Below are 57274 nucleotides of genomic sequence, written 5' to 3'. Positions count from 1 at the left end.
CCTAAATGGTTTTAGGCAGTCTCTCTTTTATTTCTTTAAATCAATGACGATATCATCTAACACAATATCTTTACTCTTCGCTTCTTTTTTCGGCACTTCTATTTTCTTCTCTTTCCCATTCACATACTCTACTCCACCATGATTTTCAGGTGTATGTACTCGCAAGTGCACACGAGGTGTAACGATAAGCTTTGTTGCATTTTCGTTTAGTTTTTGGAAGGTGGCACTCCAATGGATATTGTAAGGATCGTTGCCACTTCCCCCATTTCCTTCACCCGAATAAATATTCCCTAAATCATCCTTAACCGTCAATTCAACATCTACACTATCCCATTCTTTCTTTGCGCCCTTAGAAACCTCTTGATTGTAATAAAGAATAAATGAAACTGGCGATATTGCGACCTTTTCCATATTTGCTTTTATACCTTCTTTTTCCGAACTCCCACCAATTGTTCTCTCTTTACTATCCACTGATTTTACAGTTAAGGCGAAATTCCAATTACCTTGTATTGATTTTTTCCTATCTGGCATCTCTATTCTCTCTATATTCCATCTAAAGTTTACTTTGTCCTTTTTATTGCTATCATGATGCGTCGTTGTTACCATACCTACATACTTTTTTTCATTAACTTTAGTCATTTTACCACTGCCTGAACTACCATGAGCGTCCATTATATCCAATCCCCCTAATATGATAGGATCCTCCCCTAAGTCCTGCTCACTTTCCAGTGAATACGTTATAGATAATGTTCTGCCATCAGAAATTACATCATTAATTGTAACCTTAACTCCACTACTCTCTCTCGTCATATTCAACTCAGTCGAAAATTCTTTATAATTTTCATATAACCCTGTTCTACCATTATCTAAAAATCGGAATATGTCCCCTACAATTGGCAATCCCCCCGCATATGTAGGAAATCCGATACCGAGTGTTGCAACTGATAATCCTACTAAAATAGATGCAGCAGCCACAACTTTTTTCCAACTTTTCATCTTTTTCTTCGTACGTATCGATTGTTTTACATTTCGTTTTACTTTTTCCTTTTCAATTTCAGAAGCCTCAATTTCTTCTAGTTCTTTTTCGTCTATATCAATATCATTTAATAGTTCATAAATGTCTTTCATATTGCACTACCTCCAAAACTAATATTCGTAGCATTTTGTTGTAGTTTCTTTTTCCCACGGTACACTCGATTATCAATTGCTGCCCGAGTTAATCCTAACTTGTCACCTATTTCCTCTGTCTTCATACCAAGTAAATATTTCATAATGAACACCTTTTGATCTAGCGGTTCTAATTGATTAATGAGCTTCAATAATTCTTCCCTATCTTCCATAACGATTAATTCGTCTTCTGCTGATTTTTCTGTACTGATATGAAACTCATCTGAAATGATTTCTACCGTTTTAGTCGATTTCCGGTAATAATCAATTGCTTTAAACTTTGCAATAGCTGCAATCCACTTTTTAAAATCACTCGGCTCTCCATGAAATTTATTTGCGTTATTCCAAATGGAAAGAAATATATCGTTTATACATTCCTCTATGAGTCCATCATTTTGAATGGGAAGTAGAACTTTATGCGTGATCCCCTTTATGAGTGGTAAGTATGTATCGACAACAAATTCTAACGCGTCTTCTTTTTGCCGCTGTAATCTTTTTATAAAATTTTTCTCATTTGATTTCATGTAGCGATTCCCCTTATTGTTTTGTAAAAGCTTTTACACCCTATATAACGTCTGAGAAAATTTTTTCTCTCATCTTTTTATTTTTTGTATGTAATGGAATACTTTCCCTTAGCCATTGTCTCACATAACTATGCGTTCAAAGAAAATTTTCTCAAGTCTGTAATTTAATTCATGTAGTACACTATTTATATAGTCACTTTTTAACTTAGTGTACATTTTATTTCGTTAATCTACTATTTTAATTTAGGAGATGAGATGTGTATGTGTGGAATTACAGGTTGGGTAGATTGGAAGGAAGACCTTTCAAATCAACATGTTATTTTAAAAAAGATGGCAAATAGTATTGAGCATCGTGGTCCAGATGCTGAAGGATTTTGGTTTTCACCTCATGCGGCCTTTGCACACCGGCGTTTAATTGTAATTGATCCAGAAGGCGGGACACAGCCGAAGACATTCCGTGCTGATGATTATACGTATGCTCTTACCTATAATGGAGAAATTTATAATTTCCGTGAACTTAAAGAGCAGCTTCAAAAATGTGGGCATGCATTTGAAACCCATTCAGATACAGAAGTATTACTACATGCTTATTTAGAATGGAAAGAAGACTGCGTGCGATATTTAAACGGAATTTTCGCTTTTGCCTTATGGGATGATCAGAAGCAACAATTGTTTTTAGCACGAGATCATTTAGGTGTAAAACCACTCTTTTACACAGAAAGAAATGACAGTATTATTTTCGGCTCTGAAATTAAAGCATTATTAGCGCATCCATCTGTCCCTGCTGAACTTGATGCGGGTGGAATAAATGAAATATTTGGATTAGGCTTATTTCGCACTCCAGGATGTGGCGTCTTTAAACATATTCAAGAAGTACGTGCTGGACATTCTATAACATTTACACGTCATAAAAAAGTAGTTACGAAGTATTGGAATTTAGAAAGTAAGTTCCATACAGACTCTATAGAAGATACATCTTCGCATATTTTATCTATTTTACAAGATACAGTAAAAAGACAATTAATTGCCGATGTTCCTCTCGTTTGTATGTTATCAGGCGGATTAGACTCTAGCGGTATTACTGCACTTGCGGGTAAAGAATTTGCTGCGGAAAATAAAACACTTCATACGTATTCCGTTGACTTTGTAAATAGTGCAAAAGATTTCGAGCTGACATTTGCTCGCACTGGTTTAGACGCTCCTTGGGTAAAACGCGTTTCTGAACATGTAGGGACAGCGCATCATGATATTATTGTGAATGCTGAAGAATTAGCAAATCACTTATTCGTTCCCCTTCATGCGAAAGATTTACCGAGTGCTGGTGAAATGGAAACTTCACTATATTTACTATTTTGCGAAATGAAAAAAGATGCGACCGTAGCTTTATCCGGTGAATCGGCTGATGAAGTATTCGGTGGATACCCTTGGTTTCATCAAGAAGAATTACTATATGTAGATAAGTTTCCTTGGCTAACAAATTGGAAAAATACATCTCCTCTTCTACTAAATGAAGTAAGTAACCAATGTAATCTAGAAAACTATATTGATACACGATTCCAAGAAGCGATACTTGAAGTACCTACTCTTGAAGGGGAAAGTAAAAAATCCGCGAAACAACGCCAAATGTTTTATTTATTTTTAACACGATTCCTTCCTTTCTTACTTGACCGTAAAGATCGTATGAGTATGGCTGTTGGATTTGAAGTTCGTGTACCGTTTTGCGATTATAGATTAGTTGAATATTTATGGAATGTTCCTTTCAACATAAAAAGTATTGATAATATTGAAAAAGGCATTTTACGTAGAGCACTACAACCAGCTTTACCTGACGATGTACGTAATAGAAGAAAAAGCGCTTATCCAACTTCACAAGATCCACACTACTTACAAACAATCCGTAATTTAACACTTGATATGTGTAGCAATAAAAACAATCCTATTTTCTCACTTATTAACCATTCCATCTTACTTTCAATTGCTGATCAAAGTAATAAAGAGATTAACAATTTTGAAGCAAGAAGTGCCATGGAGTATATGCTACAAGTAAATGAATGGTTAAAAACATATCACATCCATATTGCTTAACAAAAAGGAGTTCAAGGATAAAAACCTTGAACTCCTTTTATATTAATTAGCACATTGTTTATTATCAGTATCAATAGACCATCCAATAATCGTGGCACAGTCTCTACCTTTCCACTGCAGTACATTTGTTAATACGGGCTCAATCTGCAAGCTATTTCCGTCGTGTAATATTTCTACTAAAGATTGATCATCATCAAACCTTCGTTTGTCACACTCTAAAATACCGTCCGTTGCCATTACAATGTGATTCATTCCTTTTTCTAATCCTCTTACACCTGACGTAAAGCAAGGTGTATTTGCTGCAAAAATATTTTTCCTGCCAATATATTCGTAATTCTTCCGTTTATTTAATCGTCCTTTTCCATTTTTCGTTTTCTCAGAATGGAATAAATACGCGAAACAATCACCAACTGATAACCAATATAAAAATTCGCCTTTTCGTAAACAAATTAAGCAAGCGAGTTCCTCATCATCTTGATCACACTTTTTAATAAATAACTCATCTGTAAATAACGCTAATAAGTACATATGTGTATGATGGAAAGCTAAATGTATTGGATATGAGAATAACTCTTTTAGTTTTTCTTTTCTTTCCGAAATCGCTTCTATTATATAATCTATATTTTTTGTTTTGTGATGTGTATCAAAAATCATAACAAATTCAAATTGTAATTCAGGATCCCACCAAGCCAGCACCGCATCTCCTCGTTCATATGCATCACTCTCTTGATTTCCCCCATATACGCCGACTGAAAGAGGACCACATTTTTCAACATGTATTTCATCTACATACATCTGTTCATGACTAATCCATTTGAATGTATTCACAGCTATCATCCTCTCTCTTGCTAAATGTATACCTTTACACATAGATTACCTTATATTTCAATAAAAATAAACTTTTTCAACATTTTTTATCCAAATAAAAGGGTTTTATTTCTGAAATCACGAATATATCTTACTATACGATATAAAAAGGAGATTTATTATTATGTACAACATTAATCAACATTGGGAGAGCATTTATTATCACTTACGATACGAATACGAGGACAACCTTTCCCACCAAGCAATTCGTATTTTACAAATCGTTTCTCGTGAGAAAGATATAACAATTGGAAAAGTCGCTACTGAGCTTAGTCTTTCTCATAACACAGCATCTGAACATATAAAACGCCTTATTCAAAAGGGTTTCATCGTTAAAGAGAGAAATAAAAAAGATGAAAGAGTGGTAAACCTTACATTAACAATTGAAGGAATTGAAGTATTAGAAAAACATACTTTACTAGATAAAGAAAAGATAAAAATATTAGAATCACAGTTATCAACAGAAGAACAACAATTAATTGAAAAAGCATTTTCCTTATTAGCGAAGGAGGCAAAATATGCATTTCCTCGTTAAAATAATCGTTTCGGCACTTATTATCGGCGTTATCACTGAAGTCGCTAAACATTACAGTACGATAGGTGGCTTTATTGCTGCCCTTCCTCTCGTAAGTTTACTTAGTTTATTTTGGATTTCATTCGAAGGCGGAAATAAACAAGAATTGAGTCAATTTGCTTTAGGGGTATTATATGGATTCCCCGCATCAGCACTACTATTATTTATTGTCTATATTGGTTTAAAAAATTCATTTACACTTAGTACATCTGTCCTACTTGGTATAGGTGTTTGGTGTATCGTTTTTGCTTGTCAAAAATTATTTCAAGCTTAGGAGGAATTAACATTCATAAATTTGTAGAAATAATGGGGCAAAATATAGAAGTACATATAAAAGGAGATGGTAAACAAACTGTAGTCATTCAAACCGGAATGACTTGCTCATTTTATGATTGGTTTCCTATTATAGAAAAGCTTTCAGAGCACTTTACAGTTGTTTCATACCATCGCCCAGGTTACGGAAAAAGTGATTTAGGCAATCAGCCGCGTACAATAAGGCAAGTTACAAAAGAGCTACATATGTTACTAAACAAACTAGCTATTCAAGAACCATTTATTCTAATCGGTCATTCCTATGGAGGATTATGTGCACAACATTTTGCGATGTTACATGAAGATAAGCTGCAAGCACTTATTTTAGTTGATTCTACTTCGATGAACTTACACCGTTTAGATGAACTTCATTTACCAATTTCTGATCAAACTGATTCTGATGATGTTTGGTTTCAAAAATATAATATGTATTCAAAAATGGATGTAGACACACTTTATAACGAACTAAAACCTATTCTCACCGATCAATCAAAACAGCAAATTGAATTCTCTACCTCGCCTTCATTATATAAAGCGACAGCTTCTGAACTATCGGAGTGGAAAAACTGTGCTCTCTCACTAAAAGAGCTATGTAAAACATTAGAAATACCATTAATCGTTATCGGTAGAGATCCTCAATATTCTATTACTCAATTGACTAATGGTGGCATGCCAAAAGAGGAAGCAACACAACTTGAAGCAATGTGGCAAGAACTAATTCACGAACAATTACACCTCTCAACTAACAGCCAATATATTCTTGCCGAACATGCTAGTCACGGTATAGAAAATGATCGACCAGATATTATTATTGAGGCGATTCATTTCTTACAAATAAAAAAAGGAAGCAACTAAAGCTGCTTCCTTACTTATCTATTCATAATCTTCTTCATCATCGATTTCTTCGTAATATGAACTTCCATTACTTACATATATAGGGCCATTCGCAACATCAATACGTAGTACCCACGCCCACGGCACAGCTAAACGTTTATGTATCGCTCGCCAAAAGCTCATTGATTTTCTTTCGTACTCCTGGAACTCCTGAAGTAACTCTTTGTAGGAGGAACCGTCTAACTGAATATTTGCTTCTAACAAACGAGAATGGGCATAGTACTGTAACTCTAGTTCAGCAGCAATTTCCATTTCTTCTTCCGTTGCCATACCAATGATTGTTCCATCTTCTGGTGCAATTTCATATACGTTTTGAACTTCAATAAGCCCTTCTTTCTCTTTCTCAAACATGTAAACAGCCTCCTTTAACATATAATTTTTATGTTACAAAGTCATACTTCTACAATAACTTCTCTCTTTCCTCTTTTTTTGATAAACTTTTACAAAATATTTAACCGATGACCTGTTTTCTCTATTCTTTCAGCAGAAATGAAACGATTTTTATCAAAATTTAATTTATACACATCAGGCATATGAAGTGTTTTCCAAAACTCCAAATCATATTTCGAATTAAAATAATTCATGAGTAATACCATAATATTTCCATGCGTACCTATTACAATATTCTTACCTTCATATTTTTTTAATATATTTTGTATACATATTACAGCGCGCCTTTGTGCGATATCATTCGATTCTCCACCTTCGTATGCAAAACTCCAATCTTCCCACACATTCTGCATAGCATCATTAAAATTTGATACCGGCTCTGTGCTCAATAATCTTTCACGCAAATCTTCTTCTGTTTGTATTGATAATTTATATGTATTCGCAATTCCTTGTACAGTTTGGATTGCTCTTTTGTACGGACTAGAAATAACAACATCAATATGTTTATCTTTTAATAAATGCGTTACATTTTCTGCATCACAGTGCCCTTTTTCAGATAAAGGTCGTTCCCGTTCTTCTTTTGTATATGTAGAATGGGCATGGCGAACGAAATATATTGTTGTCATTTTTTAACCTCCAATCTTATTTTCCATCTATATTCAATAATAAGATTGGAAAATCCTGTATTACAAAAGAGCACTTTTCATAAGTGCCCCTTTGTTTACATAATAAAATTATTTCATTATAATTTATTTCTGAATTCCTCACTTATGACAATATCTCGAATAAAGTAATCCATATTACTTAGAAGTTTTTCAAATGCTTTTTCACTCAAATTGTTCATCATAAAGACAATCTCAATCTTATTCCCTTTTTTATCAGTACCATAGAAACTATTTGTTAATACAAATGCCGTAGAACCACCTTTCTGTCCAGCAAATTCGAATATACCCTCTCCTACGGTTCCTTTAAATATATTCTCAACCTCACCTTGCATTTGTGGTGTAAAATAATTTCTGCTATTTATCTTTTCCAGTAAACTCATGTAATCCTTCGCATTTGCACCTATAAACCGATCTGACCAAATACGCTGAAAGTCCATATCGGCTTTTAACGATATCTCGCGTTTTGTCCATTCTTTCTCGTCTTTCATCCATTCATGTATTTGCCATACATGCTTAACATATTCATCATTAGACATATTACGTAGCTTGTCCAATGCTTTATTTTGAGGAATATGCAGTTCTTTTTCAACATAGCCCCTCATATATAATGCCCCTGTATACGTTGGATAAAATTCATCGTGACTATTTAAGCCTAACTCTTTCAAACTTTCATTTATCCGCGCTGCTCCAAGCTTGTCCAATAAATATGATGCATTCGCATTCGAACTATAATGGATCATTCCTTTCACTACTTCTTCTAAAGAAGTTTGACCACCCTTCACTAACTCTTTACCTTTTACATCATCTAGCCATGCAGGGTGTGCACCACCATCAGTATTTTTCACATAGTATTTTTCTAATTCTTTCAATGAAATTTTCTCGTCTTTTCTTATTTTCCCTTCAGCTACTTGCTTAGCATATTCAATTGCTATAACGATTTTCGACATACTTGCTAGCGGTAATTTTTCTTTTTCATTTATTGATGTCAATGTTTCACCATTTCTTTTAACAATTAAAGAAGTTGTTTTATCATCCTTATGTTCTTTTATGTAATTTAGCACATAATTAGAGTCTTCTTTGGAATTGACATATTCCTTCACTGAAAAGAAAGCTATACAGCCTACTATAGTAATTCCAGCTATAATTCCAACAACTTTTAATCCCCTCATGATACTCCCCCTAAAATAAACATATTATATATTATACTAAATAAATTTCCCTTTTTAAGTAATAATTAGATTATTTATACAAAAATACTTCTTTTCTTAAACAACAAAAAAAACATGCCTTCATTAGGAAAGCACGTTTTGTGATATTCTTCACATTGTTTAGTTAAAAAATAAATGTTTACTTACCATGATGTAACATTAAATCACTAAGTTCTTCTTCAATGTGATTTAATTTCGCAACGCCTTCTTTCCATTTATGAATATAACGTGAAACCCCAACGAAAAACAAAACAATAATTGTGGAAAGAATAATACCATATACGATTGCTACAGTACTCATAGTTACACTTCCTTATAATTAGTAATGTGGTTATTAGTTATATTTTTATTATAAACCTTTTTCTTTTAAAATACTTCGATTTCAACTTTTTGTAACAAAATTGATTTTTCTAACATTTCGTTCGTGAAAATGGCATATTTTTCACAAATTATACAAAACTTCACCATATGTACTATTACCATATGAGTTATATTATTAAATAGAATAAAGGGGATGATATACTATGACGACTTGGTTTATTGTAATGTTAGTTGTATTTGGAGCATTTAAAATTATCGTTTCTAGCCTTCCTAACTCTGTTATTGAATCCATTATTAGTCGCTTTGAAACACATCCACAACTCGAAGAAGAGAATGTGACTGTTACAATGAACGGAAATAACTTAGTAGGCAAACAGAAATCAAAAATTATTCATGATTTTAACGAAGGTTTATTTTTAGATCGCTATTATGCACCACCCCATAATGAAGGCACTCCTTTAATTATCCATGCAAAACGTGGTAAAAAAGATTTTACATTTTATATTTATAGTCATGAAGAGCATGTTGATGTTGTAAAACAATATAAAAAGAAGGTAGTTGCTTATAGTTTACGCTCTAAAAACCTTCAAAATAGTGATATGTTCGTGTCAGCTGATTTAGCTTAATACTCATATATAAAAAGGAATCCATGGCATATGGATTCCTTTTTACTATTTACTGAAAAATAAGCTCTGTCTTCAAACTATCTTTCGGTAACAACCAGCCTTTTTTCTCTAAACCCGCCATTAATAATTCCCTTTGTTTTGTCGCAATACTTTCTTCATTTGTTTTAAATGACACTTCTATTACGAAGTCATCTTCTAATTTCCCTGTATTACTTAATGGCCAAATTTCAATATTTGCTTTTATGTTTTCAAACTCTCCTGTATATCGTTTCATTAATACAGGACCGTAAATACGGGAATTCTTTAACATCTCTTCTCCCCAATTTGTATACAACCATTTGTTCATTTTCCCTGGTAATTTTTCTATTAACATGTTTTGAGCAGCTTGTTTATTTGGTAAATCAAGTATTCCATATCCTTTAGCACTGTAACTTTTCTTATTTGAAATGCTTAATGTTTTCTTCTCAAATCCCCAATCTATTTCCGCCTCATAACTATCCGTATTACTATCGAATCCTTCTTTTTTAGCTACTTCTAGTGCATCTTGAATTACACCATTTGGAATAGGATATCTTTTTTTATATGTTAGTTCAAAATCTTTACTAAATTCTTTCTTTCGAATTCTAGCAAACCAACCTTCCTCGCTTAAACTTTTATTCGCAGTATCTAAAAATTGCACTTGTATTCTTTCATATTTTGTACCAGCCTGGAAATGTTCTAACACCTCTTGCTTCATCTCTTTGTTATCACCTAATACTTGTTCTGGCTTCAATAATAACTTCACTTCAAAACTAGGTTTCATTGGACTAGCTGCAAACCCTTCCTTAACGTTATAAAGGAAACAACAAAAGAAAATGCTTACGAATACAAATACTTTTTTCATATACCTATCCCCTTTACATTTCAAATGACTTCTATACGTTCCATTGCAAGTGAATATACATTTTCATATCCTGCTGTACTTAGCTTTTGTTGTAATCGATCCGTATCCTCTTTCAAAGCGTGCACTAGCACCGTATGTTCTGGTAATAATGTATTTAACATCTCTTTAACGTCTCTTATACTTTGGTGAACTTTATACGCAACTCGATTCACCCTACATGTATTCCTTACATGCTCTTTCATAACTTTTTCTGCAAAACTCCCTTTCGCAATATGCCCAGTAAAAATAACGGCATTTCGCTTTTCATTCCGAAGTTGTTCATAATATAACTGCGCTCGTTTCGTTTGCATATTCGCATCACTCATTACAACTATTCCGTAACTATTTTGCATACTAATGTCATTATCCATCACTATTATGTTTCTTTTTAAACTCTCCATAATCCATTTAAATTCTTCATTATTTTTTATCCAATCTTTATATACGAACATCTCTTCAAATCCAGCCAAAATTTCTTTATCTACTATAAGCGGAAATTCTTTATATCGTTCATATAAATACAATACTATATCTTGCGCCCTACCAAGTTGTGGAAGCGGTAATAATGCTATTCCTTTATTTTGCATAACTCGTTCAATTTCTGCACATAGATTGTCTAATCTTTCATTTTGCGAAACATCCTCTGTGTGATAAGCGGCATCTACAATTGCAACTTTTATATTGTGGCCCAATTTCTCAGGTAAATTAGCTCGTAGTATATTAGACTCTGCTGAATAGTCGCCTGAATAAAATACGTATGTATTACACATATCAACTAAAAACCAAACAGCTCCTAATACATGCCCACTATATCCCCATTGAAACCGCAATGTAGGAGTAATTTGTACCCATTCATTTGGATTGCTAATCTCATCAATACATACATAATTTAAATCTTTTATGTGTTGGTCGCTATAAGGTAAATTCCACCCTTGCATCACATTATAGTTTCTCCATTTTTCATAATATAACGGCAGTTCCTCCTTCGTATAACGAGTCGTCCAAATTTTTTTCTTATATCCATACTTCGCTAATAAAGGTAAACCCATCGTATGATCTTCATGAATATGTGATAAAAATACCGCATCTAAAAATGGAGCAGCTTCTCTCTCTATTTTTGGATAACCATCCTCATAAGATCGATTAATACCACAATCAAATACTATTTTCGTCTCTTTATTTTTTACAAAATAGCAGGAGCGACCGTACTCTCCTGCTCCTCCCCATACTTCTACCCTCATCATACTACCCCTTTTCGCTTTTGCTCCATATGTTGTAGCAGTAATAAGCATATTGTTGTAAGTCCAACAGAAACAACGGCCATCGCCATGCCTATAGATACTTCACCCTGTTCAAATTGAGCAAAAATAAACGTTGCTGACGTTTCTACTGATGGAGGTAATACGAGAAGCGATGCTACTAACTCTCTTATCGAAATTGTAAATGTCATCGCCCATCCAGCAAGAATGCCTGGGATAATAAGAGGCAATATTATTTTTCTAAAAATATAAATATAATTTCCAGAAAAAACACTTCCTGCCTGCATGAGAGAATCATCAATTTGTCCGAGTGATGATTTTACATATTGCACCGTGTAAGGTAAAAACAGCACAACATACGTTACGATAACCATGACTGGTGTATTGTAAATTGACATAGGCATATATGGTGAATTCCAAAATAGAATAAGACCTACAACCATAACGATTCCTGGTACCATATTCGGTAACATACCGCACATATCAAGCCATTTTTCAGAGGGTTTTTTCCCCTTTCGAATCATAAGTGCCAAAAAGACTCCAATCATTACCGCAATAATCGCTGTTACGAGTGAAAAAAGAAAACTATTCCATAAAGCCTCTAATCCCGGAGACCCCATTGTAAACAATGCCTCATAATGACTTGTTGTAAAGTTATTTACATGTAAACCGCCGCCTCTTAATTTTGAAAAAGAAGCAATAAGTATAGAAAAGTATGGAATTCCAATTGATACGATTAATAAACCAATTACATACATCCATGCTACAACGCGCGTAAATATAGACAAAGTATATCTTTTAGATTTCACACCTTTTCCACTAACTATTGCATATGAATACTTTCGATTCAATACATTTTGCATATACCAAATGAGCATACAAGCACTAAGTAATAAAGAAGATAATGCTGTTGCACTACTAAAATCAATTGGCCAACTCGAAATAAATTTATGGATTTCTGATGTTAACACGTGGAATCCTATTCTACGTCCGAATGTAGCCGGTGTTCCAAATTCAGCAATCGTCTTTACGAAAATGAGTAAAGCACCCATTACATAACTTGATACTAATAACGGCAATATTATTTTTCTTAAACGATAGAAAAAACTTCCGCCATGAACTGCTGCAGCTTCTTCTTTACTACTCCCAATCTGAAGTAACGTGTTTTTCAGCATGAAATAAAGGAATGGGAATAAATGCAGACTCATAATTAATACCATACCTCCTAAACTAAAAAACGATGATGAAACTGTCTTTAGCATCGGGAAAAATTGTTCAAAATAGCCGTTAGGTTGCATGAACAAAATCCAGCCCATCGATCCAATATACGGCGGTGTCATAAATGGAATCATAAAAACAATATCTAACTTACTATACTTTCCTACATCTGTTTTGCTCATAATAAATGCCAATGGAAATGCAAATATTGTCGCACCTATTACAACGAGTACACCTAGAAGCATCGAATTTAGAAAAATCCCCGCTAATCCACCACTCTGCATCACTTCAAAAGGCTTTAAAAAGTTCCAACTACTATTTTCATATACACTAGAAAATAAAATAAGAAAAAGTGGAATGACGATTAACATCGCCACAAGTAATAACGCTACCGTCATTCCAACTTGTCTTACTGATACGAATCGATTTACCATGGAATCACCATCTTATTGAAATACTTTCTTAAATTGTTTTCCTATTTCATCTTGCTCTTTCTCAACTGTTTTCCAATCAATATTTAATACTGGAATCTCTTCTACATTTGGTCTATTTTCAGCTTTTATATCTGTTCTACCAGGCAATAAATACGCTTTAGAAACTTGTTTTTGTACATCATCGGATAATAAATAATCAATAAACTCTTTTGCACCTTCAACATTTTTACTATCCTTCATAATCCCAGCTGCACGCGGGCTAATAACTGTTCCGCTTTTTGGATATACAATATCAACAGGTTCACCCTTTGCTTTTGCGCTATACGTCATATAATCAACACCCGCAATGACCATATCTTTCGCACCTGTTACAACTGGGTCTAACGCTTCCTGATTTGCTCCTGCTACTGTAACTTCATTTTTCTTAAGCTGCTCAAATAAATTCCATCCATCTTGTCCATTCTTTTTCACGTATCCTGTTACAAAGTCTAAAGCTGAACCTGAAAGTGCTGGATCTGGAAGATTCACTTTCCCTTTCCATTCTCCTTTCGTTATATCGCTCCAATCTTCAGGCGCTGTCTTCACATTTTTTGTATTGTACACAATCCCTAATGCTGAAGCACTATACCCGAAATAATGTCCTTTATCATCTGACCATTCAGAACGCAGCTTATCAGCTTGTTTCGCTTCTTTATAAGCTAACGTTTGACCCTCTTTCTTTAATCCTTCCATCGCTGGTAATGATGCAAGTACGACTACATCAACGACTGGATTTTTCTTTTCAGCTTCCATTCTCGCTAAAATTTTACCAGTTGTCCCTTGAAACATTTCCACCTTTATACCAGTTTTCTTTTCAAAGTCTTTTTGAATTTTTTCTGCTAACCCTTTTGGTCCTGCACTATATACAACAATTTTCTTTTCATTCGTATTTTTACTTTTTGCATCTGCATTACCTGTCTTTGAACTACACCCTGTTACTACAGCCGAAAATAATAAAGTACATACAAATAAAGACTTAAGCGAACTGAATTTCTTCATACGATTCTCCCCCTATATGATGAATACATTTTTTTGGCACATATAACGATACTGGTTTACCGATGCTTAGCTTACTATTGTGATAGGCTGTCCAGATGCCTAAAGTCCCCATATTTACTTTCACTTCATAACGTTCTCCTACATATGTAACGTGCTGAATTTCACCTGTATACATTTCGCACACATCATTTTTTGTCCAACTCACATGCTCTGGACGAATCATTTTTTCACCCTCTACAAGCCAATTCGCCTTACCAACAAATTTGGCAACAAATTCATGAGACGGTTTCACATAAATATCTTCCGGTGTTCCTTTTTGTAATACTTCTCCTTGTTTCATGACAATAATTTGGTCTGACATTGACATTGCTTCTATTTGATCGTGAGTGACATACAGTGCAGTTAAACCAATGGAATGAACGATATCCATAAGCTCTATTCTCATTTCTTCTCGCAAAATTGCATCGAGTGCACTTAGCGGTTCATCAAACAAAATAAAGTGAGGTTTTGTTACAATTGCTCTAGCGAATGCGACACGTTGTTGCTGTCCACCAGAAAGTTCGTGTGGATACCGTTTCTCCATACCTTGCAGGCGAACTCGCTTTATCGCATCTTCTACTTTTTCTCGTAAATGATTCGTTTGCTTTGTAGCCCTTAAACCAAATGCAACATTTTCAAAAACAGTCATGTGCGGCCATAAAGCAAAATCTTGAAATACCATACCGATATTCCGTTCATGAGGAGATGTCTTTATCTTTTTTGTAGCAGAATACATGCACTGGTCTCCAAAATATATTTCTCCTTTATCCGGTTCTTCAAGTCCTGCTATCATTCTAAGCAAAGTCGTTTTCCCACACCCCGAAGGTCCTAAAAGTGTAGTGAATTCCCCTTGTTTCATTACAATCTGCAACGGCTTTAACGCCTGTATTTTTCCAAATGTCTTTTCTAATCCACTAATTGTAATATCCATTGCTTCACCTCTCTCCCCTCATTCTTAACCTGCTTTCATTCTATATGGAAGATTTATACTCAATGTTAATGTACTGTAAAGATTAAATTAAAAAACTTCTAATAAACTATTTATTTCTATAGATTTTTTCTATAGTTAAAATAAAAAAGGCGGCAATTCATAATGAATCTCTTAAAATTAGAAATTGTAGTACTTATTAAGAAATACAAAAAGCTTACAATCGTTGCAGAAAAACTTGGCGTTAAACAACCAACTATTACATTTCATATAAAAAGCTTAGAAGAAGAACTCGGTGTATCTCTATTCGAATTACGTTCTGGAAGGTATTTCTTAACAGAGGCTGGTGAGGCTTTGCACCATTATGCTTGTAAAATAGATGCACTTATGAAAGAAGCTAGACGTGTCACGCAAGAGTTTAAAGATTTTCATAAAGGTGCTATAACAATCGGCGCTAGTTATGTACCAGCGACTTATCTTTTGCCAGAAGTCGTTCATCAATTTCAATGTGAATTTCCCAATATAAAAATAACGCTACTAGTGAAAACAGCCCCTGAAATTCGAATGATGCTACAAAATCACGAAATCGATCTTGGGATAATTTCCGCTGCTCCATTTGATGAACCACTTTTAAAACAAACGAATATAATGCCCGATACACTTGTTCTTGCCTTTTCCAAAGAACATCATTTTTCAAAGAAAGACAATGTATCGTTACAAAATATCGAAAAGGAACGCATACTATTGCATCGTAATCCATCTACAACGAGAGATTTACTTACACAATGGACGTTGGCGCACAACATTACATTCCAATCTGAAATTGAATTAGACTCATTAGAAACGATGAAACAAATTTTAAAATATGGTAATGGAATTGCCTTTATTTCTAAACTTGCTATCGAGCAAGAAATACAACGAAATGAGCTATGCTATATACCAATCCCTGAATTTGAATTTCAGCGTAACATTTATACGATTCATCATGAGGACAGATGGAATTCTAAAATCATTTCTTTTTTACTACAGAGCATCACTTCATTTGCAACAAAAAATTAAAAGGCTGTCGTTATGCACGACAGCCTTTCAAACTATAAATCTATTTATTTTTCTTTGCCTCAATTTTTGCTTGCGCCTCTTCAGCCTTATCTAATGCTTCTGATACTTTCTTCTCTTTTTCTTTCACTTCATCTATACTATCGACAGCTTTAATAATTTTATCGATTCCTTCTTCTTCTACCTTTCTACGCTTTGCCACTCTTTCATTTACTTTCTCTTCCACATCTTTTGCTTTTTGAAGCATATTCTCTGCATTTGATGTTACAGCTTTTTCAAGTTCAGCATCTTTTTTCTTTTGTAACACTTCATTTGCAATGTCTTTCGCTTCTAAATACTTACCGTCTTTTAATGCTGTTGCTCCGTGATCCATTCTCTCAGCAACTTCTTTATATGATTTCGCTTCATTTCCTGATTTCTCTTTTTCTGCTTTTTCGAACCACATTTTTGCATCACTATACTTTTCATCTTTCAATGATTGCATACCTGTTTCAATATATGTGTCATAATTGCTACATCCAGCCATTACGACTAATAGAAAAAGCATAACAAAACTTAATTTTTTCATGCTGTTGTCTCCTTTTCTTTGCAAGCTCACTTTACTTTAACATACATGAAAAAGAGTTTCAAAAACTAAAATACTAATTTAGTCATTTTTATAATGATAAGTCAAATTTTTATTATTTTCTTATTTTTAAGCGGACACATCTACTTGTTTTTTCGCCATATGTTGCTTTACTCCAACTAATACAACTAACAATAACCCTCCACCTATTGTCATCATAACAATGCTAGTTGGCAACATATCTAATAGTAGTCCATATACAATCATACCAAGCGGTGCGATTGCAGTCGCAATTGTTTCAAGTAGGCCAAACACACGCCCTAGGTAGCTCGGATCTGTCGTTTTTTGCATATGTACTTGCATTGGAATGTTTACAATCATAATTGCTATACCAGTTAACATCATAAAAGCAATATAGTAAATAAAACTTGCTACTTTTGGAATGATAACTAACAACGGAAAGACTGTACATAAACTTAAACCTGCAAACAAAAACAGTCCAGTATAAATAGAACGAAACGGATTATTCACTTCTTTACGAACTGATAAAGCAATCGCTCCCATTAGCATCCCGACTGCTAACATTCCCTCTACAGTACCGAGTTGCTTTGAAGATAAATGCAATGTATGGACGATAATGTACGGAAGTGCAACTGTTAGACCACACGCAAAAAAGTTTACCCACAATGCTATTTTCATTAAACCATATATTTCACGTTGTCTTTTTACATATAAAAAACCTTCTTTTATACTCATCAAGAAATGCTCTGTACTTTCAGCCACTTCTTTTTTATATAAATCAAATACGATAAATAATTGCAAAATAACCGCTAAAAAGAACGTAATGCTATTTAATAGGAAAAACGATTTAATTGAAAAGAAACCATATACAACTCCGCCAATAATCGGTCCTAAAATATTTGATAAAGAAGCTGCCGTTTGATTTAAAGCACTCGCTTTTTGAATACGTCCTTCATCTACTAAACTCGGAATAGACGAAGTTAATGCAACAGAATAAAAACTTGCACAAATTGATAATAATGCTGCTGAAATATAAATAAAAAGAAGTGATGGCCCAAATATAGTAGCAAGAATAAACATACTAAGCATCGTTAAACTACTTAATAAATCAGTACCAATGACAAGCCATTTTCGATTCACACGGTCTGCTACAGCACCAGCAATTGGGCCACAGATCATCCTTGGAAGTGATCCGCAAACGAGCGTAATTGCAAACCCCATCCCTGAACCAGTAGTCTTTAATACATATAACCCCATTGCGAACGTATAAATACCTGCGCCTAATAAAGACGTCATTTTTCCAATCATCATTAAAATGATATTTCTAGTTGCAATCTTCATTCTTGAATCATGTTGTCCTATACTTATATCTCCCATTTTTGACTCTCTCCCCTTAAAAGTTAAATTGTGTTAAACTTATTATATAATCAACTTTCCAATTTTCACAACAAAAAGTTAAATACAATTAAACTTTTTAAATATAAAGGAGCAACAATATGGCAACTCTCGGCGAAAAAATTAAAGCATTACGAAAAGAAAAAAAGCTTACGCAAACAGCACTGGCAGGTTCGGAACTGACAAAAAGTATGCTTAGTCAAATTGAAAATGGAAAAGCTACACCTTCTATGAAAACATTACAATATATTGCGGAAAAACTTGAATGTGAAACGAGCTTTTTATTAGAAGAAGATGAAGGAGAAATTGTAGAACTCATTCAAAAAATGGAGCAACTAATAAAGGCAAATAAATGCGATGAAGTATACAAGACTTTACTACCTATCGTTCAAACAGAGCTACCTTCTACTTTAAATACAGCTCGCTTATATAAACAGTTCCTAACAGGAGCAACTATTATGAACGATTATCATATTGAATATTACGTTGAAACTGCTGTTTCTATATTTGAAAAATATACTTTATATCGAGAAAGCACTGAAACGAAACTACTGTTTTACTATATGCTCTTCAAACGTAAAAAATATAAAGAATGTTTACAGATGATTGCTACAATTCGTGATGAATATAAAGCGAAGAATTTAGAAATGGATCTCATTACACATATACAATTATACTTAAAAGAAGCCATTATTTTACTCGCATACGGCAATTATGAAAAATGTGAAAAAGTCATTTTAGATGCACTTGCATTTTCAAAAAAACATCAAGTGTATTATAAAACAGATGAATTTTATCGCATTTTATCTTACCAAAAAGTCATTACAGCTGATAAAGAACAGTATTTATATTACATAAAAAAATCGGAGCAATTTGCCATTTTTACAGAAGATATTCTATCCATTGCGATTATTGATATTTTAAAAGCTTACTACTACAACACAATTACTAATGAATATACAATCGCATTAGAACATCTAGAACAATTCCGAGAAAAACTAAAAGATGAACCAATCTTTCAAGACGATGGATTATATTATCTTGAAAAAGGAAAATCTTTGTATGGCTTAAAACGTTATAAGGAAGCTTTGGCAATATTAAAACACGCTACCATACCAGATTATATGAGTCATCCACTTGATCAATCGTGGGTATTAACAGCTGGGTCTTATCGTGCCCTGTGTCATATAAAACTTCAAGATAAACCAGCTGCTCTGAAAGAAGCAAAAGAAGCAGTTCAAACGATAGATGGTTATCCTGATTCCATCTTTTCTTCATTTATTAAAGAAACATTACAAATAATACAAAAACTTTAAGAATGTCTCTAAATGGTATATTATTCCTCTTTTTTAGCAAAGATAATAATGATGGGAGGAATATAAATGAATATACAACGTGCAAAAGAGCTTTCTATGTCAGCAGAACAAGCCAATGTCAATTTTCAAGGCATGCCTGTTATGATTCAACACGTCGATGAAAGCAATGAAACCGCCCGCATATATGAAGTAAAAAACCCAGGACGCGAATTAACTGTTCCAGTTAATAGCTTAGAGGAAATATAAGAAATGCCACTTCTCTTTTGAAGTGGCATTTTTCTTCTTTCAGATTACTTATTATAAATTTCTTCAACCCTTTATTTTACATGAGCTGAAAAAATAAGAATTTTCTACTTCTTTTCTTTTTGTGACCTGCTAAAATACAAACTATGGATTAATTATTCGTACTATACATTAAGGAGGAAAAATAATGGCATCTACTTTAGAAAAAAACAAGCCTTATTATGCAGTTATATTCACTTCTAATTTATCAAATGATACAACAGACTATAATACCGTTGCCGAAGAAATGGAGAAACTTGCAAAGCAACAACCTGGATTTTTAGGTGTAGAAAGTGCAAGAGGTAATTCTGGACTCGGAATAACAATTTCTTATTGGGAATCACTTGATGCGATTGAAAATTGGAAGAAGAACACCTTACATAAAGAAGCGAAAAAAAGAGGTCGTGAGCAATGGTATGAAAACTTCCATCTGCGTATTTGCCTTGTTGAGAAAGAATTTAAGTTTCATAGAGGTACTTTATAACTATGAAGGAAAAATTAGCTCTCGTTATTGTTCATGAAATATATGGTGTGAACGACCATATGCATCACGTTACCCAGCACTTTACTTCATCTCATATAGATGTATTCTGTCCTAATCTTCTACAATCACAACACGCATTTCATTATCGTGATGAAGAAAAAGCATATGAACATTTTGTAAATCATATTGGATTTGATGATGGAAAAAAGCAAATTGAAGAATTCATTTCTCATCTTTCTAGTAGTTATACACATATTGGACTTATCGGCTTTAGTGTTGGAGCTACCATCTCATGGCTATGTAGTAACAATCCGAAAATAGATTTTATTATCGGATGCTACGGTTCCCGTATACGTGACTATGTTCACATAAAGCCTACATGCGCTACACTACTTATATTCCCTGAAAAAGAAGCTAGTTTTTCAGTATCCGCTTTCATTCAAACATTGCAGCAACAGAATAACCCTTTATTAGAAATAAAACAACTACACGGTGAACATGGATTTCTAAATCCGTACACTGAAAAATATAACGGGCACTCTACAAAACAAGCATATAATTTAATAGATTCATTTCTTGTAAAGTGAAACTTTAATCAGTGGGGGGTATCCCCCACCTAATCTCTTTTCTTACGTTGAGTTTTAAGGTGTGGGTCTTACTGCCCATGCGTGATAAAAACAATCTTATAAAGGAGACTCGAATGACGCTGACATTACTCTTACTTATTTTCATACTCATTGCCTTTATCTCAGCGCTAACTATCATTTTTAAAACCGTAAAAAAAGGGAGATTTTCCAACCGCCCCTACTTACAATCTATTATCATTTGCATTTTATTTTTTACAAATTGGATTTTATATGTAACAACTTTTTATTCGTTACTCCCCGAGAAAGTTAGCGAGTTCATATTCCTGCCCCTTTGGTTTTTCCTTTGTATTTTAGGATTTATCGCTTTTTGGCACGAATGGAGAAATAATCGTGTGTTCTCGATATGTATTGGTTTTCTTTCCTTTATTAGTTTTTTATTTGGGTTATTGTTGTTAGTTCTTTCCGGAATGTAATAGAAGAAGGAAGAAAAGCCAACTTTCAACTTTTCTTCCTTCTATGTTTACCTTTAGTTTTCACTGTCACTGATTCACAAGGTGTATAATATATTTGAGGTGTCGCCTTATCAACAAACATCATAAACGTAACGAAACCGATAATAAAGAAAATAAACAACGTTAACAAAATTGCTCCTATCGTTAAAAGTATCATAACACCACCCCTATATTTTTTATGTTATTACACTTTTCGCTATGATATGAGCGTAATCCTTTTTAGAAAAAGAAACGTAACAAAATAATCACAATCACTCCTGTTAATACTGTACCTAATAAACTACGAGTATATATCGCTACAAGAAATGTTGGAATTGCTGCAATAAGATAATCCCACTGTATCGTCTCATGCATAAATAAAACTTGTGCTAAAAGCGCTGCTAATATCGCAATTGGTATGTAATTTAACCATTTTAAACCCCAGTCTGGAATTTGTAGTTTACTAAATACGAGTAGAGGTAAAATACGTGGCACGAGTGTGACAGCTCCTGCTGCTAGTAAAAGTAATAATACGTCTAATCTCATTTCCATTTTTCAATCACCACTCCAATCGTCGCAGCTAGTAATGTTGCGATAATAACCGCTATACTATCTGGCATAATTAAGTGTGAAACGTATGCAAGTATAATCGCTACAATTGCAACACTTAAATGAATTGCTAGCTTTGGTTTACTACTTATGAGCTGAAGTACAAATAATCCGATAAACATCGCTGGTAATGCATAATCCATCCCGTATGTATGTGGATCTGGTATCCACTCACCAAATAGCCCGCCAATGATAGTAGCAAGAATCCAGTTTAAATAAGCCGTTACATTTAGCCCAATCATCCATCTTTCGCCTAAATATCCTTTTTGCGCTGCATGCTGCACTGCGACGCCGAACGTTTCATCTGTAATTTGCGAACCAATAATGACGTTTTTTAATAGAGGTAGTTTCGTAAAGTACGGCGCGAGGGCAGCACTCATTAATAAATGGCGTAAATTAACAAAAAACACAGTAAAAATAATTGCGGAAGCAGGAGCACCGGCTGCATACATACCAGCTAATATAAATTGGGCAGAACCTGCATAAATTAAAGTCGACATAAATGCAATTTCAATGATAGAAAAACCTGCTGTTTTTGCAATTACACCAGCTGCTATACCGATGCTCAAGTAACCAAATACAGTTGGTAAACAATCTTTTACTCCTTGCTGAAATGTATCATCGCTCTGCAAAGCTACATGTGCCTCAGCTTTACTCATCTCTATCATCCTCCATTCCTTCTAAAGTTCGTTTTCCTGTTACGACATGAACTAAATCTATATTTTCACGCCATAACGTATCTAACTTATCAGCTCCAAATTCCTTTGTGATTTCTTCAACCATAATATCGTGTCGCACATACTCTGTAGCAACGAGAACTAGCGCTGGGTCATACGTTGTAACGGCCCATGAAGTGCTATCATTTGAGAAGTTCGCAATTAATACTTCCTCTCCATCACGAGCAATAACAGTTAAATGACCACCCATTCTCTTTTCAACAACGTGGGGCGTCATATAATTATGGTGAAATGTCGCTCCTATTTTTGTTTCTGGAGCTCCAAATAAGATTGAGAATATATTCACGCCTTCCTCTTCCTTTTGATGAATGTATGGCTCAATTTCATGCACTTGATCTTCCCATACAGAAATCCATAACTCTTCCTTTGCCCTATTAATTATATTGCATATCTCTTTTAAAACACGATCATTTGAGCGAATATGCGAAATTACATCTATTTGTCGCTCTTGTTCTAAACAATTTAATTTCTCATCTAAAAATTCAAATGACTTTTCAAAGTCTTTTCGCATTCGATTCATTAATTCGGTAGCTGGTACTGGTACATATTTAACTGGTTCAGAGGGTACAATATGCACCGCTCCTTTATCCATTAACTTACCGAGTACCTCGTAAATCATAGAACGAGGTACTCCTGTTTGTTTACTCACTTCATAGCCCGTTACTGGCGAATGTTTTAACAATCCAATATACGCTTTACATTCATATTGAGAAAATCCTAACTTTTGTAACTCCTTTATAATTTCATCCATCGGTAACCCCTCACAATCTAAATCGCCCTTACTTCAAAACGACGATTTTGCTTCCCTTTACTTTTTACTTTATCAATAACAAGTGTTCCTATTTCACTCGTATTTTTCACATGTGTGCCTCCACAAGCTTGTTCGTCTAAATTTTCAATTGTAACAATGCGGATTTCTTGGATGGTAGTTGGCAGGAGATTTATTGCTGTTTTAATCATTCCTACAGCATTTTCTGCTTCTTCGCGGCTCATATAACGAGTGGAAATTTCTTTATTTTGCTTAATAAGTTTATTCACTTCCTCAACAATTTCTTCTACTTCCACGCTCGATAACTCTTGTAACTCATTAAAATCGATACGTGCTTTATCAGGATAAATTTGATTTCCGGTGCATAGAGCTCCATACTTTTCATAAACAACAGCTCCGATAAGATGCAGTAAAGAGTGATGACGCATTAAATTATGACGTCTTTCCCAATTTATCTCTAATTTAACTGGACCTAATTTTACTTGAGCTTCATCTTTTATATAGTGAACTATTTCTCCTTGCTCCTTCTTTACTTTTTCAACTTCAAATACAGACCCATCTTGTACAATGACACCCGTATCACATTCTTGCCCTCCACCAGTTGGATAAAAAACTGTTTCCTTTACAAATACTTTATTCCCTTCTACTTTTATCACTTCTGTTTCGCAACTCGTTTTGTATGCATCTTCTAAATATAATGCCGTTGTCATACTCTCACCTCTTTAGTAGTTATAGTTATACCTACTAATATAAAAAAGAAGCTCCGTAAAGTCAATTGATAATTCTGAAATTTAAAATTAATAAAAGACTCCTTTATTAGGAGTCCACTATCTCAATATTTCATTCGCTTCTTTTTCATAAATTTTATCAAATGACGTCATAACGCGCTGTGATGCTTGAATCATCTTTTGATCTGTCATAAGATCGGCCATCTCTTTCGTCATATCTACATTTGAATTTTCTAGCATATGATTTTTTACTATTCCTGTTCCGTTCGGTAAATTAGCAATGTTTCCTTCTGCTAGTGTAAAGCTTTTATTTTCACGTTGTACGAGACGTGCATTCGTTTCTGCATCTACTGTTTTTGTCTGTAACTGTGCAATTACTATTCTCTTAATATCTGGTTTTTGCAAAGTTCCATCGTTTACTTCTCTATAAATTTCTCCATTATTAGATACGAAGAATTCAACATTTTCAGGAATATGAATACGCTCATTATTAACATCCATAACATAAGCACCTGAAGATGTTTGTAAATATCGATCACTATTTAATGTGAAACTACCATCTCTCGTTAAAAACGTTTCATCATTTTTAGAAGTAACAAAAAATGATGTTGTGCCGGCCGCGCCGTCATCTAAAAAGAAATCTGTAGCGCTATTTGTCATTTGTATATTTCCTTGTACTAAATTCACATGCGTTGCAGCTGGTACTACAGCGTAATCGACCGAACCGATATTTGTTACCGCCCCATCTCCGCGGCGATATGTGTCTTGTACATCAAATACTTTAGACGTCATATTTTCTGCTTTAAATCCTGTCGTTTGAGCATTTGCAACGTTATTCGAATGAACATTAATGCGCTGCATGTAATTCATCATGCCCATAGAACCTATATAAAGACCGTTCATATTCGTTTGAATAAGGCAAGCGCCTTATTCTTCACCTCTTTTCTACGATGTTTGTAACATTTGTTTTGCTAAATGTTCAGCTGTAGCGATATGTATATTTTTCTTTATGTCTTGGCCATCTGTCATTAATACAATAGGAGCTGATGATACTGCTGGAATTTTCAACAATTCGCCACTACTTGCTGTTTCATCAAATTTCGTAAACACAATACCATCTATATGAATATCTTTAAAGTTTGTAATAATTTCAATCATATCTTTGCTTTTCATTGAAGCTGATAACGTTAAACAAATATAATCTGGTTCTACTTGTCCCATCGTTTCAATCATTTCTTCCACTGTTTCTGACGTACGATAATTTTTCCCTGCTGTATCAATTAAAATATAATCGACGCGTGCTTCTTCTTTAAAATACGTAAGCGCTCTTGTCATTGCAGCTTCATCACGCACAGCAATTACTTCCGATCCAATTGTCTTTACGTTATCTTGCAATTGCTGCACTGTCCCTATGCGCGAATGATCTGTCGTTATAAAACCAACTGTTTTGTTCTTACCGTGAAATTGCCATGCCATTTTCGCCAGTGTCGTCGTTTTACCAACGCCAGTTGGACCGATTAATGCAATTGTTTGTACTTCTTTTTCAAAGACGTTTTCCGTATTGAAATGAGATTTCATATCTTCCAATATGTACCTGATAACTTCTTCTTCCGTAATCATCGTTGCATTTTCAAACTTTATTTTTAACTTTTCAGCATATGCATGAATGAAATATTGTTCCACATCGTTTTGTTCTAGCATCCGAATTACTTTTTGAATAATAAACGGTACAGATTCTTGGTTTTCTTTCTTTGTAACTACTTCTTCTTTCTTTACCGGAACGACTTGTTTCACAACTTTTTTCTTTTTCGTTACTTCCGTTTCTTTCGTCTGTTTCACCACGACAATTCCTTTTTCAAACAGCTTTAATAGTTTCTCTTTTTTTCTTGCCCATTCTTCACTATTTCCTGTTTGCATCGCCGCGTATGACATAGAAGTCGTTACGTTTTCTAAATTGTGCAGTACTGATTGAATTCCATTCGCCTTCACAATTTGTTCTGAAGGATCATTCACAACATCCATTAACTGTTCATGAAATTGAGCTGTACCTTCATTCACTTCTTCCTGTTTTTCTTCTGGAAAAGCAACTAACATTTCATAATCCTTTTTCCAAAAAAACGGTATATTTCGTTTTACACTTTCATCGACAACATAATAATAATCTGTACCATATTGGTCAAATAACTTTCGATACAATTCATTTTTCGAAGCTGCTTTTATTCGCATTAACGCTTCTTTCTTTTCTGTACTTTCCATTACTTCACCCCCTACTATTCAATATAGGCAATTTGATCCACAACAATTTCTGGTGCTAATTCACTAATACAAAGTACTTGTGCTTCCACTTGATAACGTTCTAGCAGTCTTACAATCGCAAATCTAAAATCTTTTCTACGTGTTAATAACACTGGTTCTCTTCCCATTAAACGTGCTTGCTTAAAGACGCGCTGCACTTGCTCAACGACACGTGTTTCTAAATCTAAATCCCAGTTTAATAAGTAACCTTGATATGAATTATTCACAACATCCGCATCTAACTCGATTGAATCAGAGAAGAGTGCTGCATATATTTTTCCGTCCGGATTTTTCGCATTTTCACAAATAACTTTTGAAATACATTCACGAACAAATGATGTTACACCATCCACGTGGTTTTGATAAATTTCTTTGCCGTCAATAATACCTTCAATAATTGTTGGTAAATCACGAATAGAAATACCTTCTTTTAGAAGTTGTTTAATAACATTTTGAACAAGTGATAAATCAATTTCTTTCTTCTTAATCTCTTCTAATAGAACGCCATTATCATTTTCAAGCGAGTTAATTAAGTCTTTTACATGTTGGCGCTGAATTAATTCATGAAGATTACGTCTAACGACAACATCTAAATGTGTAATTAATATGCTAAGTGGCTCTAACACTTGATAGCCTTTCATTTGTGCATCTTGCACCATATGCTCTAAAATCCAATATCCATCTTCACCGAAAATTGGATCTTTCGCTGGCTCTGCATCTAAATCAGCCATTACGTTTGGCGTTTTCAATGCTAATAAATAACCTGATTTTAAAACACCCTCAGCCGCCTTCGCACCTTTAATACGAATAATGTAACGTCCGCGTGGTCTAAAACTCGTATTATCTTTAAAGTTAATTCCAGGAACATTAATACCGAGGTCAGTAATAATCGACTTCCTCATAAGAACAACTTTATCACGAGCTGTTTCCCCGTTAATTTTCTGCTTTACAAGTGCTGCTAAATCTAAACCGAGTTCTACTATAATTGGATATTTATCCGTAAATACTCCAAATGAATCTTCCACTTGTTGCAGTTGCTCATCTTCGCCTTGGATCATTTCTATTTCTTTTTGAAGCTCGTCTTCTTTTTCTTTCTTTATTCGATTTTTATTACGAATGCCTAAGAGGATAATTGTTCCGCCAACGAGTGCGAATGGTAGAAACGGTAGCGGAGTAAAAATACCCATTGCGATAAATAAACCACCGAGCGCATATACAACGACTTCATGCGCTAATAACTCTTTAAAGATACCTTCTGTTACTGTATCCGGTGAGCCGTCAAATACACGCGTTACGATAATACCTGTTGAAATTGCAAGCATTAATGAACCGATTTGGTTTACGATTCCGTCACCGACAGTTAACTGTGTATAATGAAGAGCTGCATCTGCAAAGCTCATTCCTTGCTGCATCATTCCGACAATTAAACCGAAAATAATGTTTACAAATAAAATGACAATCCCGAAAATAACGTCCCCTTTAATGAACTTCCCGGCACCATCCATCGCTCCGTAAAACTCTGTTTCCATATTTAATTTTTTACGTTTTGCTTGTGCATCTTTTTCTGAAATAATACGCTGGTTTAAATCAGCATCGATAGACATTTGTTTCCCTGGTAAAGAATCAAGTGTAAAACGAGCTGCTACTTCAGCTGTACGAGATGCACCGTTTGCAACGATAAACTGGAATATGATTAATACTGTAAAAATAACGATACCAATTAATAAGTTTCCGCCAATTACGAACTGGCCGAACTCTTCAATAACATGACCGGCATTTCCATCTGTCAAAATCGCTCGCGTCGTCGAAACGTTAATCGATACGCGGAAAATCCCGATTAATAACAACATCGTTGGAAATGACTTTAATTCATCCCACTCGTTAATACTTGTCGCTCGCATATAAATAAGCACTGACATACTTAGTAGAAAAACGATAATAATATCAAGTATAAATGGTGGAAGTGGAATTAAGAGCGCCACTACGAATGACGCTGCTAAAAAGATAGAAAAATAGGTTCTTGCAGAATCTATCTTAAACAAAGAGATCTCCTCCAAACGCGCTATTATACTTCAAGTTCATTCGTCTGAATTAAATAGCGCATAACTTCAATTACAGCTACATATAAATCTTCTGGAATCGCCTCATCTTCCTCGACTTGATAATATAAAGAACGAGCAAGCGGACGGTTTTCCACCATTGGTATTTCTTGTTCACGGGCAAGCGTTCGTATATATAATGCGAGCTCATCTTCCCCTTTTGCAACGACAATTGGTGCTGCATCAACGTGTTTATTGTAACGAAGTACGACCGAAATATGAGTCGGGTTATTTACAATAAATGTTGCGCCATCCATCTTCTTCGCAATTGTTCCTTGCAAGATTGCATGCATAAAGTTTTTTCGTTTCCCTTTTACTTGCGGGTCCCCTTCATTATCTTTATGCTCTTGTTTCACTTCTTCTTTTTTCATCTTAATATCTTGTTCGTACTCCCATTTTTGATAAATAAAATCAATAATAGAAAGAACGATTAAAATAATTAAAATTGCTAAGAAAATAAATTTAATTTCCCTAATAATTTCAGTAAGTGATGCAGTCCAGTTAAATCCAATCATACTGACGATTTTCTCTAAATTCTTTTTAAAAAGAACATAAGCGACGTAACCGATTAATCCCATATAAAATAGTGATTTCAAAATATCAACTAAACTTTTACGACTAAACAGTCTCGTAAAATAGTTTTTCGGATTAATACGTGACGCCTTCGGTTTAATGACTTTAGAAGAAAATAGGAAACCGACTTGAATCATATAATTGAATAAATGAAAAGCGTATACGAGTATTAATATCGGAGCCGATACTTTCAGTAATAAAATCCCCATTAAATAAAAATACTCGGTTGAATCTGTATTTTTTCCAATTTGATCAAACAGCACCGCTACGGAATTTGCAATCTCATACCCTAGCCAATCCCCGAAGAAATAAACGACAACTGCTAATACGAGAATGGAAAATAAATTATTTAAATCTTTACTCCGGGCAATATTCCCTTCTTCACGCGATTTTTTACGCTTCTGCGGGGTGGCCTTTTCTGTTTTATTATCCTTTGCCATGCGCGTCCCCCTACTTCGTTAAGAAAAAGTTAAATAGTTTCGTATATTCTTCAAGTAATACATCCGTCATATTTTTAAACACATAACCGAGCATCGGTACACTCATCGCAATAAATAAAATACCACATGTAATTTTAATTACATATGCATTCATAAAAACGTTTAATTGCGGAGCGTTTTTTGCAATTAAAATTAGAACAAAGTTAATGATGAATAAACTTCCCATCAGCGGCAGAGCAATTTCAACCGCTGATGTGATCGCAAATAATAGCGTTGCGAGTAGACTATCTAAGAAACTAGTCGTCAACAATTTTGAAATCGCCTCTGTATATTGAAACGACTTTAAAATCGTGGCAACGAAATAATTAATGCCGCCAAGTGAAATAAAAATAATGAGAAAAAATATATCAAAAATTGTTGATAGTAAAGTAGACTGTGAGCCCGCATTTACATCAAACAAACTTGCTTGTGATAAACCGATATCAAAGTCTAAAATATGCCCAGCCATTTTCGGAATGTTCCACAGCATTTCTACAATTTTTGAAAGTGATAATCCAATTACAATTTGCGTTCCTGCATAAGCTGCAACGTCCCAAACTGTCTTGATGTGAGAGACATCCACTTGATCGGCCACTGTAATTGAAAGAGCAAGTCCAACTGTAACCTTCGCCATTGCTGGAATGGATCGTCCTGAGAAAAACGGTAAAAAATATAAAAATGAAGTAATGCGGCAAAACGCAAAAAACGTTGCCGCCCATAATTCCATATTCATTTCAGTTCACCTATCTTAGTACGAACGCAATAGCGATGGGATTTTATCAAATAAATCTAAAATAAGTGTCGTTAACTCTTGGAACATCCACGGACCTAAAATGATAATAACGAGCACAATACTCGCCATTTTCGGTAAAAACGTCAGCGTTTGCTCTTGAATTTGCATCATTGCCATAATAACCGCGATAATAATAACGACAATCAGACTTACAACGGCAATCGGCATTAAAATCATAACCCCTTTATAAAAAAAGGTTTGGAAAATATCTATAATTGGTGACGTATTCATTTATATGACTCCTATCACATAGCATCAAACGCTTCAGGCGACCGTCTTAAACATAATATCGACAATTTTTGTATATCCACCTAAATATACGAAAACGAGTATTTTAAACGGTAAACTTAAAATCATCGGCGGTACCATCATCATCCCGAGGTACATTAAAAGTGTACTAATAATCAAATCTATAAATACAAACGCTAAATAAATGAACATCCCTGTTAGTAAACCTTTTTGAATTTGCGTTAAAGTAAAGGATGGTACAAGTGTAAATAAGGAAAGATCTTTCAAATCTTTTGGCAACTCTTCTCCGCGTACTTTCAGCATCATTTTTAAATCATGCTTATACGTATGCTTTGACATATATTCTTTCATAATAGGAGCTGTCGTTTCCGCAGCTTGACTTACTGTTATTTTCTCTTTCGTCATCGGATCCCACACATCGCTCTTCAGTTGCCCGAGTACAGGCTGCATCGTAAAGAGTGATAAAAATAATGCAAGTCCAACAAGCACTTGGTTTGGTGGTAAATTCATTACCCCCAGTCCTTGACGTGTAATCCCAAGAACGATCATAAAATAAGTAAAATGTGTAAATAATAGAACGATAGAAGAAGATAATGATAAAAGGGTAACGAGCGCAAATAGTTGTACACTTGAATTACTCGTAAACTCTTTTCCATTTTCGAAATTAATAAAACCGTTCGGGGCCGCATACGCTGGATTTACAAAAATAATTGAAAAAACGATAGAAAATACGAAAATAACGGCTAATAATGATAACTGTTTCTTTATTCTCATGATGGATCCTCTACTTTTTTCGTTTCAGTCTTCACCGCGTCTTCTAGTGCTTGTTGAAACTGATTTCCTGTTCCGGTTAATTGCACAGACTGTACACCGTTATTACTAATAACAGTGAACACTTGCTTTCCGTCCACTTCAAATAAAAAGGCACTCGTTTGATGATTTAAATACACGCCGTCTTTTACTTGAATATGGCCATTTTCACCCTGCTTAAAAAACTGCTGTTTGCGCGTCTTTTTCGTCATATAATATGCACCGTAACCGAGCGCACCAAACAGTAAAACGACTTGAAATAAGGTCGTCATATACGACATATGACTCCTCCTCTACTCTTTATCTTGCATTTGACTTTGCGCTTTCATAAGCGCCGCTTGTTTCTTGTCAGCTTCAATTTCAGAAATGATAATACCGAATTTCTCGTCCATTACGATTGCTTCACCGATGCCGACTTTCATATTACTTAAATACACATCTACTTTATGTCCTAAGTTTTTCTCTACTTCCAGAACATCGCCAACTTTTAACTGCTTCACATCACCAAGCGTAATAGATGACTTTCCAAGCTTTACACCAAGTTCAATCGAAATATCTGAAACAGTATCAATATGTGCTTTACCTGCTTCATTTCGCTTTCCTGCGAAATCTTCTAATCCCATTAATGACACGGGAGATACTTCATGCTTCATATGGATCCTCCTACTCTACAAAACTTTTAAATAGGAGCGCCTTACGCGTTCCATCTTTTCCAATAAAACAATTAAATTTATGCTTTCCATCTACATAACCAAGTAATTCATCCGAAACTTTCGTATGAAGCGGAATAATATCGCCTTCTTCAATTTGTTCAATCTCACTCATTGTCATTTTCTGCTCGCCAATTGCAACGTGAACAGGTTTGTACACTTGATTTACTTTCATTTCCACTTCAGACGTATACTTTTTGCGCTTGTCTGAAGAATGTTCGACAATATTTTCAGACGTTAACTTATCCATAATTTCTTCAACAGATAAGAATGGAATCCCGATACGCACCGTCGTATTCCAAAAATCTGTCTTCATATTTACGTTAAGTAATGAAATGATATCGCTCGCTGTCGTAATCTTTAGTGCATTCGGATCTGTTTCTGTCGTTACAAATTTCGGTTCAATCGCAACAACACTTTCAAATGATTGCTCTAAATTTTTACAAAGAAGCAAGAATATATTATCGAGCGTTAAAAACTCAAATGCTGTTAACGGTCTACGCATCGTAAAGTTACGCTTACTATCTCCGCCAAGCCAACATTCATGAATATAAATAACGAATGCTAAATCAATCTCAATAACAATTTCTCCAAGCTCTGGTAAACCGAGATCAATCACGCAATATAAATAATAATCTTTCGGCATTTTCTCCACATACTCACTCGTAAATGGAACTTGCTCAACTGTCGAAGGCTCTAGTTCAATTGGAATACGCATACGCGCTGATAACGTCTGTGACGTCTGTTTTCCAAACGTAGAAGCAATCGCTTGCAAACTACGTAAATGCTCAACACCGAACTTCTCTGGTCTATTAAAATCATACTCTTGAAATTTCTCTTGCTTTCCTGCTTCTTGTGCGAAAGCTGGCATTTCCTCGCCTTCATTTACCGCCTTCAGCAGGGCATCAATTTGCTCTTGGCTTAATTTTTCGCCACTCATGACAATCCCCTTCCCTACCTTTTCAATTCAACGATTTCAACGTACATCTTCCCATTCTTCGTTAAAATCTTTCCGGTTCCAATCTCTTCATTCTCAAGCATAAGACGCACCGTATTTTTCGTTGAATTTTCAAGACGATACAATGTACCTTTCGTAATATGAAGCAGATCTTCAATTTTCTTTTTCGTATTTCCGATTTCAAAATAAATTGTTAACGGAATATCATCTTGTAATTTCAAATCTAGCCAACTCCCATATCATGTTCACGAAAATTTCATGTTCTCTCTATATATGAAACTTCTTATTTTGAAACGTCGATATTTAATATTTTTTTAATATATCCTTGCGTTTCTTTAAATGGCGGTACGCCTCCGTACTTCCTCACATTCCCAGGACCAGCATTATAAGAAGCAAGCGCCAATACTAAGTCGCCGTTATTTTTCTTTAAATAACCGCTTAACTCTTTTACGCCACCTTCAATACTTTCAGCTGGTGAAAATGGATTCTTCACACCCATCTCCTTCACATTCGCTGGCATAAGCTGCATAAGACCCATCGCACCTGCATGTGACACCGTTTTCGGATTAAAATTAGACTCTACTTCAATCATTTTTTGAATTAACGTTTTCGGAATTCCGTATGTACGACTTACACGATCAATAATATCCTCATACTTCCCTTCATTGGAAGAACGTATTTTTTGAATATTATACTTCTTCGTTAATTCCCACGTATCAACAGCCTCATTTTTCGTTTCTGGGAAACGTCGTTCAAACTCTTTTTGCGCAACTTGCACTTCATCTGCTTTCTTCGTTTCAGCCTTTTCTTCAGACTTACTCGCTTCCTCTACTTTATTAATAGTTTCTACCGGCTTATTAACAACCGCTTCTATTTTCGTAGATTGTACCGGCTGACTCATATCTTCTACTTTTGCCGGCTGCGTAGTTTCTTTCGTCTCCTTCGCAGGCTCACTCTGCAACTTCTCTTGAAAACGACTACTAACGAATGCTTGTGGACTACTTAGCTTTTGCTGAATTTGTCCTTTTTTATATGCAAGCACTTCTTTTACTATATTTCCAACTATCATAATATCACCTTTTCGGTAAACAAAGATAATCTAATATTAGAGTTTTTTTTTAAAGTTTGCAATAATCCTTTTAATAATTATGTAATAAAAAAATGAATATATTGTTAAACTGTTATTTTTTTATATTTATTAATTCGAATTTTTAGTTGACACCCGTTGTGGCAAGGATTACAATAAATCTCGAAATTGATTTTTTCGCATATTACCGTTTTTCAATTTGCAGAAAAGTCAATATAAAAAAATGGGGGTTTCTTAACATGAGAATTAATACAAACATTAACAGCATGCGTACTCAAGAGTACATGCGCCAAAACCAAACAAAAATGAGCAATGCTATGGACCGTTTATCAAGCGGTAAACGTATCAACAACGCCTCTGACGATGCAGCAGGTCTTGCAATTGCAACTCGTATGCGTTCACGTGAAGGTGGCTTAAACGTTGCTGCTCGTAATACAGAAGACGGTATGTCTTTAATTCGTACAGCTGACTCAGCTTTAAACTCTGTATCAAACATCTTACTTCGTATGCGTGACCTTGCAAACCAATCTGCAAGTGAGACTAATACTAATAAAAACCAAGCTGCAATGCAAAAAGAATTTGATCAATTAAAAGAACAAATTCAATATATTGCGGATAATACTGAGTTTAACGACAAAAAACTATTAGACGGATCTAATAACACTATTAACATCCAAACTCTTGACTCACATGATAAAACTAAACAAATTACAATTTCACTTGATTCTGCATCACTTAAAAACTTAGATATTAAAGATTTAGCAATTGGTTCAAACACAGTTAACAAAAATGATCTTGAAACTCTTGATAATGCTATGAAACGCCTAAAAACTCCTGCTACAGATGGGGCATTACAAGCTCAAGACGTTAAAGATGCAAAAACTGCTTTTGATAAAGTAAAATCAGGTTACAAAGCAGCAGATGTAGAGAGCATGAATAATCTTTTCAAAGATTATGAAACAAAATTAGCTAATCCAACTGCTGATGCAAATGCTGATGCAGCTGCTCTCAAAGCTGCTGCAGAAAAGATTAATACAGAATTTGCAAAATTAACAGCACCTTCAGCAACAGCATACGATCCATCTTCTGCTGTTGATAAAATCGACAAAGCAATTGAAACAATTGCTTCTAGCCGTGCTACTTTAGGTGCTACGTTAAACCGCCTTGACTTTAACGTAACAAACCTTAAGAGCCAAGAAAACTCTATGGCAGCTTCTGCTTCTCAAATCGAAGACGCTGACATGGCAAAAGAAATGTCTGAAATGACTAAGTTCAAAATCTTGAACGAAGCTGGTATCAGCATGCTTTCTCAAGCAAACCAAACTCCACAAATGGTTTCTAAATTATTACAATAAGCCATTTGAGTTAGTTTCCTGAATAAACCTCTCTGCTTGCAGAGAGGTTTATTTTTTCTGTATAGATAGATTATTTATAAAACTTTTTTTATGTGGAAGAGAGTATCCGCGATGCTTAGAAGCGGTCAGTGCTTATCTTGATCCCCTCTTATGTTAAAACACAAACAGTAAATAAGCATAAGCCCCTCTATCCTTCCATAACTGTTTATTAGCTTTAGAACACTAACTATATCAATCTATAAGGAGTGTCTATTATGCGTATTGGTACGAATGTTTTAAGTATGAATGCTAGGCAGTCGTTGTATGAGAATGAGAAGCATATGAATGTGGCGATGGAGCATTTGGCGACCGGTAAAAAGTTAAATACTGCTTCTGATAATCCCGCTAACATTGCAATTGTGACTCGTATGCATGCGAGAGCAAGTGGTATGCGCGTGGCGATTCGTAATAATGAGGATGCAATATCGATGCTTCGCACGGCGGAAGCTGCCCTTCAAACTGTGACAAATATTTTACAGCGTATGCGTGATTTAGCCGTTCAATCCTCAAACGGTACAAATTCAAATAAAAACCGGCATTCGCTGAATAAAGAGTTTCAATCTTTAACAGAACAAATTGGCTATATTGGCGAGACGACTGAGTTTAATGATTTATCTGTATTTGACGGTCAAAACCGCCCTATTACATTAGACGATATCGGTCATACAATAAATATGACGAAACATATTCCCCCTTCCCCTACACAACATGACATCAAGATTTCAACGGAACAAGAAGCAAGAACGGCAATTCGTAAAATCGAAGAGGCTTTGCAAAGTGTGTCACTTCATCGTGCCGACCTTGGTGCAATGATAAATCGTTTACAGTTTAATATTGAAAATTTAAATAATCAAAGTATGGCGTTAACAGATGCTGCATCTCTAATTGAAGATGCAGACATGGCGCAGGAGATGAGTGATTTTTTAAAGTTCAAATTATTGACTGAAGTTGCACTTAGTATGGTTTCACAAGCGAACCAAATTCCGCAAATGGTCTCTAAACTACTACAATCATAAAAATGAATCTTCCTTCTTTGGAACGATTCCATACAAAACAAAAGGGAAATACATATAAACTATGTATCTCCCTTTTATTTTGTACCCAAATTTTATTACTGTGTTACCGTCATAACTTGTCCGCTACGGTCAACCATTATTTTCATTTTACCGTCTTGTGCATTATATAGACCTAGTTTATGTAATTCCATTTTACAATCTTGTACGAAAGTTGGTAATTTACGTATTTGATCAATATCCGAACTTGTAATGAAATGAATTAAAAGCTGCGTCATACCTTTAATATCTTGTACAAGCTCTTCTTTCTCTCGTTTTAGCCTTTCATTTTCCAGTTGTAACGACTGCAATTCACCTTCTAGACTACGTGTATTCTTTGCTTCTCTAGAACGCCCTGCTGCCATGCTAGAAAGCTTATAAATACCTTCCATAAACTGATGTAGTTCGTCTTCTTTTCTTTCACTACATTGATTAATTGTTTCAAAGTTATCAACGATACCAGATATAACTGTTACAAGATTTTTTTCATCCTCTTTATGCTGGATTTCTTCTTTTAATTCGTACTCGTTTTCTTGTTTTCTTGCAGCGATTGTCTCTTTTACTGGTATATATTTTCGCTTTCGTCCTGGTTTTTGTTTTTCAATATTTTCAAACGGTATTTCACGTTTTTTTAATTTATAATACGTATTTTGCAATTGACTTTCTGTTTTTGGAAAAAGATTTAGTTCATTTTTACTTACGTATTTTGAAATATTTAAAATGTTTAAACCGTGACGTTGACAAAATTGATACACTTCATACAGTAGCTCTAGTTCAGACTTCAGCCATGTAATTGCTGATTTTTCATATGCTCGCATCCCGCCATTTTTTTCTATATCTATTTGAAATAATACCATTCTATTATGTAAATCAACTAATTCTTCATACTTTACTTGGAATTCTTTTTCTATTTTTTTAAATTCCACCTCTAGTTGCATATCGTTCATTTTATTATTTGACATGTTTTGCAAAAGACCTAATACATTAATTGCTGTGTGGTGATACATACTCTGTGCCACTCCCCCTCATCCTTTCACAATTCTCATCTGACTCCCATGTCTTTTAAGAAAATAGCAATTTTTACATATCCATATTATAACAGTTCGAAATTATCTGTCAAATAATAAACATACAAAAATGTATAGAAAGTATAAAAATTTGGAAAATGTTTTTTATTAATATGCAAAATTGCATATTAATTACATTTAATTATATTATATGGTATTTTGAATGTTTTTTCACCGAAAAAATTTGCGTTACCACGAAATATTACTAAAATAACAATCGAAAATACGTTTGCTTATATTTTTAAATCAAAAATCTCTAAATAAAGATTATTCACACATACAGCGACAAACACCCAAGAAACCTTTCATTTTTCTACCAGCTTAAAGTATAGAATACTAAAAAGGAATTAGCCATATGTAGCATTGGCTAATTCCTTCCTCTCTCTAACAGAATAGAGTTATAAACCCAGTCTTCAAATCCTCAATCAAAGTCTCACTTCTTCTTACTTAAAACTACTTCATACCTCTGAACTCACATCGCATGAGACTCTATTAAGCACTGAAAACTTCCTTACATAAGTAGTTCCTCTATTCCTACTAAATAGAAAAATGTTATACGCCAGCTCTTCTACTTACCTATAACCACTCCATATCTCTGGTCTCAATATCGCATAGGGCTCTATTAAGCACTGACCGCTCAACACTTAGCTAGAGCTTCTATTCCGGCTAAATAGAAGCTTTTAAAGCACTAACTTATCAACTAAACCAATTAGCTCTTGAATATCTGGCTTACTTACTTGAGCATTTGCTCCTACAGCTTCACCTTTATGGAATAATTCATTTGTAATTAATGAAGAGAAAATAATGACTGGTAAACGATTCATTACTTCACTATCCTTAACCACTTTCGTTAAATGATGTCCATCCATTTTTGGCATTTCAATATCCGTAATTAGCAAGTGAATATGCTCAAACATTTTTTCGCCTTGCTCTTTCGCTAATTTTTCAATTTGCGCTAACGCTTCTGCACCATTGCTGAAGAAGTTCATTTTTGTATATCCAGCTGATGATAATGTTTCTTCTAATATTTGGCGAAGCATCGCTGAATCTTCTGCAATGTAAATTACTTTTTCAGCTCGATCTGTTTTTTGTTCTAATCCTGCAATTGATTTATTGTCATAACCAGTGCCGCTAATTTCACATACAATTTTTTCATAATCTAATAGTAAGATGATTTTTCCATCTAGTTTTACAATACCAGATGTCGTTTCTTCTAGTCCCATAGATAATGAAGCTGGTTCATCAATTTGTTCCCACGAAATACGTTGAATACGATGCACTTCATCAACGCGGAAAATAACTTTCATTTGGTTTAATTCTGAGATGATAAATTTCGTTTGATCAAGTGGCTTTGTTGACTTTAAATTAAGAGCCATTGCCAAGTTAATAACAGGTAAAATTTCACCACGTACTTGAACAACACCTTCAACTGCATGATGAGATTCTGGCACAGTTGTAACAGGGAATGGATTAATGATTTCACGTACTTTCATAACATTAATACTAAATAGGTTTTCACCAACAGTATACGTAACAATCTCTAATTCATTTGTTCCGCTTTCTAATAAAATACTTTGTGCTTGTGACATAAAGGTGTCGCTCCCCTTCCATTAATTCCGTATATCTAATTATTAAGCTTTATAAAAGAGAAAAAGTCAACTACCTATATAAAAAATATAGATAGTCGAACAATTCATTTTATTAAAAAACAATTAATCTTGTATAAACGAAGCAAGTGCTTCTAATAACACTTCCTGCGCTCCTACAATTTCTGTCGGCATTGCTTCCCATTTTTTCGAAAGCTCCGTCTCTACTCTTATTCTCAGCTCAGAATTCATTTCTGCTAGCACATATTCTTTCGTTGCTATATCAACATCAAGTAGCGCAAGTGCATATAATTCCGGATCATTTATTTTTTCGAATAATCGTTTTAATACTACCGGTGCTATATGTTTTAATTTTTCAATATGAATTTCCTTATCCGAAAATAGTAACTCATATTGAATAAACGTAACATTTTCTTTAATCACTTTAAAATAACAATTATTTTTTTTATCATTTACAAAATAACCATTTGGATCTGCAATAATACTTTCTACTTTACGAATTAAATCTGGCAAACTATTCGCCGCCATTACAGTTCGCTGCTCAACCTCACTCGGCGAAATGAATGTAACGCGATACTTATTTTGCGCCACCCTCCTCACCTCTCCTTTTATAGAAATTCAGTCTAATTGTATATACAACTACCTTAAATTAACTTAAAACTATTTTATATTACCACTTCTTACACTACCACACTACTCTAGTAACGCTACATATCTCTGGTCTTACACATCGGTCGGGACTCTATTAGGCACTAACCGCTCCAAAACATCGCCAGGTCCTCTCTCAAAACCTAAAAAGTGCTTTTAAGAACCTTTCAATAACTCTATGTTATTAAACCAAAACGCTATCTGCTGATCCGTAATATTTGGCAACATAACAAAAAACTCACGACACTTCATCTCATCCTTAAACAGTTGATACTTCCAAACAGTATCGCTACCAACACTTATGAAATAAAACTCATGGATACGGCCAATGATTGCTTGTTTTTCGCCAAATGAATACGGTGGCACTTGCTTAATTTCAAATTGATCTGGTAAATATACATGCTCTTCTCGTTCTATTTTTAATACTTGCTCGGCAAGTTCACGTTTATTTTTGAAAAAAGGCAATTGTAAAATTCGCTCTTGTCTTGTCATACGAATAAAAAACCCTTTCTACTCCATTACATTTTTTCCATGCGATATATTATCGAATTAAGTTTACAACTTCATTTAATACTTCATCTGAAACTTTAATTACTTTCGCATTTCCTTGGAATCCGCGTTGGTATAACATTAAGTCAACGAATTCTACAGATAAATCTACGTTAGCACCTTCTTGTGCACCACCGCGTACTTTACCTGCACCGTTTTGACCAGATGTACCAAGAGCTAAAATACCTGTTGTATTCGTCGCTGTATAGTTACCATTACCTGTTTTCATTAGTCCGCCTTCGTTCGGGAACATCGCAACAGCTAATTGACCTGCAGATTTCATACTTCCATCAGAATATTTTACCATCACATAACCACCATCAGCAATGAAGCAATCTTTAACCGTCGCTGCTGCTCTACCATCTACGTCTGTTACTGATAATGTTTTATCTGTTGGATGATTTGTTAAATGGCTTAAGTCTAATTTTATAGAACCGCCATCAAATGGAATATTGGCTCCTTGCTCTTTCGGATTTGGATTTCCAACAGCATCAAATGTCATATTACCACCTGCACCTGGAACATCTTTAAACTCTGTTTCTTTTTTCGAGTCATTGCGCATTTGTACTTTATATGTATAGTTATGTTCACTCGTTTGTTTAAACTCTACACGCATTGTCCATGTATTCCCCGCATTATCATATACAGGTAAATCTTGTGTAATTTGTTTTTCACCAGTTGGAATATTCCCTTTAATTGTCCCTTTTGATGTTCGAATACCACCAATTGCTGTTCCCATTGGAATTTGCAACGGTCCTGGAATTCCAGATAAATCAACTTCACCAGTTGCCTCATTTGCAGGGTATGCAAACACGTATTGACCTTCAGTATTCGTAATATAGTAATCTGAAGATATCCCAAACGTACCTTTACGAGTAAATTCCATATTTCCGCCTTTTGAATCACCTACAACGAAGAAACCATTACCTTCCATTGCTGCTTGTGTTTTGCCACCTGTTAACGTAATTGTACCATCACTATAATCCGTAACCGTACCACTCATTTTCACACCGTTACCAATACTTTTCGGATTCGTTCCTGCGTATTTACCGTCACCTTTTGCACCAATCGAATTGTTATATAGTAAATCATCAAACATTGCTTTTTGTTTTTTATAACCTACTGTTTGTGCATTGGCAATATTATTTGAAGTTACACTTAATGCATTTTGTGTTGCATTCATCCCTGTAATACTTGTATATAACGCTTTAATCATAACGTATGGACACTCCTTATGAATTTGTATTTTTTACTTCTTCAGTTACTTTTTGATCGTCTTTCTTTGCGTCTTCTGGGTTCGTTTCCCCAATCGGTTTATCAGACACTCTCTCAACGAAACGAAGAGAGACAACTTTATTATTAATAACGAGCTGTACATCGTTATTTTCCGCAAGACGAACCGTTTCTACTTGACCGGTTACTTTGTTTCCGTCACCGTCAACACCTCTTACGTATTTCCCTAAAAACTTCATTCCACCATCAAGTGCTGTTGAATACATCGTTGATTGCAGCTTATCTACTGCTTTCGTCATATTCTGTACTTGTTCCATAAGAGATAACTGCGCTGTCTGATTCATCATTTGATTCATATCCATCGCATTAAATGGATCTTGATGTTGGAAACTTGATAAAAACAATTTTAAGAAATCATCTTTCCCCATTACCCCAGGAGTCTTTTGCGCTCCTGCTGAAACTCCATTACTTTGTTGCACTGGCGATTGTACACCATTAACAGGTACATTACTTTTTTGCGCTCCTGCTTGTAACGGAATATGATTTGTACTCGTTGTATTTAATCCAACTGTTGGCACGCTTTATTCCTCCAATAATCCCGCAAATTCTGTTGATTGTTGTTTTTCATGATTTGTATTTGCTAATTTCTGTTTTTGCCTTTGCTCTTGTTCTCGCTGTTCTTTACGATTTTCATCTTTATCTGAATAGCTAATTTGAATATTGATTTCTTTTTCTTTTAACTTTAATCTCAATTCATCAAAAATGATTTCAACACGTTTTTTCGCATCGTGTTTTTCCATTTCTACGTGAACGTCAATTTGATCTCCGTGTTTTTTCATAAACACTGTTAATGTACCAAGTTTTTCTGGATTTAACTGAAATAAAACACGTTCTTGTTTCACTACAAATTTTTGCAGCGCTTCTACTTGCGCTTCCATTTTCTTTCCTAAGTCAGGTAATGAAACTTTCTCAGCACCACTATTTGATTTCCCTATTTGTTCGGTACTCGTCGTTTTATTTAATAATTCTGCACCTGCAGAGCTCGAATCGTTTAATGCATCAACTTCTGGCAACTCTATCTTTGCATCATCGCTCTCAAGTTTCGGAAGATCTACCTCTTTAAACTCTTCTTGTTCCTTTGCAATATTACAAGTTTCTGTTTCTACAGCCTTCAATGCTTGCATCGCTTGCTCTGGCATCTTCATTTTGTCTAATACCATTTGCATTGTATCTTCTAAACATATAGCATTTTTGATATTCATATTTGAAAGAAGTTCTTGTAATTGTTGTAATTCAGCTGCAGGTAATTCATTAAGTTTAATATTGCCATATTCTTTATATAGCTCTTGTATTTTTTGTATGTATTGATATAACAATTCCGGCTGCACATGTAATTGCTCAATTGCAACCATTTGCTCAGATACAGCTAATAACAACTGTTCTGTCTCTTTTTTTTCTTCTTTCTTTACAATTGGTTCTTCTTCCGTTACCGATTTTTTAGAAAGAATATAATCTTTTCTCTCTTCTTTTGGTGCTTCTTCTCGTTTCGTTTTCTCCGTTTGCGGCTGTTTTTTATTTTCCATTCTCATCGTACGATCGAATGAAGAATCTTCATTTTTTGATTGTACTTCTAGCCCTTTTTCTTTTTGCGGAGGTAAACTTTGTTGCACCGGTAATACAGACTGTATCACTACATTCACCTCATCCATTCATACACATTTTCAAATCCAGAAGCATTTTTTCTTCCAGCTTTTCTTGTGCTTTCGCAAGCTTTTTGCAATCTTCTTGATACATCTCATCAATGACACGTTCTTTTTCTTTTACTTGCTCTAAAAGGCTTTCATTTTTTTGAATAAAACCTTCCGTTTTTTTAATTTTTCGATTCCATTCTTCTATTCTTTCAGGTGAAAACGTATGTGAAGAAAGCATGCCAGCCATAATACGTTGCCCAGTTTGTACGACTTTACTACGCGATTTCACAACATATAAATCATATTCTTTTTTTTGTTCTATTTTTCTTTTTTCAGCTGTTAATTCATACACTTCTTTTAAAATATGTTCTTTTTCTTGGTTTATTTGCAATTTTATTGTGTCGTACTGCTGTTTATCCACCTGTTTTCATAGCCCCTTTCTATTATAACGTTCTCTTTTTCTATTATATAGTTTTTTTCCAAAAAAATCTGTGAAATATTAAAAAACAAAAAAATAAGACCTCTTGGGCAGAGGCCTTATACTATATGCTGTATCGCTTCAACGATATCATCAAATTGGAAACTATCCGATCGACCTTGCTTTAAAAATGTATTTATGCCTTCTACTTTATTTTTACATTCAAAAATATAAGCATTTTCTTCATTTTCTTGAATCGTTCCTAGCTTAAAATACAATTCATTTTCTTTATAAATTGATAAAATCTTTCTCATTTCATTTGCAAGTTGCCAATGATGTGGCGAAACAATTTCTTCCATAATCCTACTTACTGAATCTAATACTGAAATCGCAGGGTAATGACTAAGCGTTGCAAGCTCACGCTTTAATACGATATGTCCATCTAAAATACCACGTGCTAAATCTGGTACAGGACCATTTAAATCATCCCCATCAACAAGCACCGTATAAATACCTGTTATAGATCCCTTTTGTGTTTTTCCGGACCGCTCTAACAACTTCTTCATATAACTTTCCATTAACAGTGTTTTACCACCAATCGGTAACTCTTTAACAGCAATATCAACACTTCTTCGTGCATCGGCAAAACGAGTAACAGAGTCCATCATAAGTAATACGTTATTACCTTGATCACGGAAGTATTCAGCAATAGACGTTGCAAGTTTCGCTGCACGAAGTTGCATAAGGTGACTTTCATCTGACGTCGCTACAACAACGACGCTTTTTCGCATACCTTCCTCGCCTAACTCTTTTCGAATAAAGTCTTTTACTTCCCGGCCACGTTCTCCTACTAAACTAATAACATTTATATCAGCTTTTGCATTTTTTGCTATCATTCCAAGTAAAGTTGATTTACCAACACCTGACCCAGCAAAAATACCAATCTTTTGACCGATACCAATTGTTAGCATAGAATCAATTGATTTTATTCCTGTTTCAAATACATCGGTAATCTCTTCACGTTCAAATGCATGTATAGGTGGTGCATCTAGTTTTATTTTCTGTAATGGAATGTTTTCAGCTTCCTCATTTAACACTTCACCATTTGCACTTAACACTTTTCCGAGCAAGTGATTACCACGTGGTACAACAACATCTTCTGAAACTAATGTCACTGAATCTCCATAACATACTTTTTCTGTCTGTTCAAATGGAAGTAGCATATTATTTTCCTTTTCAATGGCAATCACTTCACATAAGACGTTATGTTCTCCAACGAAGCAAACATCACCAATCTTCGCTTTCGGCCCTTTTGCTACGAAAAACTGTTCTTGTACACTATGAACTTTGCCTACTTTCGTATACAGCGGTGTTTCAATGAACTTATTCCATTTTTCGTTCTCATTCATTAACAGGCGGCTCATACATTTTGCTCCTCAAATAACTTCTCTTCTTCCCATTTCTGACGAAGTTTCGCAAATATAGGTGCAAATTTAAATTCAAAGAATTCTTTCTCTTCTTCCAGAACAAATTCACCAAACTGCAGGGAGAAATCATATTTCCATTCTACTAATTGTAGTAACCAATATTCTTTCGTATTTTCCTTCTCTTCTTGAATACGTTCAAACGTTTCTGGATGTACTGTAATGATTAATTTTTCAAACGAAGTTGGCAATGTTTGCACTATGCCGGTTAAAATAGGTAACACATCAAGCAATCGTGAATCTACCGCTTGATTCACGATTTTTTCTGCTAAATGAAATGATTGATCCCATAATAACTCTGTCCATTCATATGCTGTTTCTTGTTGTTCTTTTTGAAATTGCACACGCGCTGCTTCCATCTGTTCCATTTGCTCATGAATATGCATTTGAAATTGTTCTTTATCTTGTAATAACTGCTGCCGCTCTCGTTCTAGCATTTGCTTCTCTTGCCTTAGCTGATTCATTTCCATATGTAACGATTCTTGCTGGGCGCGAAGTTCTGCATGATCAGCTTGTAATTCTTCCTCTTCTATTTGAACTGAAGCTGGTTTTGGAAATTGTAATTCATACGTTTCTTCAGAAAAAGAAACAGAATTCTTCGGAATTCTGTTTTTAAATAAGGACATCCTCTTCACCTCTTTGAACGATAATTCTTCCTTCTTTCTCTAGCTTTTTCACTGTACCAGTGATCGTTTGCTGCGCTTTTTCAGCATCCGTCATCTTAAGCGGTCCTAAGCCATCTAATTCTTCTAGAATCATCTCTTTACGGTTTGAAGACATACATGTAAATAATTTCTCTTTAATTTCTTCTTTTGCAATTTTAAGTGCTTTCGCAAGAACACCGTTATCTGTAATTTCTTCTAATACACGGCGAAGCGCAAGATCTTCAAGACCAAGTAAGTCTTCAAAGACAAACATATTTTCTTTAATTTTCTCAGATAACTCATAATCGACTTCATCCAGCTTTTGAAAGACTGTTTTTTCAACACCTCGTGAAACATTATTTAAAATATTTACGATTGTTTTCAAGCCATCAGTTTTATTAATTGCACTAAATGCCATATTATTTAATTTCGATTTTAACAACTCACCAATTTGATTAATTAACTCACCATCAACTTGTTCTAGTTTCGCTATACCCATTACCGTTTCAACGCGCTTATGATCTGGCAATCTCTCAATTAATTGAGACGCAAGTTGCGGTTTAATATAAGAAGCGATAATTGCAATTGTTTGTGGTGACTCATCATTAAGCACTGTAAGAAGTGGCTCTAAATCTGTAAGTGAATTTAAGAACTCAAACGGATTATCTTTGTTATACCAAAGATCTTCCAATAATTTTTCCAGTTCGTCTTCTGGCATGTTTTTAAATATGCGACGAATGTATTCTTTATCTGGAGTGACTAAGTTCAATTCTTTTACATTTAGTTCATATAAGAACTCTCCTAGTACATTTTCTAACGTTTCTGGTTTGTATACACGAAACTTTGCGATTTCACGAAGTAATACTTCTTTTTCCTCAGCTGTCATATATTCAATGACTTTTGCTGCCACCCCTTCTTCTAATGTACGAATAAGGATGGCAGCTTTTTCTTTGGAGGAGATTTCATCTAACATCATTGTTCCTCCCTTACTGTCCGTTTAACCATTTTTTAATTACTTTTGCAGTACCTTCTACATGTTCTTTCGTAGCATCCTGCACTTGTTCATCTAACGTTGGTTCTTTCGGTTCTTCTGGTTCAGGTTTTGGCTCTGGCACTATTTTTTCTTCAGGAATTTCCAAGATACTTTCATTACTTGCAGCAATTTCCTCTTCTGCTAAGTATTCTTCATATTCCTCTTCTTCTTTCTTTCTCTTACGTCTTGCTAATAAGAACCATACTAGACCACCGATTGCTACTAAGCCAGCTGTAATTCCACCGAATAACCACCAGTTCATACCACTTTTTTCTGGCTCTTTCTCTTTTTCGGCTTTCGGCTGATCGAACTGAACAGTTACAACGTTAACTTGACCATTTATAAAGTTACCGTTCGGATCAGCTTGAAGTCCTGCCGCTGTTCCGATTGCTTCTTTAAAAGTTGTCATATCAATTCTACGTTTTACTAACGTATCATTATCTACCCATACAACAACATTCGTTTTCGTTAATTCTGGGTGTTTCTTAATTGTTTCAACTGTTTTATCTATTTCATAATTTTCAATTTTGTTGCCATTTTTATTATCATAGACAACTTTACCATTTTGATTATTGTTCGTACCGTAGTTTGGCACTTCACCGTTAGCTGTAATACCAGCACCTTGCTTCGTATCTGCCCCTTCTTGCGCAGTAGAGCTTTCCTCTTGCTCTTGTTTACTACGAAGTACACCTTTGTCACCATACTTCTCTGACTGACGTGTAACTTCATCGTAGTTTACAGATACTTTCGTATTCACTTTATATTCATTCGGTTTAAACATCGTCATTAACGTTGCATCAATGTCTTGCTTTAATTTACCTTCAAGTTGATGCTGCATCTCTACTTCTTTCTCGTAAGAAGAGGAACTACTAGAATGTGCTTCATCTGTCCCTTTTGAGATAACACCTTTTTTACTATCAATAACACTTACTTCTTCTGCTTTCACACCAGGAACCGCTGCACTTATCATTTGCTGTATACCCGCAACTTGATCAGCTGTTAACAATTGTCCACGCTTCACTCCAACCGTAATCGCCGCTGTTCCTTTTGCTTTTTCTTCATCAAAAATTGTCTCTTTTTCAGGCAATGTAATTTGAACATTTGCCGTTTCAACTGTCGCAAAGTTTCTTACAATATCTTGCTCCAATTGCTTCTTCGTACCGACAATTTGCTTCATTTTTTTATCTTGCTCACTTGAACCGAGCGAGCTTTCTAATAAAATTTCCTCACCGCTTTTCGAATTAAACGGTAAGCCCATCCCATTCATTTCTTTTCGAACCCATGGAGCATCATTCTTTTGCACACGAATTGAACCATCGGCCGCTAATTGGTAATCGACACCTAACTTCGATAATTCTGCTGTAATCTCTTGTTTATCTGCATCATTTAAATTTTGATATACAACAACATATTTATCTGGCAAGGTGAAGTATAAAAGTGCTCCTGTTACAATCGCTAAAAGCGCAGCACCGATTACTAACTTATGCCACGTTTTTAACGATTGGATAACATTTTTCATCTTTTCCATTTAAACACACCCGTCCACTTTCCTAAATTTGCATATTAATTAGTGACTTATAATTTTCAATAAGATTATCACGTACGAGAGCAGCCGTTTTCATTTGAGACTCAGCTTTCTTTTGCTGAATTAAAACGTCATGTGTTTCTCCTACCCCTTTAGTTAGTAAATCATATACTGCTGTTTGTGCATTGTTTTGTGTTTGATTCATATCTTCCAATAAATCAATAAACTTTTTCTCCGGAGCTACAGATGTTTGAGAAGTTTTCGGTGCACCAATTGACTGAATTGCTCCAAATGGTTGTGTATGTAACATTGGTTGAATTTTCATATTACTATCTTCCCCCTTATCCTCGGCCAATTTCTAAATCTTTATCAAGCATTTTTTTATTCGCATTTAATACACTCGTATTCGCTTCATACATTTTTTGAGCAACCATTACATTCGTCATTTCAGCAGTTACATCAATATTGGGATAACGTACATATCCTTCTTCATTTGCGTGCGGATGCGTCGGATCATACACTAAATTTTCCGTTTTGTCTGCTTCAATACTTTTTATTTTTACTCCATTAGTAGGAGCCCCATCTAACATACTTGCAAAACTATTGTTTGATTCTAGCACCACACTACGACGCTCATATAGATCTGCCCCCGGAGCCGCCGTCGTATTTGCATTTACAATATTGTTAGAAGTAACTTCCATCCACTTTCTCGCTGTCGTTAGTCCTGAGCCACTTGCATTAATTGCCTGAAACATCCGTTGTCTCTCCTTCTACTTTTAACGTCCGCGTGCCGCTTGATTAATTGCATATTGTGTATTAATTGCGTTAATTGAAATACCGTATAACTGATTTGCTTTCATTAAATCTAGCATTTCTGTCGTTACATCCACACTATTTCCGTCTTTATTCGTTTGCATTGATTTTGTTTGAATCTTTGCATATGTATTTTTCGTATTTACTGTCGGTAAGTGCATTTCATTCGTTTGATATAAATCTGGATTGCTCTTTAAATCAGCCGCATTATTTTTATATAACGCACTACTTTTATTCATCTGCTCAGCAAATGTTACATCCTGTGCTTTATAGCCAGGTGTATTTGCATTTGCAATATTACTAGAAACAGTATTTCGTTTCGTCACTAAATAATTCATATAATGGCTTACATCACTCACTAAATCTGGCATATTCCACACCCTTTCTTTTCTAACGTAATGATCCACTGATAGAAGTTTCACTTCATTATTTATTTTCTTATATGCGTTTATTAAAATATTTACTATTATGTACCCTTACATATTTTATTCCATTTTTTCATTGTTGTCTTTAGAAAAATACAAAAATATAAAAAAGAATGCAAAAAACTGTATACACATAGTAATCTATAGAACATTTCAATATATAAACTACAAACTAAAGTCCATTTTTCTATTATTTAGATTACTATTATTTTTTCATCACAGTCATAAAATGAAACCTCAATCAGTGGAGTTTTTTATGTAAACGAAGGAATAGACCCCCTTTTAAAAGGGGAATCTGTTTCCAGACGTTATTATTAATATTTACCGTAAAATGAATTAGCCTTCATTCGCCCATTGTTTTCCATAATCATTTCTTCTAAAATCCTTTGCTTATCCCGAATATGCTGAGCTGCCTTAATAATTAGCGGGCTTACTTCTATTGCAACTTGCGCACGCGTTTCTTCATCCAATGTCATCATCCAGCGATTTAACATCTCACTCTTCTCAGCAAACTCTCTATCTGACACTTGCAATTCACCGATTTCATTAAAACAGTCGACAAACGTCCGATAAATATCATTGTTCATTTTCAAGTGCTCCGCGGTAGCCGTCTATTAAATCTTGTAACACTTTCACAATTGCATCAATATCTTTCGCTTCACGCGTTACTTTCATCGTTTGAATTTGAATGCTAATCCAATCATATAAACCATAGAGACTGTCATATAAATCTTTCGTAATCTCAGGATTTAATTGAAGCTTTAGTTCTTCAAAAATACGTTCTAATTTTTCAAGAAGTGCGTCCCCTTCTTGTAGTTTAAAAGTATGTAAAAGTTCTTCTAAATTACGAAACTCTACAATACATCTTTCATAAATAAAAATTGTATTTTTAATTGGGTTACTCGTCATAATATCATTTTGCATATAACGTTGCCATGCTTGCATACGATCACTTCCTCAACTTTCATTAATCATCACTTTTTTGTTTTGTCATTGCTTTAATTGTTTTTAGTTGGCTATCAAGCGCCGCCAATGTACTTTCTAGCTTTTGATACTTCTTCACAATTTCATCTTGCTTTTGTTTATTTTGCATATCAATATCGCTAATTTTTCTATCTAAATCACTTACACGCGAATCTATACTCTTTACTCGTTCCCCAACGACACCTTTATCACCGAAAAGCTTTTCAAGCGGGGCCTCCATCATTTTCCCTAAACCATTTGAGCTAAAGAAAAACTGTTTAGCTGTATCTGGCTTTTCTTTTAATGCCTTTGTTAGAGCTTCATCATCGACTTCTAATGTCCCATCCTGCTTTATTTGGATACCAAAATTAAATAAATAATTATCATCTTGAGAAAATGTTACAACGCTATTCATTACTTGACGTATGCTTTGCATAATTACTTGTCCCTGGAAGGCTCCACCTTTTCCAGCAAAAAGATCTACTGTAGAAACCGCTTTATTATAATCTGCCACCATTTTTTTAATAAGGTTGGATGCGTCGGTTACATTTGAATCACTTACTGTAAATTTTAAATCTATTCCTTTTGTGTCTGTACCAGTTCCACCGTCCGTTACCTTCGATTCAGTTACTTTTAATAACTCCACTTTTACACCAGGGAGTGTTTCAATTGTATTACTAGCACTTTTCCCTTCAATGCCATTAATACTGTATATTGCATCCTGTGCTTCATTAATGACGTTCACTGCTTTACCATCCACTGTAGATAAACCCATTTTTTGGAACAAATCAGATTTTTCACTTGTAAACTTAATTTCGCCTCCCATTCCCTCATTTTTAGCAGACATAAATACTTTGCCACCAAGCGTATATGCAGAAACACCATAGTCACCATCATTAATTTTATTAATTAAGTCCTTATAAGTCATATCCGTTGTTACTTTAAGTGGTTTCCCATTAATTTCTAATGTTTCTTCTGCAGGTAATTTTTCATCAATTTTAATATCATTTGAAGCAATTTGATGGCGTTGCGCAAGTTGCTTAATTGTCATATTGAATGTTCCCGAGATTGCTCCGCCATCAGCTATTACATTAATATAGCCATCCTGTGTTGTTGTAACTTTTTTTTCATTTCCTTTAAATGATGCTAAGTTTTTAAATGTTTGTGTAAAAGAACTAAATTCTGTTTTTAAACTTGTGTATAATTGTTTATCTTGTGTAAGTTGTTGTTTTTCCGTTGTATAGGGTGTTTTTTTCATATTTAATGCTTGTAGTTCTAATTCTACAAGATTAGAAGTATCGATCATATTATTTCCGAGGTTCCAAATTTGTTGTCTACCGCCAATACCTGTTAATGTTCCTGCCATGTTGTATCACTCCTTATTCGTTTACATATAATCTAAAATGCTCGTTTTACTCATCGTACTAACTGCTTTAAGCGTCGCTTCATACGTTGCATTTATATATGCTAAGTCAGAAATTGCGACCGCTAAATCGACATCCTCAATTTCTTTACGATTTTCTTGAAGCGCTAAATTTTGTTCACTTAAAATTGTTTTAAACGTCTCCATTGTGTTCATTGTTGAACCAACTTCAGTTGTACGGTTAATGATGCCATCTAAGTTTTTCTTATTTTCTCCTAATAACGGTTGTAACGCTTTTTGGTCACCTTTTTGCATCGCTTCGCTCATCTGTTTTAACGTTTTTATAACCGGGGATAATAATGCTTCTCCGTTACGGAACGCTTTGAATTCATAACCGTCATTTAGTTGCCAGTTCACATCATTTTTTCCGCCCTGGTATGTACCATCTTCTGTAAATGGTGGCTTCTCTGCACTATCACCACCGAAAATATAACGGCCTTGCTCTTTCGTATTCGCTAAATATACAACTTGTTTTAAAATTTGATCAATCTCTGCACCGATTGCTTTCAATTCTTTTTCACCATTTTGCTCACTTAATGCTTGTACTGTTAATTGATCTGCTCTCGTTAAAGATTTCAAAACACCTTGTAAAGTATTTTCAGTTTGTGTTAATACATTTTTCGAATCCGCTATATCTTTTTGCATTTGCTCCATATTTGCCAATGAATGTTGAATCGCAAATGATTTACTCGCTGCAAGTGGGTCTTCACTCATAAGAAGATTTTTCTTCCCTGAAGTTACTTGATTTCTATGGTATTGTTGTTGCACATTCAAATCCATTAACTGATTCTTTGCCCAGTTTGCATTTTGAAATGTAGATACTCTCATTTCTATCTCCTCCTTATATATTTCCAATCAATTACTATCACTTATCGAATAATCGAAAATAGACTATCAAACACTTCATTCATCGTAGTAATAGCTTTAGAATTTGCGACGAAGTATTTTTGGAAGGCCATTAAATTTACCATTTCCTCTTCCATATTTACCCCTTCGACGCTCATTTTTTCTTGCTGAATACCTTCTAGTAAGTCGCCATGAATTTTTTGATAAGCATTCACTGCACTTTTATCAGAGGCTACACGAACTATAAATTGGTCTAATGCTTGTTTATAAGAAAGACCTTCTTTATAATCTCCATCTGTAATTGCTGCTAGTTTATTTGCTGTTTCAGCAGATATTTTCATTTTCGAAACATCTTTTTGGAATTCTGGATTTAACTTCATATCCTTCGCATAATCTCCAACGAAGAAATCTTTTCCCATCACTGTATTCACTTGATTTTTCACTGAACTCATTAAGTCTTCGAGATTTTTTTTATAATCAACAATCTTTGCTTTCGTATCAATCGCTGACTTTATCGCTCCGCTAGTTACAGAGATTTCTGAACCGTAAATCTCAACTGACATTGGGTCTTTTTCTTTATTTAATTGAAGTGGATATGTATCTTGTCCATTTACTGTTAAAATACCATTCATTCTAACACTCGCGATATTAGGATTCATAGATTCATAAGATACTTCGATGTTTGCATACTTAGACATCTCTGTAACGATGCGATCTCGTTCGTCTAAAAGTTGATTCGGCACTTGTGTACCCGCTTGTCCAATTTTATGATTCGCTTCTGCTAAACTAGCAGCCAGACGATTAAATTCATTAACATGCGCTTCAATATCTTCTGCTGTCTGTGCTTCCACTGTATCTAAGTTTTTCGCAAGACGATTCACTTGACTTGTGAACTTCCCAGTTTCAGAAATTAATGTATCATAGTAGTTTGGTTGCTCTGGATTTTTTGCTACTTCACGAAAGGCATTAAAGAAACCGTCCATTAAACTAGATAATGAATTCTTCCCTGTCGTTCCAACCATAGACTCTACACGTGATAAAGTCGAATTCATATAGTTATAGTAAGAGAGCTGAGATAATTGATCATTAAACTGCTTCGTTTTTACCTCATCAGTAATACGGTCAACACCTAGCGTTTGTACACCGTAACCAATTCTCTGTTCTGGCGTATGACCATTGCTTGCTCCAACAGATCCGTAATTCACCATTTGACGAACATAACCCGGTGTATGAATGTTAGACAAGTTTTGTTTCGTTGTTTGTAACCCCATTTGAGCCGCTAACATACCCGATAGCGGTGTATTATAATCAGATAATCTCATAAAGCTTCACTTCTCCTTTACAATAGTTCATTCATAAAGATTTGCGAATTATTGTTTCGCTCTAAGTTATATTCAGAAACAGAATCCACAATACTTTCTGTAGTTTTTAATAGTACGTTTAAGTAATATTGATTTTTCAAAAGAATCATTTTTACATTCTCTTCTAATTCAGTTACGTTTTTTTGTAATTCTTCCATTTTTTCAATTTCTTCTTGAGAAAAATACGAAAATAACGCACTTACACGAAACGATTCAACCCCTTGTTCTTTACAGAACTGAACAACCATTTCTTCAAATGAGCTTGATAACCCTTTTAAACCATCAATGTACTGCAATTGCTCTACTTGCAACTTTTGAACTGCATTTACATTTTTATTTTTTAAATTATCATATATTTGCTCTCCAAGCGCTTGAATATTTTCATACGCTTTTTGAATAATAACGAGTTTTTCATATAATTGTATGTACATATAGCTTCCTTTCTTTTACAAGACTAAATTCACAATTAAACCATGGATTTCTCCAATTTGATTTAACATTTCTAAATGTCCTGTTTTCGTATTAATTAAATTCATAACATCTTCTAATTCATTCAATCCCATTTCTGCCTGTTTCACAATCGTCATTTTCTGTGAATATCCGTAACGCGGGTGACGAGACATGACATCTTTATACTGCAATACATTATCAACGTAAAAATTCAAAAATGATTTTACTGTATTTTTGTATTCCATTACATTATCAAGCGTTAATTCCATTTCAATTTTCTCTTTAATTTCTCCAATATTATCGACAAACGCTTCCATTTGTTCTAGCAATTTATCTTTTTTCGGATCTGCATGCAAATTATCCGAAAATGCAAGTCCTGTCCTGACATTTGCTTCTTTCGGCATTTGAGTAGCAGGCGGTATATGCGATAAAATTGGATTATGCGAGATAGAACGTAGCATATATATCACCTATTTATTTTTTTATTTCTTCCTAAACTTAATCGTAAAATCCAGTTATTTATAATTATACTCTGAACAGTAATATTTTGCAGTTATTTTTTATAAAAGATATGTTACAATTTAGCATGAGGTGGCACAATTCTATGAATATTTTCCTTTGTGGTTCAAATCAATTAACAGCATTAGATCAAGAAGAAATTAAAAAATTTTTAACTGACTATGCTCACAAACATAAAATTTACATATTATGTTATAAATCTATTGAAAATGAGGTTCTTCGTTTTTTCGTTGAGAATGAAAGACTCGCTCAAAATTTATGCCTTTACACGCTGCAACCATTGCAAGCAATTACAGATGAATTTCAAGAAGTCGTTGATTACTTAAAAAAACACGGAGCCGAATATGTTGCTTTTGATCATCCTTCCGACTCCATTTACCGATCAGATTATATGTTTTTTGTTAAACAAATTATTGAAGACACTGATTTAGTTCTCTGTTTTTATAATGGTGACAAACATACATCTGTCATCCCTGTCGATGTTGCAAAAGAAGCAGGTATTGATGCTGTCATTTATGATTTACCAGGATTACATGAAAAGCAAATGAAAAAAAGCTTTGAACAAAAAATTCGTATGATGTAAAGGGGGAGGCACAATACCATTATTGTGCCCATTGTAAATATGATAATTGAACAAGATTATGATCATTTTATCGCGAGTTTTAAACAACAATTCAATATGGACATCGCTTCATATAAACAAGATAGAATGCGCCGTAGAATCGATGCTTTCATTTCGAGAAAAGGCTTCGAAAACTACACTAATTTTTTAAACAAATTACGCGCTGATCAAAATTTATTTTTAAATTTTATTGACTATATTACAATTAACGTTTCAGAGTTTTTTAGAAATAAAGAACGATGGCAAACTTTAGAGTCGAAAGCACTACCAAAATTACTCGAACAAAATAGCGGAAAATTAAAGGTATGGAGTGCCGCTTGCGCTGCTGGTGAAGAACCATATACACTCTCTTTAATTTTATCAAAGCATCTAGCTCCATTTCGTTTTGAAATTCAAGCAACAGATCTTGATTTTCATATTTTAGAAACCGCAAAACGCGCTCAATATACAGAACGTTCGTTAAAGGAATTACCTACTGATTTGAAAGAACGTCATTTCACAAAAGAGAATGGTCTATATTCATTGCATCAAAACATTAAACAAAACGTCTCGTTTAAACAACATGACCTTTTAATGCAGTCATTCGATACAAATTATGATTTGATTATTTGTCGTAATGTAATGATATATTTCACAGAAGAAGCAAGAGTAAAACTTTACGAAAAATTTAGTCGTTCTTTACGAAAAGGCGGTGTACTATTTGTTGGTAGTACGGAACAAATTTTAACACCCGAACGTTACAATCTTCAGCGATTTGATACATTCTTCTACGAAAAAATATAAAAGAGGTCGTCACAATGGAGTGACGACCTCTTTACATAACTCGAATTAAAATAATACCGACAATCCATATGAAGAGAAAAAGAAACGTCATAGACCATTTATGTTCTTGCATCGTTTGTTTCAACGCCTGTGACAATTGTGTCATGTTCATTTCCGCAAG

Annotated in this window: 70 protein-coding genes (1 of these 70 only partly in view); 15 read left to right on the top strand and 55 right to left on the bottom strand. The window is 34.5% G+C overall.

Going from position 1 to position 57274, the window contains the following annotated elements; all coding sequences use genetic code 11:
* Positions 1-27: 27 nt before the first annotated feature.
* Together MR112_RS02495 and MR112_RS02490 are read right to left on the bottom strand one after the other, a co-directional pair.
* A complete protein-coding gene (locus tag MR112_RS02495) occupies positions 28-1128 on the bottom strand; it encodes a DUF4179 domain-containing protein (RefSeq protein WP_242244749.1) in 1101 nt (366 codons plus the stop codon).
* On the bottom strand, positions 1125-1691 hold the full coding sequence (locus MR112_RS02490; protein ID WP_000840007.1) for a sigma-70 family RNA polymerase sigma factor: 567 nt from the start codon (positions 1689-1691) through the stop codon (positions 1125-1127). Before MR112_RS02490 ends, MR112_RS02495 begins: the two co-directional genes overlap by 4 nt.
* Before the next feature lie 261 nt (positions 1692-1952).
* Here MR112_RS02490 and asnB point away from each other — a divergent pair, with 261 nt between their 5' ends.
* A complete protein-coding gene (gene asnB / locus MR112_RS02485) occupies positions 1953-3776 on the top strand; it encodes an asparagine synthase (glutamine-hydrolyzing) (RefSeq protein WP_242244748.1) in 1824 nt (607 codons plus the stop codon).
* A 42-nt stretch (positions 3777-3818) separates the two neighbouring features.
* Here asnB and MR112_RS02480 read toward each other — a convergent pair whose 3' ends face one another.
* On the bottom strand, positions 3819-4646 hold the full coding sequence (locus tag MR112_RS02480; RefSeq protein ID WP_002040904.1) for a PP2C family serine/threonine-protein phosphatase: 828 nt from the start codon (positions 4644-4646) through the stop codon (positions 3819-3821).
* A gap of 121 nt (positions 4647-4767) precedes the next feature.
* Here MR112_RS02480 and MR112_RS02475 point away from each other — a divergent pair, with 121 nt between their 5' ends.
* From MR112_RS02475 to MR112_RS02465, 3 genes are read left to right on the top strand one after another with little or no spacing between them, the layout of a single operon-like run.
* Entirely contained in the window at positions 4768-5178 is a 411-nt protein-coding gene (locus MR112_RS02475) for a MarR family winged helix-turn-helix transcriptional regulator (protein ID WP_000282376.1), read from the top strand.
* On the top strand, positions 5162-5491 hold the full coding sequence (locus MR112_RS02470) for a DUF3147 family protein (RefSeq protein WP_000545608.1): 330 nt from the start codon (positions 5162-5164) through the stop codon (positions 5489-5491). Before MR112_RS02475 ends, MR112_RS02470 begins: the two co-directional genes overlap by 17 nt.
* Positions 5452-6384, top strand: coding sequence for an alpha/beta fold hydrolase (locus MR112_RS02465; protein ID WP_002179077.1), 933 nt, complete (start codon positions 5452-5454; stop codon positions 6382-6384). The genes MR112_RS02470 and MR112_RS02465 overlap by 40 nt, the downstream gene beginning before the upstream one ends.
* An 18-nt stretch (positions 6385-6402) precedes the next feature.
* On the opposite strand, the gene MR112_RS02460 is transcribed toward MR112_RS02465, so the two are convergent.
* The 5 genes from MR112_RS02460 to MR112_RS02440 form a co-directional block, all read right to left on the bottom strand.
* Entirely contained in the window at positions 6403-6774 is a 372-nt protein-coding gene (locus tag MR112_RS02460; protein ID WP_000461779.1) for a hypothetical protein, read from the bottom strand.
* Positions 6775-6863: 89 nt separating this feature from the next.
* A complete protein-coding gene (locus MR112_RS02455) occupies positions 6864-7439 on the bottom strand; it encodes a histidine phosphatase family protein (protein WP_044306862.1) in 576 nt (191 codons plus the stop codon).
* A 116-nt stretch (positions 7440-7555) separates the two neighbouring features.
* Entirely contained in the window at positions 7556-8647 is a 1092-nt protein-coding gene (locus MR112_RS02450; RefSeq protein ID WP_001214673.1) for a serine hydrolase, read from the bottom strand.
* 178 nt (positions 8648-8825) lie between these two features.
* Complete coding sequence (locus tag MR112_RS02445; protein ID WP_000108701.1) at positions 8826-8987, bottom strand: hypothetical protein; 162 nt, start codon at positions 8985-8987, stop codon at positions 8826-8828.
* Between the two features lie 65 nt (positions 8988-9052).
* The gene (locus MR112_RS02440; RefSeq protein ID WP_001987133.1) at positions 9053-9169 is read right to left on the bottom strand and encodes a hypothetical protein; all 117 of its coding nucleotides are present in this window, start codon (positions 9167-9169) and stop codon (positions 9053-9055) included.
* A gap of 41 nt (positions 9170-9210) precedes the next feature.
* On the opposite strand from MR112_RS02440, the gene MR112_RS02435 reads away from it, so the two are divergent.
* Entirely contained in the window at positions 9211-9633 is a 423-nt protein-coding gene (locus MR112_RS02435; RefSeq protein ID WP_065212097.1) for a YfmQ family protein, read from the top strand.
* Between the two features lie 49 nt (positions 9634-9682).
* Here MR112_RS02435 and MR112_RS02430 read toward each other — a convergent pair whose 3' ends face one another.
* The 5 genes from MR112_RS02430 to MR112_RS02410 are packed head-to-tail and all read right to left on the bottom strand — an operon-like array spanning position 9683 to position 15474.
* Positions 9683-10516 carry a hypothetical protein gene (locus tag MR112_RS02430; RefSeq protein ID WP_016124357.1) on the bottom strand — a complete coding sequence of 278 codons (834 nt, stop codon included), beginning with the start codon at positions 10514-10516 and terminating at the stop codon, positions 9683-9685.
* A gap of 20 nt (positions 10517-10536) precedes the next feature.
* Positions 10537-11799 (bottom strand): MBL fold metallo-hydrolase, encoded by a 1263-nt coding sequence (locus MR112_RS02425; RefSeq protein ID WP_208328090.1) that lies wholly within the window; start codon positions 11797-11799, stop codon positions 10537-10539.
* Positions 11796-13466, bottom strand: coding sequence for an ABC transporter permease (locus tag MR112_RS02420; protein WP_242244747.1), 1671 nt, complete (start codon positions 13464-13466; stop codon positions 11796-11798). Before MR112_RS02420 ends, MR112_RS02425 begins: the two co-directional genes overlap by 4 nt.
* Positions 13467-13478: 12 nt before the next feature.
* A complete protein-coding gene (locus tag MR112_RS02415) occupies positions 13479-14504 on the bottom strand; it encodes an ABC transporter substrate-binding protein (RefSeq protein ID WP_000714684.1) in 1026 nt (341 codons plus the stop codon).
* Positions 14482-15474: an ABC transporter ATP-binding protein gene (locus tag MR112_RS02410; protein ID WP_000355540.1), complete on the bottom strand. Its 993-nt coding sequence runs from the start codon at positions 15472-15474 to the stop codon at positions 14482-14484. Before MR112_RS02410 ends, MR112_RS02415 begins: the two co-directional genes overlap by 23 nt.
* A gap of 162 nt (positions 15475-15636) precedes the next feature.
* Between MR112_RS02410 and MR112_RS02405 the strand changes: the two genes are divergently transcribed.
* Entirely contained in the window at positions 15637-16530 is an 894-nt protein-coding gene (locus MR112_RS02405) for a LysR family transcriptional regulator (protein ID WP_001050611.1), read from the top strand.
* Positions 16531-16570: 40 nt separating this feature from the next.
* Here the strand turns inward: MR112_RS02405 and MR112_RS02400 are convergent, their stop codons facing one another.
* On the bottom strand, positions 16571-17095 hold the full coding sequence (locus tag MR112_RS02400) for a DUF4398 domain-containing protein (RefSeq protein ID WP_102956124.1): 525 nt from the start codon (positions 17093-17095) through the stop codon (positions 16571-16573).
* Between the two features lie 126 nt (positions 17096-17221).
* Positions 17222-18490, bottom strand: a complete 1269-nt coding sequence (locus MR112_RS02395) for an MFS transporter (protein ID WP_000502472.1) — start codon at positions 18488-18490, stop codon at positions 17222-17224.
* 119 nt (positions 18491-18609) lie between these two features.
* Here MR112_RS02395 and MR112_RS02390 point away from each other — a divergent pair, with 119 nt between their 5' ends.
* From MR112_RS02390 to MR112_RS02370, 5 genes are all read left to right on the top strand, one after another.
* Positions 18610-19824, top strand: coding sequence for a helix-turn-helix domain-containing protein (locus MR112_RS02390; protein ID WP_000212351.1), 1215 nt, complete (start codon positions 18610-18612; stop codon positions 19822-19824).
* 66 nt (positions 19825-19890) lie between these two features.
* A complete protein-coding gene (locus tag MR112_RS02385) occupies positions 19891-20070 on the top strand; it encodes an H-type small acid-soluble spore protein (protein ID WP_001025737.1) in 180 nt (59 codons plus the stop codon).
* A 184-nt stretch (positions 20071-20254) separates the two neighbouring features.
* On the top strand, positions 20255-20590 hold the full coding sequence (locus tag MR112_RS02380; RefSeq protein WP_000168851.1) for an antibiotic biosynthesis monooxygenase family protein: 336 nt from the start codon (positions 20255-20257) through the stop codon (positions 20588-20590).
* Positions 20591-20592: 2 nt separating this feature from the next.
* Entirely contained in the window at positions 20593-21177 is a 585-nt protein-coding gene (locus MR112_RS02375) for a dienelactone hydrolase family protein (protein WP_134207728.1), read from the top strand.
* A gap of 113 nt (positions 21178-21290) precedes the next feature.
* Positions 21291-21650 (top strand): hypothetical protein, encoded by a 360-nt coding sequence (locus MR112_RS02370; protein WP_242244746.1) that lies wholly within the window; start codon positions 21291-21293, stop codon positions 21648-21650.
* 25 nt (positions 21651-21675) lie between these two features.
* On the opposite strand, the gene MR112_RS02365 is transcribed toward MR112_RS02370, so the two are convergent.
* The 17 genes from MR112_RS02365 to MR112_RS02285 all read right to left on the bottom strand — a co-directional run bounded on the left by MR112_RS02365 (position 21676) and on the right by MR112_RS02285 (position 34546).
* Entirely contained in the window at positions 21676-21846 is a 171-nt protein-coding gene (locus tag MR112_RS02365; RefSeq protein ID WP_000602244.1) for a DUF3951 domain-containing protein, read from the bottom strand.
* 62 nt (positions 21847-21908) lie between these two features.
* On the bottom strand, positions 21909-22220 hold the full coding sequence (locus MR112_RS02360; RefSeq protein WP_017672964.1) for an AzlD domain-containing protein: 312 nt from the start codon (positions 22218-22220) through the stop codon (positions 21909-21911).
* A complete protein-coding gene (locus MR112_RS02355) occupies positions 22211-22936 on the bottom strand; it encodes an AzlC family ABC transporter permease (RefSeq protein WP_000029973.1) in 726 nt (241 codons plus the stop codon). The genes MR112_RS02360 and MR112_RS02355 overlap by 10 nt, the downstream gene beginning before the upstream one ends.
* A complete protein-coding gene (locus MR112_RS02350; RefSeq protein WP_000343354.1) occupies positions 22929-23765 on the bottom strand; it encodes a TrmB family transcriptional regulator in 837 nt (278 codons plus the stop codon). The genes MR112_RS02355 and MR112_RS02350 overlap by 8 nt, the downstream gene beginning before the upstream one ends.
* Before the next feature lie 17 nt (positions 23766-23782).
* A complete protein-coding gene (locus MR112_RS02345) occupies positions 23783-24493 on the bottom strand; it encodes an alanyl-tRNA editing protein (RefSeq protein WP_000205380.1) in 711 nt (236 codons plus the stop codon).
* Positions 24494-24610: 117 nt separating this feature from the next.
* Positions 24611-25414, bottom strand: a complete 804-nt coding sequence (locus MR112_RS02340; RefSeq protein WP_001013937.1) for a flagellar basal-body rod protein FlgG — start codon at positions 25412-25414, stop codon at positions 24611-24613.
* A gap of 42 nt (positions 25415-25456) precedes the next feature.
* A complete protein-coding gene (gene flhF, locus MR112_RS02335; RefSeq protein ID WP_061655901.1) occupies positions 25457-26767 on the bottom strand; it encodes a flagellar biosynthesis GTPase FlhF in 1311 nt (436 codons plus the stop codon).
* 14 nt (positions 26768-26781) lie between these two features.
* The gene (gene flhA / locus MR112_RS02330; protein WP_000472537.1) at positions 26782-28848 is read right to left on the bottom strand and encodes a flagellar biosynthesis protein FlhA; all 2067 of its coding nucleotides are present in this window, start codon (positions 28846-28848) and stop codon (positions 26782-26784) included.
* A gap of 23 nt (positions 28849-28871) precedes the next feature.
* Positions 28872-29918, bottom strand: coding sequence for a flagellar type III secretion system protein FlhB (gene flhB / locus MR112_RS02325; protein ID WP_001030110.1), 1047 nt, complete (start codon positions 29916-29918; stop codon positions 28872-28874).
* Between the two features lie 10 nt (positions 29919-29928).
* Entirely contained in the window at positions 29929-30690 is a 762-nt protein-coding gene (locus MR112_RS02320) for a flagellar biosynthetic protein FliR (protein WP_001055718.1), read from the bottom strand.
* Between the two features lie 15 nt (positions 30691-30705).
* The gene (locus MR112_RS02315; protein WP_001098081.1) at positions 30706-30981 is read right to left on the bottom strand and encodes a flagellar biosynthetic protein FliQ; all 276 of its coding nucleotides are present in this window, start codon (positions 30979-30981) and stop codon (positions 30706-30708) included.
* A gap of 33 nt (positions 30982-31014) precedes the next feature.
* Positions 31015-31773 (bottom strand): flagellar type III secretion system pore protein FliP, encoded by a 759-nt coding sequence (locus tag MR112_RS02310; RefSeq protein WP_001220582.1) that lies wholly within the window; start codon positions 31771-31773, stop codon positions 31015-31017.
* Positions 31770-32090: a hypothetical protein gene (locus tag MR112_RS02305; RefSeq protein ID WP_000121178.1), complete on the bottom strand. Its 321-nt coding sequence runs from the start codon at positions 32088-32090 to the stop codon at positions 31770-31772. The genes MR112_RS02310 and MR112_RS02305 overlap by 4 nt, the downstream gene beginning before the upstream one ends.
* Before the next feature lie 12 nt (positions 32091-32102).
* Complete coding sequence (gene fliN, locus MR112_RS02300; RefSeq protein ID WP_000680010.1) at positions 32103-32462, bottom strand: flagellar motor switch protein FliN; 360 nt, start codon at positions 32460-32462, stop codon at positions 32103-32105.
* A 10-nt stretch (positions 32463-32472) separates the two neighbouring features.
* A complete protein-coding gene (fliM, locus tag MR112_RS02295; RefSeq protein WP_000012356.1) occupies positions 32473-33459 on the bottom strand; it encodes a flagellar motor switch protein FliM in 987 nt (328 codons plus the stop codon).
* A 14-nt stretch (positions 33460-33473) separates the two neighbouring features.
* Positions 33474-33698 (bottom strand): flagellar motor switch protein FliN, encoded by a 225-nt coding sequence (locus MR112_RS02290; protein WP_000775712.1) that lies wholly within the window; start codon positions 33696-33698, stop codon positions 33474-33476.
* A gap of 62 nt (positions 33699-33760) precedes the next feature.
* Entirely contained in the window at positions 33761-34546 is a 786-nt protein-coding gene (locus MR112_RS02285) for a lytic transglycosylase domain-containing protein (RefSeq protein ID WP_048656977.1), read from the bottom strand.
* 257 nt (positions 34547-34803) lie between these two features.
* On the opposite strand from MR112_RS02285, the gene MR112_RS02280 reads away from it, so the two are divergent.
* The gene (locus MR112_RS02280) at positions 34804-35919 is read left to right on the top strand and encodes a flagellin N-terminal helical domain-containing protein (RefSeq protein WP_242244745.1); all 1116 of its coding nucleotides are present in this window, start codon (positions 34804-34806) and stop codon (positions 35917-35919) included.
* Positions 35920-36173: 254 nt separating this feature from the next.
* Positions 36174-36974 (top strand): flagellin N-terminal helical domain-containing protein, encoded by an 801-nt coding sequence (locus tag MR112_RS02275; protein WP_098434663.1) that lies wholly within the window; start codon positions 36174-36176, stop codon positions 36972-36974.
* Between the two features lie 95 nt (positions 36975-37069).
* Here MR112_RS02275 and MR112_RS02270 read toward each other — a convergent pair whose 3' ends face one another.
* From MR112_RS02270 to MR112_RS02165, 22 genes are all read right to left on the bottom strand, one after another.
* Positions 37070-38017: a DNA-binding domain-containing protein gene (locus MR112_RS02270; protein WP_140159076.1), complete on the bottom strand. Its 948-nt coding sequence runs from the start codon at positions 38015-38017 to the stop codon at positions 37070-37072.
* Positions 38018-38757: 740 nt separating this feature from the next.
* Positions 38758-39666, bottom strand: coding sequence for a chemotaxis protein (locus MR112_RS02265; RefSeq protein WP_000075943.1), 909 nt, complete (start codon positions 39664-39666; stop codon positions 38758-38760).
* Between the two features lie 123 nt (positions 39667-39789).
* Positions 39790-40275, bottom strand: coding sequence for a hypothetical protein (locus MR112_RS02260; RefSeq protein ID WP_000068301.1), 486 nt, complete (start codon positions 40273-40275; stop codon positions 39790-39792).
* 213 nt (positions 40276-40488) lie between these two features.
* Entirely contained in the window at positions 40489-40824 is a 336-nt protein-coding gene (locus MR112_RS02255) for a DUF3964 family protein (RefSeq protein ID WP_242244744.1), read from the bottom strand.
* Between the two features lie 49 nt (positions 40825-40873).
* The gene (locus MR112_RS02250) at positions 40874-42097 is read right to left on the bottom strand and encodes a flagellar hook protein FlgE (protein ID WP_000588321.1); all 1224 of its coding nucleotides are present in this window, start codon (positions 42095-42097) and stop codon (positions 40874-40876) included.
* Positions 42098-42113: 16 nt separating this feature from the next.
* Positions 42114-42692, bottom strand: a complete 579-nt coding sequence (locus MR112_RS02245) for a flagellar hook assembly protein FlgD (RefSeq protein WP_001143460.1) — start codon at positions 42690-42692, stop codon at positions 42114-42116.
* 3 nt (positions 42693-42695) lie between these two features.
* Positions 42696-43805 carry a flagellar hook-length control protein FliK gene (locus MR112_RS02240; RefSeq protein ID WP_048558873.1) on the bottom strand — a complete coding sequence of 370 codons (1110 nt, stop codon included), beginning with the start codon at positions 43803-43805 and terminating at the stop codon, positions 42696-42698.
* Positions 43806-43815: 10 nt separating this feature from the next.
* Positions 43816-44226 (bottom strand): hypothetical protein, encoded by a 411-nt coding sequence (locus MR112_RS02235; protein WP_000360855.1) that lies wholly within the window; start codon positions 44224-44226, stop codon positions 43816-43818.
* A gap of 116 nt (positions 44227-44342) precedes the next feature.
* Positions 44343-45647, bottom strand: a complete 1305-nt coding sequence (fliI, locus tag MR112_RS02230) for a flagellar protein export ATPase FliI (RefSeq protein ID WP_000088693.1) — start codon at positions 45645-45647, stop codon at positions 44343-44345.
* Positions 45644-46333 (bottom strand): FliH/SctL family protein, encoded by a 690-nt coding sequence (locus MR112_RS02225; protein ID WP_000051691.1) that lies wholly within the window; start codon positions 46331-46333, stop codon positions 45644-45646. The genes fliI and MR112_RS02225 overlap by 4 nt, the downstream gene beginning before the upstream one ends.
* A complete protein-coding gene (fliG, locus tag MR112_RS02220; RefSeq protein WP_000883364.1) occupies positions 46320-47324 on the bottom strand; it encodes a flagellar motor switch protein FliG in 1005 nt (334 codons plus the stop codon). The genes MR112_RS02225 and fliG overlap by 14 nt, the downstream gene beginning before the upstream one ends.
* A 13-nt stretch (positions 47325-47337) precedes the next feature.
* The gene (locus MR112_RS02215) at positions 47338-48912 is read right to left on the bottom strand and encodes a flagellar M-ring protein FliF C-terminal domain-containing protein (RefSeq protein ID WP_242244743.1); all 1575 of its coding nucleotides are present in this window, start codon (positions 48910-48912) and stop codon (positions 47338-47340) included.
* Between the two features lie 22 nt (positions 48913-48934).
* Positions 48935-49234 carry a flagellar hook-basal body complex protein FliE gene (gene fliE, locus MR112_RS02210; protein ID WP_000701670.1) on the bottom strand — a complete coding sequence of 100 codons (300 nt, stop codon included), beginning with the start codon at positions 49232-49234 and terminating at the stop codon, positions 48935-48937.
* A 16-nt stretch (positions 49235-49250) separates the two neighbouring features.
* Complete coding sequence (flgC, locus tag MR112_RS02205) at positions 49251-49664, bottom strand: flagellar basal body rod protein FlgC (RefSeq protein ID WP_000484680.1); 414 nt, start codon at positions 49662-49664, stop codon at positions 49251-49253.
* Positions 49665-49685: 21 nt separating this feature from the next.
* Complete coding sequence (flgB, locus tag MR112_RS02200; protein ID WP_370512803.1) at positions 49686-50144, bottom strand: flagellar basal body rod protein FlgB; 459 nt, start codon at positions 50142-50144, stop codon at positions 49686-49688.
* Positions 50145-50461: 317 nt separating this feature from the next.
* Entirely contained in the window at positions 50462-50734 is a 273-nt protein-coding gene (locus tag MR112_RS02195) for a hypothetical protein (protein ID WP_006922667.1), read from the bottom strand.
* Complete coding sequence (locus tag MR112_RS02190; protein ID WP_001149516.1) at positions 50724-51092, bottom strand: flagellar export chaperone FliS; 369 nt, start codon at positions 51090-51092, stop codon at positions 50724-50726. The genes MR112_RS02195 and MR112_RS02190 overlap by 11 nt, the downstream gene beginning before the upstream one ends.
* A 22-nt stretch (positions 51093-51114) precedes the next feature.
* The gene (locus tag MR112_RS02185; RefSeq protein WP_006922666.1) at positions 51115-52476 is read right to left on the bottom strand and encodes a flagellar hook-associated protein 2; all 1362 of its coding nucleotides are present in this window, start codon (positions 52474-52476) and stop codon (positions 51115-51117) included.
* 21 nt (positions 52477-52497) lie between these two features.
* A complete protein-coding gene (locus tag MR112_RS02180) occupies positions 52498-53361 on the bottom strand; it encodes a flagellar hook-associated protein 3 (RefSeq protein ID WP_001266413.1) in 864 nt (287 codons plus the stop codon).
* Between the two features lie 41 nt (positions 53362-53402).
* Positions 53403-54701: a flagellar hook-associated protein FlgK gene (flgK, locus tag MR112_RS02175; RefSeq protein WP_001239713.1), complete on the bottom strand. Its 1299-nt coding sequence runs from the start codon at positions 54699-54701 to the stop codon at positions 53403-53405.
* Positions 54702-54718: 17 nt separating this feature from the next.
* Positions 54719-55171 carry a hypothetical protein gene (locus MR112_RS02170; RefSeq protein ID WP_149215433.1) on the bottom strand — a complete coding sequence of 151 codons (453 nt, stop codon included), beginning with the start codon at positions 55169-55171 and terminating at the stop codon, positions 54719-54721.
* 15 nt (positions 55172-55186) lie between these two features.
* Complete coding sequence (locus tag MR112_RS02165) at positions 55187-55651, bottom strand: YaaR family protein (RefSeq protein ID WP_000946323.1); 465 nt, start codon at positions 55649-55651, stop codon at positions 55187-55189.
* A gap of 143 nt (positions 55652-55794) precedes the next feature.
* Here MR112_RS02165 and MR112_RS02160 point away from each other — a divergent pair, with 143 nt between their 5' ends.
* Entirely contained in the window at positions 55795-56292 is a 498-nt protein-coding gene (locus tag MR112_RS02160; protein ID WP_001020110.1) for a flagellar motor switch protein FliG, read from the top strand.
* Between the two features lie 39 nt (positions 56293-56331).
* The gene (locus MR112_RS02155; protein WP_021728666.1) at positions 56332-57114 is read left to right on the top strand and encodes a CheR family methyltransferase; all 783 of its coding nucleotides are present in this window, start codon (positions 56332-56334) and stop codon (positions 57112-57114) included.
* A gap of 31 nt (positions 57115-57145) precedes the next feature.
* On the opposite strand, the gene MR112_RS02150 is transcribed toward MR112_RS02155, so the two are convergent.
* Positions 57146-57274, bottom strand: partial view of a hypothetical protein gene (locus MR112_RS02150; RefSeq protein ID WP_086389329.1) — the 3' end only. Its footprint extends 588 nt past the window's final position; only the last 129 of its 717 coding nucleotides appear in the window; the start codon falls outside the window, past its right edge; it ends in the stop codon at positions 57146-57148.

Origin of the sequence: Bacillus cereus group sp. BfR-BA-01330 (assembly GCF_022663885.1) — a bacterium.
Classification (GTDB): domain Bacteria; phylum Bacillota; class Bacilli; order Bacillales; family Bacillaceae_G; genus Bacillus_A; species Bacillus_A cereus.
The sequence above is the reverse complement of the archived record's forward strand: the minus strand, read 5'-3'. Positions and strand labels throughout refer to the sequence as shown.

Bases quoted from the DNA above. Each gene is read 5' to 3' on its own strand.
- MR112_RS02425 (WP_208328090.1), bottom strand. From the start codon at position 11,799: ATGATGAGGGTAGAAGTATGGGGAGGAGCAGGAGAGTACGGTCGCTCC.
- MR112_RS02160 (WP_001020110.1), top strand. From the start codon at position 55,795: ATGAATATTTTCCTTTGTGGTTCAAATCAATTAACAGCATTAGATCAA.
- MR112_RS02350 (WP_000343354.1), bottom strand. From the start codon at position 23,765: ATGGATGAAATTATAAAGGAGTTACAAAAGTTAGGATTTTCTCAATAT.
- MR112_RS02305 (WP_000121178.1), bottom strand. From the start codon at position 32,090: ATGTCGTATATGACGACCTTATTTCAAGTCGTTTTACTGTTTGGTGCG.
- MR112_RS02285 (WP_048656977.1), bottom strand. From the start codon at position 34,546: ATGATAGTTGGAAATATAGTAAAAGAAGTGCTTGCATATAAAAAAGGA.
- MR112_RS02195 (WP_006922667.1), bottom strand. From the start codon at position 50,734: ATGAACAATGATATTTATCGGACGTTTGTCGACTGTTTTAATGAAATC.
- MR112_RS02280 (WP_242244745.1), top strand. From the start codon at position 34,804: ATGAGAATTAATACAAACATTAACAGCATGCGTACTCAAGAGTACATG.
- MR112_RS02470 (WP_000545608.1), top strand. From the start codon at position 5,162: ATGCATTTCCTCGTTAAAATAATCGTTTCGGCACTTATTATCGGCGTT.
- MR112_RS02215 (WP_242244743.1), bottom strand. From the start codon at position 48,912: ATGGAAAAGATGAAAAATGTTATCCAATCGTTAAAAACGTGGCATAAG.
- MR112_RS02155 (WP_021728666.1), top strand. From the start codon at position 56,332: ATGATAATTGAACAAGATTATGATCATTTTATCGCGAGTTTTAAACAA.
- MR112_RS02450 (WP_001214673.1), bottom strand. From the start codon at position 8,647: ATGAGGGGATTAAAAGTTGTTGGAATTATAGCTGGAATTACTATAGTA.
- flgC (WP_000484680.1), bottom strand. From the start codon at position 49,664: ATGTTTCAGGCAATTAATGCAAGTGGCTCAGGACTAACGACAGCGAGA.
- MR112_RS02310 (WP_001220582.1), bottom strand. From the start codon at position 31,773: ATGAGAATAAAGAAACAGTTATCATTATTAGCCGTTATTTTCGTATTT.
- MR112_RS02320 (WP_001055718.1), bottom strand. From the start codon at position 30,690: ATGAATATGGAATTATGGGCGGCAACGTTTTTTGCGTTTTGCCGCATT.
- MR112_RS02390 (WP_000212351.1), top strand. From the start codon at position 18,610: ATGGCAACTCTCGGCGAAAAAATTAAAGCATTACGAAAAGAAAAAAAG.
- fliI (WP_000088693.1), bottom strand. From the start codon at position 45,647: ATGAGCCGCCTGTTAATGAATGAGAACGAAAAATGGAATAAGTTCATT.
- MR112_RS02365 (WP_000602244.1), bottom strand. From the start codon at position 21,846: ATGATACTTTTAACGATAGGAGCAATTTTGTTAACGTTGTTTATTTTC.
- MR112_RS02385 (WP_001025737.1), top strand. From the start codon at position 19,891: ATGAATATACAACGTGCAAAAGAGCTTTCTATGTCAGCAGAACAAGCC.
- MR112_RS02190 (WP_001149516.1), bottom strand. From the start codon at position 51,092: ATGCAAGCATGGCAACGTTATATGCAAAATGATATTATGACGAGTAAC.
- flgK (WP_001239713.1), bottom strand. From the start codon at position 54,701: ATGAGATTATCTGATTATAATACACCGCTATCGGGTATGTTAGCGGCT.
- MR112_RS02370 (WP_242244746.1), top strand. From the start codon at position 21,291: ATGACGCTGACATTACTCTTACTTATTTTCATACTCATTGCCTTTATC.
- MR112_RS02340 (WP_001013937.1), bottom strand. From the start codon at position 25,414: ATGAACGGTCTTTATATAGGTTCTATGGGCATGATGAATTACATGCAG.
- MR112_RS02225 (WP_000051691.1), bottom strand. From the start codon at position 46,333: ATGTCCTTATTTAAAAACAGAATTCCGAAGAATTCTGTTTCTTTTTCT.
- fliG (WP_000883364.1), bottom strand. From the start codon at position 47,324: ATGTTAGATGAAATCTCCTCCAAAGAAAAAGCTGCCATCCTTATTCGT.
- MR112_RS02170 (WP_149215433.1), bottom strand. From the start codon at position 55,171: ATGTACATACAATTATATGAAAAACTCGTTATTATTCAAAAAGCGTAT.
- MR112_RS02475 (WP_000282376.1), top strand. From the start codon at position 4,768: ATGTACAACATTAATCAACATTGGGAGAGCATTTATTATCACTTACGA.
- MR112_RS02165 (WP_000946323.1), bottom strand. From the start codon at position 55,651: ATGCTACGTTCTATCTCGCATAATCCAATTTTATCGCATATACCGCCT.
- MR112_RS02180 (WP_001266413.1), bottom strand. From the start codon at position 53,361: ATGAGAGTATCTACATTTCAAAATGCAAACTGGGCAAAGAATCAGTTA.
- fliM (WP_000012356.1), bottom strand. From the start codon at position 33,459: ATGAGTGGCGAAAAATTAAGCCAAGAGCAAATTGATGCCCTGCTGAAG.
- fliN (WP_000680010.1), bottom strand. From the start codon at position 32,462: ATGAAGCATGAAGTATCTCCCGTGTCATTAATGGGATTAGAAGATTTC.
- MR112_RS02345 (WP_000205380.1), bottom strand. From the start codon at position 24,493: ATGACAACGGCATTATATTTAGAAGATGCATACAAAACGAGTTGCGAA.
- MR112_RS02275 (WP_098434663.1), top strand. From the start codon at position 36,174: ATGCGTATTGGTACGAATGTTTTAAGTATGAATGCTAGGCAGTCGTTG.
- MR112_RS02185 (WP_006922666.1), bottom strand. From the start codon at position 52,476: ATGGCAGGAACATTAACAGGTATTGGCGGTAGACAACAAATTTGGAAC.
- MR112_RS02435 (WP_065212097.1), top strand. From the start codon at position 9,211: ATGACGACTTGGTTTATTGTAATGTTAGTTGTATTTGGAGCATTTAAA.
- MR112_RS02360 (WP_017672964.1), bottom strand. From the start codon at position 22,220: ATGGAAATGAGATTAGACGTATTATTACTTTTACTAGCAGCAGGAGCT.
- MR112_RS02440 (WP_001987133.1), bottom strand. From the start codon at position 9,169: ATGGTAATAGTACATATGGTGAAGTTTTGTATAATTTGTGAAAAATAT.
- MR112_RS02375 (WP_134207728.1), top strand. From the start codon at position 20,593: ATGAAGGAAAAATTAGCTCTCGTTATTGTTCATGAAATATATGGTGTG.
- MR112_RS02495 (WP_242244749.1), bottom strand. From the start codon at position 1,128: ATGAAAGACATTTATGAACTATTAAATGATATTGATATAGACGAAAAA.
- MR112_RS02380 (WP_000168851.1), top strand. From the start codon at position 20,255: ATGGCATCTACTTTAGAAAAAAACAAGCCTTATTATGCAGTTATATTC.
- MR112_RS02430 (WP_016124357.1), bottom strand. From the start codon at position 10,516: ATGAAAAAAGTATTTGTATTCGTAAGCATTTTCTTTTGTTGTTTCCTT.
- fliE (WP_000701670.1), bottom strand. From the start codon at position 49,234: ATGAAAATTCAACCAATGTTACATACACAACCATTTGGAGCAATTCAG.
- MR112_RS02455 (WP_044306862.1), bottom strand. From the start codon at position 7,439: ATGACAACAATATATTTCGTTCGCCATGCCCATTCTACATATACAAAA.
- MR112_RS02395 (WP_000502472.1), bottom strand. From the start codon at position 18,490: ATGGGAGATATAAGTATAGGACAACATGATTCAAGAATGAAGATTGCA.
- flhB (WP_001030110.1), bottom strand. From the start codon at position 29,918: ATGGCAAAGGATAATAAAACAGAAAAGGCCACCCCGCAGAAGCGTAAA.
- MR112_RS02490 (WP_000840007.1), bottom strand. From the start codon at position 1,691: ATGAAATCAAATGAGAAAAATTTTATAAAAAGATTACAGCGGCAAAAA.
- flhF (WP_061655901.1), bottom strand. From the start codon at position 26,767: ATGGAAAGTACAGAAAAGAAAGAAGCGTTAATGCGAATAAAAGCAGCT.
- MR112_RS02460 (WP_000461779.1), bottom strand. From the start codon at position 6,774: ATGTTTGAGAAAGAGAAAGAAGGGCTTATTGAAGTTCAAAACGTATAT.
- MR112_RS02405 (WP_001050611.1), top strand. From the start codon at position 15,637: ATGAATCTCTTAAAATTAGAAATTGTAGTACTTATTAAGAAATACAAA.
- MR112_RS02315 (WP_001098081.1), bottom strand. From the start codon at position 30,981: ATGAATACGTCACCAATTATAGATATTTTCCAAACCTTTTTTTATAAA.
- MR112_RS02355 (WP_000029973.1), bottom strand. From the start codon at position 22,936: ATGAGTAAAGCTGAGGCACATGTAGCTTTGCAGAGCGATGATACATTT.
- MR112_RS02420 (WP_242244747.1), bottom strand. From the start codon at position 13,466: ATGGTAAATCGATTCGTATCAGTAAGACAAGTTGGAATGACGGTAGCG.
- MR112_RS02480 (WP_002040904.1), bottom strand. From the start codon at position 4,646: ATGTGTAAAGGTATACATTTAGCAAGAGAGAGGATGATAGCTGTGAAT.
- asnB (WP_242244748.1), top strand. From the start codon at position 1,953: ATGTGTGGAATTACAGGTTGGGTAGATTGGAAGGAAGACCTTTCAAAT.
- MR112_RS02400 (WP_102956124.1), bottom strand. From the start codon at position 17,095: ATGAAAAAATTAAGTTTTGTTATGCTTTTTCTATTAGTCGTAATGGCT.
- MR112_RS02270 (WP_140159076.1), bottom strand. From the start codon at position 38,017: ATGTATCACCACACAGCAATTAATGTATTAGGTCTTTTGCAAAACATG.
- MR112_RS02415 (WP_000714684.1), bottom strand. From the start codon at position 14,504: ATGAAGAAATTCAGTTCGCTTAAGTCTTTATTTGTATGTACTTTATTA.
- MR112_RS02255 (WP_242244744.1), bottom strand. From the start codon at position 40,824: ATGACAAGACAAGAGCGAATTTTACAATTGCCTTTTTTCAAAAATAAA.
- MR112_RS02250 (WP_000588321.1), bottom strand. From the start codon at position 42,097: ATGATTAAAGCGTTATATACAAGTATTACAGGGATGAATGCAACACAA.
- MR112_RS02445 (WP_000108701.1), bottom strand. From the start codon at position 8,987: ATGAGTACTGTAGCAATCGTATATGGTATTATTCTTTCCACAATTATT.
- MR112_RS02265 (WP_000075943.1), bottom strand. From the start codon at position 39,666: ATGTCACAAGCACAAAGTATTTTATTAGAAAGCGGAACAAATGAATTA.
- MR112_RS02410 (WP_000355540.1), bottom strand. From the start codon at position 15,474: ATGGATATTACAATTAGTGGATTAGAAAAGACATTTGGAAAAATACAG.